The organism is Curtobacterium sp. MCLR17_044, assembly GCF_003234435.1.
GTDB classification, from domain to species: Bacteria; Actinomycetota; Actinomycetes; order Actinomycetales; family Microbacteriaceae; genus Curtobacterium; species Curtobacterium flaccumfaciens.
The window spans coordinates 1-45,000 of sequence record NZ_QKTC01000025.1; the positions used below are offsets into that span (position 1 = coordinate 1).

Annotated in this window: 46 protein-coding genes; 19 read left to right on the plus strand and 27 right to left on the minus strand. The window is 72.1% G+C overall.

Annotated features, from left to right (window positions below):
* Positions 1 to 12: 12 nt before the first annotated feature.
* The 9 genes from DEJ04_RS15815 to DEJ04_RS18820 all read right to left on the minus strand — a co-directional run bounded on the left by DEJ04_RS15815 (position 13) and on the right by DEJ04_RS18820 (position 8,996).
* Positions 13 to 1,125 carry an NAD-dependent epimerase/dehydratase family protein gene (locus DEJ04_RS15815; RefSeq protein WP_111047692.1) on the minus strand — a complete coding sequence of 371 codons (1,113 nt, stop codon included), beginning with the start codon at positions 1,123 to 1,125 and terminating at the stop codon, positions 13 to 15.
* Positions 1,125 to 2,318, minus strand: a complete 1,194-nt coding sequence (locus DEJ04_RS15820) for a zinc-dependent alcohol dehydrogenase (RefSeq protein ID WP_071404842.1) — start codon at positions 2,316 to 2,318, stop codon at positions 1,125 to 1,127. Before DEJ04_RS15820 ends, DEJ04_RS15815 begins: the two co-directional genes overlap by 1 nt.
* Positions 2,319 to 2,463: 145 nt before the next feature.
* Positions 2,464 to 3,390 (minus strand): aminoglycoside phosphotransferase family protein, encoded by a 927-nt coding sequence (locus DEJ04_RS15825; protein ID WP_111047693.1) that lies wholly within the window; start codon positions 3,388 to 3,390, stop codon positions 2,464 to 2,466.
* A gap of 98 nt (positions 3,391 to 3,488) precedes the next feature.
* Entirely contained in the window at positions 3,489 to 4,076 is a 588-nt protein-coding gene (locus tag DEJ04_RS15830) for a TetR/AcrR family transcriptional regulator (RefSeq protein WP_051597141.1), read from the minus strand.
* Positions 4,066 to 5,586, minus strand: a complete 1,521-nt coding sequence (locus DEJ04_RS15835) for an MFS transporter (protein ID WP_111047718.1) — start codon at positions 5,584 to 5,586, stop codon at positions 4,066 to 4,068. The genes DEJ04_RS15830 and DEJ04_RS15835 overlap by 11 nt, the downstream gene beginning before the upstream one ends.
* Positions 5,587 to 5,658: 72 nt before the next feature.
* Positions 5,659 to 6,294: a DNA alkylation repair protein gene (locus DEJ04_RS15840; RefSeq protein ID WP_181437857.1), complete on the minus strand. Its 636-nt coding sequence runs from the start codon at positions 6,292 to 6,294 to the stop codon at positions 5,659 to 5,661.
* Positions 6,291 to 7,094: a sulfite exporter TauE/SafE family protein gene (locus tag DEJ04_RS15845; protein WP_181437858.1), complete on the minus strand. Its 804-nt coding sequence runs from the start codon at positions 7,092 to 7,094 to the stop codon at positions 6,291 to 6,293. Before DEJ04_RS15845 ends, DEJ04_RS15840 begins: the two co-directional genes overlap by 4 nt.
* A 26-nt stretch (positions 7,095 to 7,120) precedes the next feature.
* A complete protein-coding gene (locus DEJ04_RS18625) occupies positions 7,121 to 7,495 on the minus strand; it encodes a hypothetical protein (protein WP_220035577.1) in 375 nt (124 codons plus the stop codon).
* A 304-nt stretch (positions 7,496 to 7,799) separates the two neighbouring features.
* Positions 7,800 to 8,996: a peptidoglycan DD-metalloendopeptidase family protein gene (locus tag DEJ04_RS18820; protein ID WP_110865535.1), complete on the minus strand. Its 1,197-nt coding sequence runs from the start codon at positions 8,994 to 8,996 to the stop codon at positions 7,800 to 7,802.
* A gap of 159 nt (positions 8,997 to 9,155) precedes the next feature.
* On the opposite strand from DEJ04_RS18820, the gene DEJ04_RS15860 reads away from it, so the two are divergent.
* Positions 9,156 to 11,036, plus strand: coding sequence for a gamma-glutamyltransferase family protein (locus DEJ04_RS15860; protein WP_111047696.1), 1,881 nt, complete (start codon positions 9,156 to 9,158; stop codon positions 11,034 to 11,036).
* Here the strand turns inward: DEJ04_RS15860 and DEJ04_RS15865 are convergent.
* Positions 11,033 to 12,076, minus strand: a complete 1,044-nt coding sequence (locus tag DEJ04_RS15865) for an NAD(P)-dependent alcohol dehydrogenase (protein WP_111024593.1) — start codon at positions 12,074 to 12,076, stop codon at positions 11,033 to 11,035. The genes DEJ04_RS15860 and DEJ04_RS15865 overlap by 4 nt on opposite strands.
* Positions 12,077 to 12,098: 22 nt before the next feature.
* A complete protein-coding gene (locus DEJ04_RS15870) occupies positions 12,099 to 12,713 on the minus strand; it encodes a DUF805 domain-containing protein (protein ID WP_111047697.1) in 615 nt (204 codons plus the stop codon).
* Positions 12,714 to 12,835: 122 nt separating this feature from the next.
* Here DEJ04_RS15870 and DEJ04_RS15875 point away from each other — a divergent pair, with 122 nt between their 5' ends.
* The 3 genes from DEJ04_RS15875 (at position 12,836) to DEJ04_RS15885 (ending at position 15,219) form a co-directional block, all read left to right on the plus strand.
* Positions 12,836 to 13,276: an OsmC family peroxiredoxin gene (locus DEJ04_RS15875; RefSeq protein WP_027467170.1), complete on the plus strand. Its 441-nt coding sequence runs from the start codon at positions 12,836 to 12,838 to the stop codon at positions 13,274 to 13,276.
* 112 nt (positions 13,277 to 13,388) lie between these two features.
* A complete protein-coding gene (locus DEJ04_RS15880; RefSeq protein WP_111047698.1) occupies positions 13,389 to 13,643 on the plus strand; it encodes a hypothetical protein in 255 nt (84 codons plus the stop codon).
* A 58-nt stretch (positions 13,644 to 13,701) separates the two neighbouring features.
* Complete coding sequence (locus DEJ04_RS15885) at positions 13,702 to 15,219, plus strand: threonine/serine exporter ThrE family protein (protein ID WP_111047699.1); 1,518 nt, start codon at positions 13,702 to 13,704, stop codon at positions 15,217 to 15,219.
* Positions 15,220 to 15,322: 103 nt separating this feature from the next.
* Here the strand turns inward: DEJ04_RS15885 and DEJ04_RS15890 are convergent, their stop codons facing one another.
* Both DEJ04_RS15890 and DEJ04_RS15895 read right to left on the minus strand, forming a co-directional pair.
* Entirely contained in the window at positions 15,323 to 15,517 is a 195-nt protein-coding gene (locus DEJ04_RS15890) for a DUF2795 domain-containing protein (RefSeq protein WP_027467172.1), read from the minus strand.
* Between the two features lie 91 nt (positions 15,518 to 15,608).
* On the minus strand, positions 15,609 to 16,292 hold the full coding sequence (locus DEJ04_RS15895) for a TetR/AcrR family transcriptional regulator (protein ID WP_027467173.1): 684 nt from the start codon (positions 16,290 to 16,292) through the stop codon (positions 15,609 to 15,611).
* 169 nt (positions 16,293 to 16,461) lie between these two features.
* On the opposite strand from DEJ04_RS15895, the gene DEJ04_RS15900 reads away from it, so the two are divergent.
* Positions 16,462 to 16,779: a hypothetical protein gene (locus tag DEJ04_RS15900; protein ID WP_111024588.1), complete on the plus strand. Its 318-nt coding sequence runs from the start codon at positions 16,462 to 16,464 to the stop codon at positions 16,777 to 16,779.
* Between the two features lie 97 nt (positions 16,780 to 16,876).
* Here DEJ04_RS15900 and DEJ04_RS15905 read toward each other — a convergent pair whose 3' ends face one another.
* Positions 16,877 to 17,803, minus strand: coding sequence for an SDR family oxidoreductase (locus DEJ04_RS15905; protein WP_111047700.1), 927 nt, complete (start codon positions 17,801 to 17,803; stop codon positions 16,877 to 16,879).
* 198 nt (positions 17,804 to 18,001) lie between these two features.
* Between DEJ04_RS15905 and DEJ04_RS15910 the strand changes: the two genes are divergently transcribed.
* A complete protein-coding gene (locus DEJ04_RS15910; RefSeq protein WP_111047701.1) occupies positions 18,002 to 18,742 on the plus strand; it encodes a hypothetical protein in 741 nt (246 codons plus the stop codon).
* A 6-nt stretch (positions 18,743 to 18,748) separates the two neighbouring features.
* Here DEJ04_RS15910 and DEJ04_RS15915 read toward each other — a convergent pair whose 3' ends face one another.
* The 4 genes from DEJ04_RS15915 to DEJ04_RS15930 all read right to left on the minus strand — a co-directional run bounded on the left by DEJ04_RS15915 (position 18,749) and on the right by DEJ04_RS15930 (position 23,996).
* Positions 18,749 to 19,531: an endonuclease/exonuclease/phosphatase family protein gene (locus DEJ04_RS15915; RefSeq protein ID WP_111047702.1), complete on the minus strand. Its 783-nt coding sequence runs from the start codon at positions 19,529 to 19,531 to the stop codon at positions 18,749 to 18,751.
* A 38-nt stretch (positions 19,532 to 19,569) separates the two neighbouring features.
* On the minus strand, positions 19,570 to 21,072 hold the full coding sequence (locus DEJ04_RS15920; RefSeq protein ID WP_111047703.1) for an LCP family protein: 1,503 nt from the start codon (positions 21,070 to 21,072) through the stop codon (positions 19,570 to 19,572).
* A gap of 146 nt (positions 21,073 to 21,218) precedes the next feature.
* A complete protein-coding gene (locus tag DEJ04_RS15925) occupies positions 21,219 to 21,869 on the minus strand; it encodes a GntR family transcriptional regulator (protein WP_111047704.1) in 651 nt (216 codons plus the stop codon).
* Between the two features lie 12 nt (positions 21,870 to 21,881).
* Positions 21,882 to 23,996 (minus strand): efflux RND transporter permease subunit, encoded by a 2,115-nt coding sequence (locus tag DEJ04_RS15930; RefSeq protein WP_111047705.1) that lies wholly within the window; start codon positions 23,994 to 23,996, stop codon positions 21,882 to 21,884.
* Positions 23,997 to 24,073: 77 nt separating this feature from the next.
* Between DEJ04_RS15930 and DEJ04_RS15935 the strand changes: the two genes are divergently transcribed.
* Positions 24,074 to 24,481, plus strand: a complete 408-nt coding sequence (locus tag DEJ04_RS15935) for a MarR family winged helix-turn-helix transcriptional regulator (RefSeq protein ID WP_111047706.1) — start codon at positions 24,074 to 24,076, stop codon at positions 24,479 to 24,481.
* Positions 24,482 to 24,556: 75 nt separating this feature from the next.
* Positions 24,557 to 25,597: an LCP family protein gene (locus tag DEJ04_RS15940; protein WP_111047707.1), complete on the plus strand. Its 1,041-nt coding sequence runs from the start codon at positions 24,557 to 24,559 to the stop codon at positions 25,595 to 25,597.
* 74 nt (positions 25,598 to 25,671) lie between these two features.
* Here DEJ04_RS15940 and DEJ04_RS18825 read toward each other — a convergent pair whose 3' ends face one another.
* The 6 genes from DEJ04_RS18825 to DEJ04_RS15970 form a co-directional block, all read right to left on the minus strand.
* A complete protein-coding gene (locus tag DEJ04_RS18825; RefSeq protein ID WP_111047708.1) occupies positions 25,672 to 26,376 on the minus strand; it encodes a transglycosylase family protein in 705 nt (234 codons plus the stop codon).
* Positions 26,377 to 26,678: 302 nt separating this feature from the next.
* Positions 26,679 to 27,830, minus strand: a complete 1,152-nt coding sequence (rlmC, locus tag DEJ04_RS15950) for a 23S rRNA (uracil(747)-C(5))-methyltransferase RlmC (protein WP_111047709.1) — start codon at positions 27,828 to 27,830, stop codon at positions 26,679 to 26,681.
* Between the two features lie 7 nt (positions 27,831 to 27,837).
* A complete protein-coding gene (locus tag DEJ04_RS15955; protein WP_375334740.1) occupies positions 27,838 to 28,704 on the minus strand; it encodes an SMP-30/gluconolactonase/LRE family protein in 867 nt (288 codons plus the stop codon).
* A gap of 40 nt (positions 28,705 to 28,744) precedes the next feature.
* Positions 28,745 to 29,365 (minus strand): DedA family protein, encoded by a 621-nt coding sequence (locus tag DEJ04_RS15960; protein WP_071404822.1) that lies wholly within the window; start codon positions 29,363 to 29,365, stop codon positions 28,745 to 28,747.
* 67 nt (positions 29,366 to 29,432) lie between these two features.
* Complete coding sequence (locus tag DEJ04_RS15965; RefSeq protein ID WP_111047710.1) at positions 29,433 to 30,092, minus strand: FadR/GntR family transcriptional regulator; 660 nt, start codon at positions 30,090 to 30,092, stop codon at positions 29,433 to 29,435.
* Positions 30,089 to 30,811: an SDR family oxidoreductase gene (locus tag DEJ04_RS15970; protein ID WP_181437859.1), complete on the minus strand. Its 723-nt coding sequence runs from the start codon at positions 30,809 to 30,811 to the stop codon at positions 30,089 to 30,091. Before DEJ04_RS15970 ends, DEJ04_RS15965 begins: the two co-directional genes overlap by 4 nt.
* A gap of 45 nt (positions 30,812 to 30,856) precedes the next feature.
* On the opposite strand from DEJ04_RS15970, the gene DEJ04_RS15975 reads away from it, so the two are divergent.
* From DEJ04_RS15975 to mnhG, 7 genes are all read left to right on the plus strand, one after another.
* Complete coding sequence (locus DEJ04_RS15975; RefSeq protein ID WP_111028651.1) at positions 30,857 to 31,609, plus strand: SDR family NAD(P)-dependent oxidoreductase; 753 nt, start codon at positions 30,857 to 30,859, stop codon at positions 31,607 to 31,609.
* A gap of 101 nt (positions 31,610 to 31,710) precedes the next feature.
* Positions 31,711 to 34,623 (plus strand): Na+/H+ antiporter subunit A, encoded by a 2,913-nt coding sequence (locus tag DEJ04_RS15980; protein WP_111047712.1) that lies wholly within the window; start codon positions 31,711 to 31,713, stop codon positions 34,621 to 34,623.
* Positions 34,620 to 35,030 carry a Na(+)/H(+) antiporter subunit C gene (locus DEJ04_RS15985; protein ID WP_110865552.1) on the plus strand — a complete coding sequence of 137 codons (411 nt, stop codon included), beginning with the start codon at positions 34,620 to 34,622 and terminating at the stop codon, positions 35,028 to 35,030. The genes DEJ04_RS15980 and DEJ04_RS15985 overlap by 4 nt, the downstream gene beginning before the upstream one ends.
* The gene (locus DEJ04_RS15990) at positions 35,027 to 36,718 is read left to right on the plus strand and encodes a Na+/H+ antiporter subunit D (protein WP_017887554.1); all 1,692 of its coding nucleotides are present in this window, start codon (positions 35,027 to 35,029) and stop codon (positions 36,716 to 36,718) included. Before DEJ04_RS15985 ends, DEJ04_RS15990 begins: the two co-directional genes overlap by 4 nt.
* Complete coding sequence (locus DEJ04_RS15995) at positions 36,715 to 37,296, plus strand: Na+/H+ antiporter subunit E (RefSeq protein ID WP_111028654.1); 582 nt, start codon at positions 36,715 to 36,717, stop codon at positions 37,294 to 37,296. The genes DEJ04_RS15990 and DEJ04_RS15995 overlap by 4 nt, the downstream gene beginning before the upstream one ends.
* Complete coding sequence (locus DEJ04_RS16000; RefSeq protein ID WP_111047713.1) at positions 37,293 to 37,631, plus strand: sodium:proton antiporter; 339 nt, start codon at positions 37,293 to 37,295, stop codon at positions 37,629 to 37,631. The genes DEJ04_RS15995 and DEJ04_RS16000 overlap by 4 nt, the downstream gene beginning before the upstream one ends.
* Entirely contained in the window at positions 37,628 to 37,984 is a 357-nt protein-coding gene (mnhG, locus tag DEJ04_RS16005) for a monovalent cation/H(+) antiporter subunit G (protein ID WP_071245814.1), read from the plus strand. The genes DEJ04_RS16000 and mnhG overlap by 4 nt, the downstream gene beginning before the upstream one ends.
* Before the next feature lie 77 nt (positions 37,985 to 38,061).
* Here the strand turns inward: mnhG and DEJ04_RS16010 are convergent, their stop codons facing one another.
* Entirely contained in the window at positions 38,062 to 39,303 is a 1,242-nt protein-coding gene (locus DEJ04_RS16010; protein WP_111047714.1) for an MFS transporter, read from the minus strand.
* A gap of 561 nt (positions 39,304 to 39,864) precedes the next feature.
* Entirely contained in the window at positions 39,865 to 40,908 is a 1,044-nt protein-coding gene (gene mgrA / locus DEJ04_RS16015) for an L-glyceraldehyde 3-phosphate reductase (RefSeq protein WP_111047715.1), read from the minus strand.
* A 90-nt stretch (positions 40,909 to 40,998) separates the two neighbouring features.
* On the opposite strand from mgrA, the gene DEJ04_RS16020 reads away from it, so the two are divergent.
* The 3 genes from DEJ04_RS16020 to soxR all read left to right on the plus strand — a co-directional run bounded on the left by DEJ04_RS16020 (position 40,999) and on the right by soxR (position 43,107).
* Positions 40,999 to 41,454 (plus strand): iron chaperone, encoded by a 456-nt coding sequence (locus DEJ04_RS16020; RefSeq protein WP_196783353.1) that lies wholly within the window; start codon positions 40,999 to 41,001, stop codon positions 41,452 to 41,454.
* A 2-nt stretch (positions 41,455 to 41,456) separates the two neighbouring features.
* Positions 41,457 to 42,503: a YdcF family protein gene (locus tag DEJ04_RS16025; RefSeq protein ID WP_258371401.1), complete on the plus strand. Its 1,047-nt coding sequence runs from the start codon at positions 41,457 to 41,459 to the stop codon at positions 42,501 to 42,503.
* Between the two features lie 79 nt (positions 42,504 to 42,582).
* A complete protein-coding gene (gene soxR, locus DEJ04_RS16030) occupies positions 42,583 to 43,107 on the plus strand; it encodes a redox-sensitive transcriptional activator SoxR (protein WP_111047716.1) in 525 nt (174 codons plus the stop codon).
* Here the strand turns inward: soxR and DEJ04_RS16035 are convergent.
* Positions 43,104 to 43,544 (minus strand): MarR family winged helix-turn-helix transcriptional regulator, encoded by a 441-nt coding sequence (locus tag DEJ04_RS16035; protein ID WP_216852147.1) that lies wholly within the window; start codon positions 43,542 to 43,544, stop codon positions 43,104 to 43,106. The two genes, soxR and DEJ04_RS16035, sit on opposite strands and share 4 nt — an antisense overlap.
* Before the next feature lie 46 nt (positions 43,545 to 43,590).
* Between DEJ04_RS16035 and DEJ04_RS16040 the strand changes: the two genes are divergently transcribed.
* Entirely contained in the window at positions 43,591 to 44,835 is a 1,245-nt protein-coding gene (locus DEJ04_RS16040; RefSeq protein ID WP_111047717.1) for a multidrug effflux MFS transporter, read from the plus strand.
* Positions 44,836 to 45,000 lie beyond the last annotated feature (165 nt).

The window sequence follows — 45,000 nt, forward strand, 5'->3', positions numbered from 1 at the left end:
CCCCCAGCCCGCTCAGCCGCGCAGCGGCCCCGACCCCGGAACGTTCCCACCGTCCGCGAACCCGGCCACGAGTGCACGCAACGCTTCTTCGGAGGTGTGTCGGGCCTCCCAACCGAGCACCGACCGGGCACGGTCGGTCCGCATTATCGGCACGCCGGCCGCGATGTCGATCCACCCGGCGTCCGTCGGCTGCAACCGCAGCCGCCACGTCACCGTCACGATCCCGCGCAGCAGCCGCAGCGGGATCCGGACGGCACCGAGCATGCCGAAGGCCCGAGCCAGTCGCGGCGGGTTGAGCACGGGCGAGGCCGCGATGTTGAACGCCCCCGCTGCCCGTCGGTCGACCGCGCGCCAGTAGGCGTCGGCAACGTCGTCGGCGTGCACGGCCTGGAACACGAACGGGTACGGCAGCGGCAGCACGAGCCAGCGGATCCACCGCACGATCGACATCGGCACGAGGTGTCCGAGGAACAGCCCCCGGATCTCGGCGGCGGCGTCCCGCTGGAAGATCAGTCCCGGGCGCAGCCGCGTGACGGTCACGGAGGGGTGGTCGGCCTCGAACGCGTCCATCGCGGCCTCGTTGGCCGCCTTGTGGATCGAGTACGTCGCCGTCGGGATGCCGTCCGTCGGCCAGCTCTCGTCCACGGGGATGCGCTTGCCGTCGACGTCCACCCCGCGGTAGGCACCGACCGAGGACGCGACGACGACCTGGGGCACCTCGGCCCGCGCGACGGCCGCCAGGACGTTCGCCGTCCCGGTCACGTTCGTGCGGTGCTGCGCGGGGATGTCGTGCGTCGGCTGGAGCGCCCACGCCAGGTGGATGACGGCGTCGGCGCCCTGGAACACGGCGGCGAGCTGGTCCACGGCGTCCGCGGCACCGACGTCGACGGCGTGCCAGACGGCGGCGGCGTACGGCTCCGCGCGCAGGTCCGGCAGCCGCCGGGCGACACCGACGATCTGGACGCCGACGCCGTCACCGGCGGCGTCACCGGCGGCGTGACGGCCGGTGTCACCGCTGGCGCCGTCACGGCCGGTGGCCCCGTCGCCGTCGGCGCGCACGGCCGCGAGCCGACGGAGCACCGCCGTCCCCACGTTGCCGGTCGCACCGACGACGACGATGCGCATCAGGCTGCGGCCATCGCGGGGTCGAGCACGACCTTGACACAGTCGTCCTGCTTCTTCTGGAAGACCTCGTACATGTGCGGGGCATCCTCGAGCGAGACGCGGTGGGTGGTCAGGTCGAGCGTGCCGAGCGGGTCCGACGGGTCGGAGACGAGCGGCATGATGTCGTCGATCCAGCGCTTCACGTTGCACTGGCCCTCGCGGATGGTGATCTGCTTGTCGAACAGCGTCATCATCGGCATCGGGTCGGCCATGCCGCCGTAGACACCACTCAGCGAGACGGTGCCCCCGCGGCGGACCAGGTCGATCGCCGCGTGCACGGCGGCCAGCCGGTCGACGCCGGCGGTCTCGATCGCCTTCTGCGCGAGCTTGTCGGGCAGCAGGCCGGCGGCGCGCTGGGCGAAGCCCGCCATCGGGTTGCCGTGGGCCTCCATGCCGACGGCGTCGACGACCCCGTCGGGGCCGCGGCCGTCGGTCAGGTCGACGAGCTCGGGCACCAGGTCCTTCGTCAGGTCGAACACCTCGGCGCCGTGCTTCGCCCCGAGGTCACGGCGGACCTGCTCGGGGTCGACGGCGAGCACGCGGTAGCCGAGGTGCTTGCCGATGCGGGCGGCGAACTGGCCGACCGGGCCGAGGCCGAGCACGGCGAGCGTGCCGCCCTCGGGCACCTGGGCGTACTGCACGGCCTGCCACGCGGTCGGCAGGATGTCGCTCAGGAACAGCCAGCGGTCGTCGGGGGTGCCGTCGTCCGGCACGACGATGGGGCCGTAGTCGGCGTGCGGCACGCGCAGGTACTCGGCCTGGCCACCGGGGACCTGGCCGTACATCTTGGTGTAGCCGAACAGCGAGGCACCGGTGCCGTACTCGGTCACCTGGGTGGTCTCGCACTGCGACTGCAGGCCGTGCTGGCACATCCAGCAGTGGCCGCAGGAGATGTTGAAGGGGATGACGACCCGGTCGCCGACCTTCAGGTTCGTGACGCCGGATCCGACCTCTTCCACGATGCCCATCGGCTCGTGGCCGAGGACGTCGCCGCGGTCGATGTACGGGCCGAGCACGCGGTACAGGTGCAGGTCGGAGCCGCAGATCGCCGTGGAGGTGATCCGCACGATCGCGTCGGTCGGCTCCTGGATGGTCGGGTCGGGGACGGTCTCGACGGACACCTTCTCGGTGCCCTGGTAGGTCAGTGCGCGCACGTTGCGTTCCTCTCGTGGTCGCTTCGAGCCTGCCTGGAGGCACGACTCGCGTTCCCCTCCTCGGTACGCGCCCGCCCCGTGGACGCTCCCAGCCCCGCGTCCCCCTCGCGCACGTCGGCGCGGGTGGGCAGCGGTGGTCGCGACCTCAGGCGAGCACGGCCGCGAGGACCCGCTCGTGCTCGTCGCGACCACCCGGTCCGGCACTGCCGGCGAGCATGATGAGCGCCTTCCACAGCGCCCATCCCCGTGCACGCGCCCACGTGTCGTCGTCCAGGTCGACGGCCTGCCGGAACACCCGTCGTGCCGGGCCGTCCAGCATCGTCCACGCGAGCACGAGGTCGCACGCCGGGTCCCCCACGCCGCACGTGCCGAAGTCGATCACCGCGCACAGCCGCCCGGTGTCGTCGACCAGCAGGTTGCCCGGGGCGACGTCTCCGTGGAACCAGACGGCCGGCGCGTCCCACCGGCTGGCGAGGGCCTCGGCCCAGACCGCTTCGCACGCGCCGCGGTCGACGACGGTGCCGCCGGTCCTGCCGCTGCCGCTGCCGCTGCCGCTGCCGCCGCCGCCGCCGCCGAGCGTGTCGAGCGCCGTCCGCACCTCGGCGTCGTACACGGACGGGTGCTCACCGCGGTGGAACGAGTGCGCGCCGGCGGTGGGGCCGCCCGTCGCCGGGACGCTCCGGAGCTGCCGGAGCACGGCACCGACCTCCGCCGCGAAGCGCTCGTGGTCGAGGTCGTCGACCTGCACGGCGGGAACCCCGTCGAGCCACCGCCGCACCGACCACGGGAACGGGTACCCCTGGCCCGGTTCCCCGAGCGCCACGGGCTCTGGGACGGCGACGTCCAGCCGCCGGGCGAGGTACGGCAGGACGTCCTGCTCCTTCTCGACCGCGGGCACGTAGCCGGCCGCGCTCGGCAGTCGCACCGACAGGGCGTCCCCGAGCCGGTAGGTGCGGTTGTCCCAGCCCTGGTGGTCGACCTCGTGCACGGGCAGGTCGGCCCAGTCGGGGAACTGCTCCGCGACGAGTCGTTCGACGAGTCCGGCGTCGATCCGGGGCACCTCGGTGTGCATGCCCGCAGCCTAGGCGTCGGACCGGGCCAGCGGTGGGGCCGGTGCGCGCGGGCGGCCAGCGGCGGGGCGGACTCGCACCGGGCCTCCCGGCCGTCGCCTCAGGCGGGTTCTGCCAGGGCGAGCAAGGCGTCGCGCGCGACCGCGAGCTCCCGCTCGTCCAGGTAGGGCGGCATGCCGACCGCGGCCGCGAGGCCCTCGGCCGCGTGCCGGACCACCAGTGCGCGGTCCTCGGGCAGGCCGTCGCGTGCGAACAGCGTCCGCCAGTGCTCGGCGTCGGCGGCGACGGCCGCGGCGATCCCCGGGACGGCCATCAGACCGGGCCAGTGCGACGACGGTGCGAACAGGTCCATCGCCTGCTCGCTGCCGCCGCAGAGCGTCCGGACGTAGGCGCGCAGGACCTTGCCCGGTCGGTTCTCGGCGAGGTCCACGTGCTGCATGACCTCGTCCGTGAACGCGGCCAACCCGTGCTCGACGACCGCGAGCAGGAGTTCGTCCTTCGACGGGAAGTGGTGCAGCAGCCCGCTCTTCGAGACGCCGGCTTCGGTCGCGATCTCGGCGACGCTCACCCGCGTACCGCGCTCGGCGAGCAATCGGCGTGCGGACTCGAGCACGGCCTGCCGCGTGCGCTCGCGGTCGCGGGAGCCGTCGGTGCCGGTGCCGGGGCCCGTGCTGCGGTCAGTGGTCATGCGGTCCATCCTGCCGGTTCGGGATGACCCGGAGCGCGACCACGGCGGCGACCGCGAGCAGCACCGCGGCGCAGACGGAGGCGAGTTGCATGCCACCGGTGAACGCCTCACGGGCGTGCTCGAGCACCGGCGACCCCGGTTGCAGTACCTGGCTCGCCGACGCCAGCGACTCCCGGACCCGGTCCGCGACCCCCGCACCCAGGCTGTCGCCCGTGAGGTCGAGGTTCGACCGGTAGAACGCGGTCTGCAGCGACCCGAGCACCGCGATGCCGAGCGCGACGCCGAGCTCGTACCCGGTCTCCGAGATCGCCGAGGCGGCGCCCGCACGCTCCCGCGGAGCCGCGGCGACGACCGCGTCCGTCGCCAGCGTCATCGACACCCCGACGCCGAGGCCGACCACGGCGAGCGCGATGGCGATCCCCCAGTACGTCGGCAGCCCCTCGGCGAAGGCGAGTCCGGCCATGCCGACCGCGGCGACCGCCAGCCCGAGGCCGATGGAGCGACCGGGGCCGACGCGACGGGAGAGCAGGCCGATCACGGCGATGACCGCGATGGACGCCAGGGTGGCCGGCAGCTCCGCGGCTCCGGCGAGCAGCGGGGTGAACCCGCGCACCAGCTGCAGGTACTGCGAGAAGAAGAACAGCAGACCGCTCAGCGCGAAGACGGACAGCGAGTTCGCGACCACCGCACCGGAGAACGCCGGGATCCGGAACAGCTGCAGGTCGATGAGCGGCGTGGTCAGGCGTTTCTGCCGCCGGACGAACCACCAGCCCGACGCGAGCCCGAGCAACGCGGTCGCCGGCACCGTCCAGTCGAACCCGTGCCCGGCGACGTGCTTCACGGCGTAGACCAGCGGCACGATCGCGAGCACCGAGAGCACCGCGGAGAGCAGGTCGATCGGGGTCCGGGCGCCGCCGCGGGACTCCGGCAGCAGGAACGCCCCGGCGACGACGATCACCGCGATGACGGGGATGTTAATGAGGAACACCGATCCCCACCAGAAGTGTTCCAGCAGCGCCCCGCCGACGAGTGGTCCGGCCGCGGCACCACCGGTCGCGCCCGCGGACCACACCGCGATGGCGGTGGTGCGCTGCCGCGGGTCGCGGAAGACCGTGCGCACCAGCGACAGCGTCGAGGGCATCAGGGTGGCGCCGGCGACGCCGAGGAGTGCCCGTGCGGCGATGAGCAGCTCCGGGCTCGAGGCGAAGGCCGCAGCGGCCGATGCCAGTCCGAACGCGACGGAGCCGAGGAGCAGCAGGCGCTTCCGACCGATCCGATCGGCGACGTTGCCCATCGTGACGAGCAACCCGGCGAGTGCGAACGAGTAGACGTCGCCGATCCAGAGCACCTGGGTCGCGGTCGGGTCGAGGTCGGCGGTCAGGGACGGCACCGCCAGGGCCAGCACGGTGCCGTCGATCGCCAGGAGCACCACGGCCAGGGTGAGGACGCCGAGGGACGCCCACTCACGGACGGAGGCGCGGTGGGTCGGGGTGGTGCTGGTCGTGGTCATCGGTCGACCGTAACCGACCATTTGGTCGGTTCGGCAGACTGCACAGTCGGTTCACAGCACAGCGCCGCTCGGTCAGCCCCGCAGCCGGTCACGCTCCCATGGCGGCAGGTGCTCGGTGGCCGTCCGGCGGGCGGCCGGGCTGAGGAACCGGCCGCTCTGCTCGAGGAATGCCACGAGTGCCGGCTCGGACGCCCGCTTCCCCGTCTCGCGCAGGACGAGACCGAGCGCCGACTGCACCGTCTCGCTGCGCTCCCGAACCAGGCGCCCGGCGATCCCGAGCGGCACCTCGGCGTCGCCCTGCTTCGCGAACGCCAGGGTCGCCACGACCGCGATCCGGCGGACCATCGCGACGTCGGACTTCGCCAGCGCGAACAGCGGACCGGTCGAGGCGCCCACCAACGGGGCGCCGACGAGTTCCTCGGCGGCCAGGTCGACGAGCACCGGGTCTTCGAGCCGCTCGGCCTTCGCCGCGGACAGGTACTCGTCGGTGAGCTCCGGGTCCGGCTGCGCCCGCATCGCCTGCACGAGCAGCAGGACGGCGACGAGCTTCGCGCCGTCGTCCTCGCTCCAGAGCAGCGCCGAGCGCTCCCCCTCGTCGAGGTCGTGGAACTGCCGCGCGACCCGGCGGGCCGCGGCGACGTCGCCGGTGGTGCGGGCGAATGCCGCCAGCACGGCTTCCGCGTCGCGCCCTGCCTGGAGGCCCGTCACGCGACCTCCCCGTCGCTCGCGTCGTTCTGTGGTGCCGTCCGACGCCCGCGGCTGAGCACGATGACCGCGACGACCACCAGGAACGCCGCGAACAACCAGGTGCCCACCTGCGGATCCACCAGGCGCGCCAGCACGGCACCACCCGGCGAGCACACGGCAGCGGTGATGCCGACCGTCAGCCCGACCCGCAGGTCGACCGCGCGGCGCCGGAGGTTCGCGACCGTCCCGGACACCGACGTCGGCACCATCGTGAGCAGCGACGTGCCCTTCGCCAGCAGGTCGCCGGCACCCAGCACGACCTCGAGCCCCGGCACGATGACGACCCCGCCGCCGACGCCGACGAGCCCGGACAACACGCCCGACAGCAGCCCGAGCAGCAGCAGGACGATCGCCTCGACGACGCCGAAGTGCACCTCGCCACCGCGGGTCGGCACCGTGGTGAACAGCGACACGAGCACGACGGCGATGAACCCGACGAAGATCCACGGCAGCGCGCGGAGCGGCAGGGCACGGAGGAGCCGGGCACCGATCGGGGCGCCGATGACGCTGCCGACCGCCAGGGTCAGGGCCGCGAGCCAGTGCACCTCGCCCTGCACGGCGTAGGTGACCGCGCCGACGACGGCCGCGGGGGCGATGGCCACGAGCGAGGTGGCCGAGGCCCGACGCTGGTCCATCTGTGCGAAGGCCATGAGCGCCGGCACCACGATGACCCCACCGCCGACGCCGAACAGCCCGGACAGCACGCCCGCCAGGGCCCCGATCGCCACCAACACGAGCACCGTTCCGCCGCGCTTCCTCATCCCGCCCAGGCTATCCGCGCCGGGGGCTACGACGCAGCGAGCGCCGCCGGCTCACCCTCGTGCACGAGCTGGTGCACCCGCTGGCACGAGACACCGAGGACGACCGCGATGTCCCGCAGGGTGAGGCCGTCGTCCTTCAGCGAGACAGCGATGGCCCTGCGGAGCGAGAGCGCGCGGGCCTCCTTCACCTCGGCCTCGGCGCGCAGCGCGGTCGCCTCTTCGAGCGAGCACGCCAGGGCTGGTTCGAGCTCGGCACGGATGACCACGGTGACGTCGTCCTGATCGACCTCGGCGACCAAGGCGATCGCTTCACGCTGGGCATCGGCAGCGAGGTCGAGCCGACGGACCTGCGAGATCGCGCCGGGGAACTGGTCGTTCTGCTCGAACTGCTTGAAGAACACCCAAGCGGTGCCGTCGGCGATCTCGGAGTGCCGTCCGACGGTGCTCCGAGTCGACCCGACGACGATGCCCGGTATTGCACTGTCTACTGCCCTTGATTCCTCAACGCAAGCGACAGAGACGAAGCGGGATGATGACGCCGCCCTCGCACGGTGCGGGGCGGCCAACGAGTGAGCAGAAAAGGTCGAGTGGCCTCAAGCCACCCGACCTTTTCTGCTCACCCGATGCGCGGGGCGGGGTCGCGCGCGACACACGCGACGTGCGACGAACCCCGCGCCCCGCCCGCGCCCCGCGTCGCGCCCCGCCTCAGCGGAAGTGCATGTTCTTCAGCGGGTCGACGAGGGTGCCGTTCCGCCGCGTCTCGACGTGCACGTGCGGCCCCGTCGACTGCCCGGTGTTGCCGGACTTCGCGATCTCGGTGCCGAGCTTCACGATCTGCCCCTGCTTCACCTCGATCTTGCTGAGGTGCGCCGTCAGCACCGCCGTCATGCCGTACGTGACGACGATGTAGTTGCCGTAGGCCGCGTCGTTCGCGATGGTCTTGGTGACCGTCCCGGTCCCGGAGCCGTACACGGCCGTCCCCACCGGCACCGGGGCGTCGGTGCCCTGGTGGTAGCGCGGCACGTGCCCGGCGCCGCGGTCGTCGCCGTACCGGCCGGTGATCTTCGTGCCGTTGACGGGCCAGGCCAGGCCGGTGACCGGTCGGCTCGACCAGACCCGGGTGTCCTTCGCGCCGTAGAGCACGACGTTGCCGTCGACCTGGACGAGCAGGTTGCCCGACCCGGCGGTGCTGGTGCGCGAGCTCCAGAGCGCGACCTTCTTGCGTGAGGCGTCTCGGGTCCAGATGACGAAGTTGCCCTTGGCCTGCAGCTCGGCCCAGGCGCCCGGGTGTCCGCCGGTGCGCGACTGCCAGACCACGCGGCCGCTGACCTTCTGCACCAGGTTGCCGTCGGTGCGCATGTTGAGGATGCGCGTGTTCGAGGTGTCGGATCGCAGCACGGTGCCGCCCAGGATGGTGTTCCCCGACGGGACGCGGTCCTGGTAGCCGTTCCAGCTCACGACGACGGTCTTGCCTGCGAGCAGCGCCATCGTGCCGTCGGCGCGCACCTTCAGCGCGGTCGAGTTCACGGTGCCGGCCGAGGCCCAGCGGGCCACACGCTTGCCGTTCTTGGTGATGTCGAGGGCGCGGTTCTTGCCGACCACGGCGATCGCGCCGGAGTTGCCGGCGGTGTTCGACGCCCACAGCACACGGTTGCCGATGCCGTACTCGACCAGGTTGCCGTCGCCTTGCATGATGAGCTTGAATTGGCCGTTCGGCGACGTGACCTGGTCGCCGGGCAGGATCTTGGTGCCGGCCGGGGCCGAGCCGACCCAGACCGCAGAGGCCGCTGCCGGTTCGGCTGTCGCCACGAGCGCCCCCGCCGCCAGGGCCAGTGCCGTCACGGCGCCGGCGATGCGTGGGAGTCGGCGCGCACGTGCGACGGTCGACGGAGTGGTGGTCATGGATCCCCTGCCCTGGAACCGACCGTGCGAGCGCGCGGTCGTTCGGCGCTCGCCCTGCACGAGTCGCCGAACGATGTTCGCTTTTCTGCGCGGGGTGCACAACCCCTTGGACGGGGGGTGTACAGCACTGAGCCGATCGCCGCGGGACAGGATGGGACCATGTCGACGCCGAACCCCGCCTTCGTCCCTCCCGCTGCGCAGACCACCCGTCCGGACCTGCGGGGCACGTTCGGGATGGCGGCCTCGACGCACTGGATCGCGACGGCGACCGCCCAGTCGGTGCTCGAGCGCGGCGGCAACGCCTTCGACGCGGCCGTCGCCGGGGCCTTCGTCCTGCAGGTCGTGGAGCCCCACCTGAACGGCCCCGGGGGCGACCTGACGGCGGTCTTCGCGACGGCAGCCAACCCCGTGCCGACGGTGCTGGTCGGTCAGGGCCCCGCCCCCGAGGGCGCGACCCTGGAGCACTACCGCGCCGAGGGCCTCGACCTGGTCCCCGGCTCCGGCGCGCTGGCCGCGACCGTCCCCGGCGCGGTCGACGCCTGGCTGCTCCTGCTCCGCGACCACGGCACGTGGGAGCTGGCCGACGTCCTCGCCCCCGCGATCGGGTACGCCCGCGACGGACACCCGGTCGCACCTGCGGTGGTCCGGACGATCACCGCCGTGCGCGGCCTGTTCGAGCAGCACTGGCCCACCTCCGCCACACAGTGGATGCCGGGAGGCACGGTGCCGGTCCCCGGGGACCTGGTGCGCAACGAGGCACTCGCTGCAGTGCTCGACCGGCTGGTCGAGGCCGGTGCCGGTGCCGGCAGCCGGACCGGCCGCATCGATGCGGCCCGGTCCGAGTGGGCGGAGGGGTCCGTCGCCGAGGCGATCGACCGGTTCGTCCGCGAACCGCACCGGCACGCGTCGGGCACCGACCACGCCGGGGTCATCCGGGCGTCCGACCTGGCGGCGTTCCGGGCGTCGTACGAGCCCGCGACGACCGCCGAGTTCCGCGGCTGCACGATCGCCAAGACCGGACCGTGGGGCCAGGGTCCGGCGCTGCTCCAGACACTGCGGCTGCTCGAACCGCTCGACGACGCCCTGCTCGACCCGTCGACCGAGCTCGGCGCGCACACGATCGTCGAGGCGCAGAAGCTCGCCCTCGCCGACCGCGAGGCGTTCTACGGCGACGGCGAGGTCCCGATGGACGTCCTGCTCTCCGACGCCTACGCCGACGAGCGCCGCGCACTGATCGGCGAGCGGGCCTCGGCGGAGCTCCGACCCGGCACGATCGCCGGGGCCGAGCACGCGCTGCCGCCGATCCGCACCTCGTACGACTCCGCCGGGTCGGTCGGGGTGGGCGAACCGACCGTGCAGGTCGCCCGCGAGGCAGAAGCCGACACCGAGGTCCCGCCCGCCGCTCCGCTCGAGGACCGCGGCGACCCGTTCGTCACCCCCGACGGCGAGACCCGCGGCGACACGTGCCACATCGACGTCGTGGACCGCTGGGGCAACATCGTCAGCGCGACCCCGTCCGGCGGGTGGCTGCAGTCGTCGCCGACGATCCCCGAACTCGGGTTCTGCCTCGGCACCCGCCTGCAGATGACGTGGCTCGAACCGGGCACGGCCTCGACCCTGCGGCCCGGCGAGCGCCCCCGCACGACGCTGACCCCGACCCTGGTGCTCCGCGACGGGCAGCCGGTCGCCGCGCTCGGTTCCCCCGGCGGTGACCAGCAGGACCAGTGGCAGCTGCTGTTCCTGCTGCGCTGGATCGTCGGCGGCTACTCCCCGCAGCAGGCCATCGACGCACCGGCGCTGCACACCACGTCCTTCCCGGGGTCGTTCTGGCCGCGCACGTGGGAGCCCGCCGGACTGGTCGTCGAGGACCGCCTGGGTGAGGAGGTCATCGCGGCGCTCGAGGCCCGCGGACACGTCGTGACCCGCGGCGGTGACTGGAGCCTGGGCCGGCTGTCGTGCGTCACCCGCGACCCGGACACCGGGATCCTCGGCGCTGCCGCGAACCCCCGCGGCGCGCAGGGGTACGCCGCGGGACGCTAGAGCGTCGGGACGACCACCGCGCGACCCGAGAGCTCCCCGGCCTCGAGCTTCCGGTACGCCTCGAGCGCGTCGGACAGCGCGTAGCGCTCGACGTCGGGGACGATCTGCCCGGCGCGGTACATCGCGACGACCTCGTGCAGGTCCTCGATGGTGCCCCAGTAGGTGTTCGTGATCGTCGACTCGTACGGCGTCGCGAAGAAGTTCCACTCGGTGGTGCCGCCGGCGATCCCGACGACGGTGAACCGCCCGCCGACCGCCATCGAGGCCTGCGCGACCTTGATCGTGGGGGTGGCACCGACGAAGTCGAAGGCCGCGTCGACGCCACGTCCGCCGGTGATCTCGCGGATGCGCTCCGCCTGGTCCGGGCCGCCGGGGACGGTGATCGCGCCCCGGGCTGCGGCGCGGTCCATCGCGTCCTGCTTCATGTCGGTCGCGATGACCGTGGCACCGGTGAGCGCCGTGAGGATCTGCACGGCGATCTGCCCGAGGCCACCGAGCCCGACGACGAGCGCAAAGCGACCGCCACCAGCCAGGTTCGGCAGGGAGTTCTTGATCGCGTGGTACGGCGTGAGCGCGGCGTCGCTCAGCGGTGCGGCGGCGACCGGGTCGGCGTCGCCGAGCGGCACGAGGTTCCGCGCCGGGACGCTCACGTACTCCGCCATGCCGCCGTCGCGCCCGAGGCCGATCCCCATGTACGGGTTCGTCGCGGCGTTCTCGCAGTAGGTGTCCTGTCCCTTCGAGCAGTACGAGCAGTGCCCGCAGCCCACCGGCCCGTAGACCAGGTAGGCGTCGCCCTCGGCGAAGCCGGTGACCCCGTCACCGACGGCCTCGACCCAGCCGGAGTTCTCGTGGCCGAGCACGAACGCGGGCGCCTGGGCTCCCGGCTGCCCCTGCTGGAACTCGCGGTACACGGCGACGTCCGAGTGGCAGGCACCGGCGCCGGCGACCTTGAGCAGGACCTCACCGGGCCCGGGTGCGGGCTTCGGGACCTCGGTCAGGGACGGGAAGGTCTGGTACTGCTCGAACACGACGGCGCGCATGGGGTTCTCCTTTGATCGCCCTTCACGCTACACCTGTCGTCGAGGACGACATGTGTCGTCCAGTTGCCTCGGGACCACGCCCTCCCGCGAACAGTCCGCGGTCGAACCGTGCCCCACCAGGGCGCGACGACCGCGCCACCATGACACCCAGCACGACCGCACCGAGCGGTCCGGTGAACACGAGGAGCAGGATCCACAGCCCGCTGTGGTCCCGGTCGTGCAGTCGCCGCACGAGCAGCGACCACCGGGGCACGATGGTCAGGATCGTCGGCACGAGGATCGCCAGGTCCCACGCGTCCGGCCAGACGTCCCGCCCACCGCTGCCCCAGCCGAACCACGCCCCCTGCCCGCGGTCGATCAGGTGGAACGAGACCCGCGGTGACGGGACGACGCCGAACGGGTCGACGTACATCTCCCACCGCCCTCCGGTCCCGTGCGCGCCGACGACCCAGAGCGCGACGCCGACCAGCGCGAGCTCGAGGGCGATCACCCACCAGAACTCCGAGCGACTCGCCCGCCCGTGGAACCGCCACCCCTGCGTCCAGAACCGGAGCCAGGCGACCACCGGGTTCGTCACGTCGGCCGGCCCCTGCTCGAGTACGGACTCGCGGAAGCCTGTCTTGTCGCTGTCCCCCATGTGCCAGATCGTAGGGCAGACCTGCGTCTTCGCCGTGAGCCCGTTGCGAGAACGCTCGTTCTCCGATTGACTCAGAGTGGTGGTCCCGTTCGGGGCCGCTCCCCCACACGAAAGGAGCGGGCATGCCCACTCGCACCGCACGCACCGCCTGGAACGGCGGCCTCGAGGACGGTTCCGGCCAGGTCGAACTCTCGAGCTCGAAGGTCGGCACGTACGACGTCTCGTTCCCGAAGCGCACCGCCGAGGACGCCGGGGGCACCACGAGCCCCGAGGAGCTCATCGCCGCCGCCCACTCGGCCTGCTACGCCATGCAGTTCTCCGCGGTCCTCGGCGAGGCCGGCGGCACGGTCGAGGCCCTCGACGTCAAGGCCGACGTCTCGCTCGGTCCGGACCCGGCCGGCGGCTTCCGTCTCACCGGCATCGTCCTGACCGTCAGCGGCGAGGTCTCCGGCATCGACGAGGCCGCCTTCCTCAAGGCCGCCGAGGACGCCAAGGCGACCTGCCCCGTCAGCAAGGCGCTGACCGGCGTCGAGATCACGCTGCACGCGACCTTCGAGCAGTAGCGAACGCAGCGCAGTAGGCGCGGGACGCAGGAGCGTCACCACCTGACGGACGGGAGGCCCGTGGCGACCCCGCCACGGGCCTCCCGTCCGTCGTCCACCTACGCTGGGTGCCGTGCCCCGCTTCCTCGCCACCCCGACCCTCGTCGCCCTCTGGCTCGGCCTGCTGGCCGTCGTCGTCGGGATCGTGTTCGTGCTGACGACTCCGCCGTCGTCCTTCGGGTGGTTCGCGTACGCCCCGCTGTCCGACTACGCGTTCGTCGCCAATGGCCGACCGTGGCAGCTGACCGCCGGACCGGTCCTCGTGCTGGTGGGCGCGGTCGTCGCGGCGTTCGCCCTCGGTCGTCTGAGCACGCGCCGCCGGGGCTGATCCGAAGGCGTCCAGCGGACGTCCGGACTCGGCCGCCGTCTACTGGCACCATGGCGTGATGGCCGAGCAGCACCCCCCGGGCCCGCACAAGCCGGGCCGCCCACCCCGGCCACGACGCCGCAGCCTCGCGCAGCACGACCTGCGCGACGCACGAGCCCGTCTGCGCGGGACGATCTACGAGCACGTCGAGCCCGACGCCAAGGGGCGCGACCAGTACACGGCGACCCAGATCGTCGACTTCTGCCTCGACCTGGCCGAGGTCATGCTCGCCTCCGGTGCCGACACCCGCAGCGTCGAGACGGCCGTCGTCGCGGTCTCGACGAAGTGGAACCTCGCGCCGCTCGACCTCGACTTCTCCGGCAGCTCGGTGACGATCCAGTACGCCCCGGCCGACGTCCCGCCGCTCGTCAAGGTCCGTACCGTGCGATCGGACGGCTCCGACCTCGACAAGCTCGCGCGGGCGAACCAGATCGTCGACGACCTGATCCACGACGACCGCGACATGACCTCGGCGGTGAGCGCCCTGGTCGCCGTGCTGCGACTCCCGCCGCGGTGGCCGATGTGGCTGTCCGACGTCGGCCTGTCGATCCTCGGCATCTCGATCGCCGTGCAGGCCGGCGGCGGGTGGCGGGCCGGACTCGGGGCGTTCGTGCTGATGCTCGGGATCATCGTCTCCGGGCGCTGGCTGACCGACCGGGGGTACCCGCAGTTCTTCGTGTCCGGGGCGCAGGGCGCGGTGGCGTCGGCGATCGGCACGCTGGCCATCTGGGCCGGGGTGCTGAACGCGAACGGTGCGGCGACGATGGTGGCGGCACTCGTGGTGCTCCTGCTGCCGCACCCGTCCCTGGTGACCTGGGCGCAGGACGCCATCTCGGGGTTCCGGGCGATGGCCGTGGCCCGGGCGTTCTACATCGGGCTGGTCATCGCGGCGATCGTGGTCGGGGTACCGGCCGGGATCGCGATGACGCACTGGCTGCGGATCGAGGTCGACCCGTCCGGCATCGTGACGCAGACCCTGCCGCTCTGGGCGTCGCTGTCGCTGACCGTGGTGTCGGCGGGCGCGAACTGCTTCGTGCAGCAGGCCAGCGCCCGCGTGATCCCGGTCGCCGTGGTGTTCTCGGTCGCCGCCGGTGCCGCGCTGTGGGCGCTGCGGCACGCCGGGCTGCCGCTCCTCGGGGCGACGTTCCTGGCGGCGGTGCTGCTCGGGGTGCTCTCGACCTACGCGGCCGTCCGGATGCGCACGGCCGTGGCGGCGATCGCGGTGCCGGCGTTCTGCGGGGCGCTGCTGCCCGGTGTCGCCGTGTCGAACGCCCTGCTGAACTTCATGTCCGGGTCGTCGAGCGCCGCGCTCGACTTCGTGGCAGCGGTGTCCGTGGCACTCGGGATCGGCGCGGGCCTGGTGCTCGGTGGGCTCTTCGCGACGCCCGGTGCCCGTCGAGCGCTCCGCCGGACGCGTCGGGTCGTCGTGCACTCGGTCCACAACGACACCACGGCGCTGCGTGTCATCCGTGACACCGGGTACGACCCCGGCGACGGTTCGGTACCCCGCGGGTCGCGCTCGAACGGCGCTTCGTGAGCGGCGCGGCCGGCACCGCCCCGGAAGACGCTTCGTGAGCAGAAGAGGTCGGGTGCGATGCACGCACCCGACCTCTTCGGCTCACCGAGTGGGTCCGCCGCGCTCAGCCGGCGTCGGACACCGCGCTCGACACCGCGGTCGGGGCGTCGTACTCGCCGTCCGGGATCGCGCGGAGCGCCTCGAGGACGTCGTCCGGGGCGCCCTCCTGCTCGGCCGTCGAGACCACGTCGTCCTTGGACGCCGGGTAGTCGATGCCGCTCAGGTACTTCTGGACCTGGATGGGGTTCGGTGCTGCCATGTCGGTTCCTTCCGTCAGGTTGCGACTCCCGGAGTACCCGCGGGGCGCTGCACGACGGCGCAAGGATCGCGCTCCGCGGACGAACCGCCGGTCAGATCTCCCAGCTGCCCGAGTCGTCGTCGTCCCACATCGCCAGACGGCGTGCGGCCTGCGGCTCGTACCGCTCCATCCAGCCGCGCTCGAGCCGGGCGACCGCGCGGTCGAACGCCGCCACCAGGTCGAGCTCGGCGCGCAGCAGGGCCTGGAGCTGCAGCCCCTCGTACAGGGCGATGAGCTGCTCGGCACCGCGGCGGGGGTCCATCGTGTGCGGGGCACGGCCGATGGCGACGTCGTGCTCCAGGCCGCGCTTGATCTGCGCGAAGAAGAGCTGGTACCGCGACCGCAGGTAGGTCGCCATCGGGTGCGCCGGGTTGCCCGCGACGGACAGCAGGGCGACGAGCAGGCGCATCAGGGCCGGGTCCTCGGCGTTCGAGGCGACGATGGCGCGGAGCAGATCCACGGTCGAGCCGTCACCGACCTCGTGCGTGACCTCGTCCATCCGGGCACCGTTCCAGCGGTCCAGTGCGGCGAGGACCAGGCCGTCCCACGACGGGAAGTGCTGCTCCAGCTCGGCGACGCTGATGCCCATCCGCTCGGCGACCTGCACGGGCCGGGCTTCGTGGAAGGGGACGTCCCGGAGCAGGTCGACGGTGGCACCCACGATCGTGATCCGCAGGTGCAGCGTGGCCGCCGCGGCCGCAGCGGCCTGCGTGTCGGCGCTGGTGTGTTCGAGCATCGTGCCCTCCGTCGTCCCCGGACGTCCTGTCCGTGTCACCCCGGATCCGGGGTACCTCCATCCAAACGCAGAACGGGGGACACCAGAATCCCCGGTACGGGTGTCGGCACAAGGGGGGACAGACCCCGACGTCGAGCCGGTTCGCGGCCGTCCGTGCGACCATGCGGGCATGACCCCGAACGACCCCACTGCCCAGGGACTCGCGACCATGGCCTCGACCGGCTTCGAGTTCGGCGGCGACCCCGAGCAGGTGGCGCACGACGTCCGGGCCATGTGGGAGCAGCTCGGACGGCCCGCCGGTGCGTTCGAGGCCGCGGCCCGGGCCATCGCCGTGCTGCCCCAGCGCCCCGAGGTGCCGATCGCCGACCAGGCCCGCCGTCGCGCGTTCGAGCAGGCGATCGGCATCAACCCCGTCGAGGTCGAGCTGGCCGCCGCGATGTCGGCGCGCGAGCTCCTCGAGCGGATGGCGCGCTCCGTCAGCTGCTGACGCGACCAGGCGCCGTAGGCCCGGCCACACGGACGACGGGAGGCGCGGTACCCACCGGCACCGCGCCTCCCGTCAGAGCCCCGTCAGGAACAGCGCCCTACGGCGTCGGCATCCCACCGTCGACGTGCAGCGTCTCGCCCACGACGTACGACGACTCACCGCTCGCCAGGAACACGTAGGCCGGCGCGAGCTCGGCCGGCTGGCCCCAGCGGCCCAGGTAGGTCTGCTCGCCCGCGCTCGGCAGCGCCTCCGGCGGCTGACCGCCGGCCGGCTGCAGCGGCGTCCAGATCGGGCCAGGGGCGACCGCGTTGACGCGGATCCCCTTCGGCGCGAGCTGCGCGGCCAGGCCCTTCGCCATGTTGTTCACGGTCGCCTTCGTGGCCGCGTAGTGCACCAGGTGCGGCGACGGGGCGTACGCCTGGATCGACGTCGTGTTGATGATCGTGGAGCCGGGCTGCAGGTGCGGCACGGCGGCCTTCGTGATCCGGAACGTCGCGTAGGCGTTCGTCTTGAAGGTCTCGTCGAACTCCTCGTCGGAGATCTTGGTGATGTCGTCGACGTTCTGCTGCTTGCCGGCGTTGTTCACCAGGATGTCGAGGCCACCGAGATGCTCGACCGCGTCGGCGACGAGCTGCTCGCAGACCTCGAGCGAGGTGATGTCGCCCGGCAGTGCGACGGCCTTGCGTCCGGCGGCCTCGATGAGCCCGACGATGCGGTCGGCGTCCTCCTGCTCCTCGGGCAGGTACGAGATCGCGACGTCCGCACCCTCGCGGGCGTAGGCGATGGCGACGGCGGCACCGATGCCGGAGTCGCCACCGGTGACGAGCGCCTTGCGGCCGGTCAGACGACCGGAGCCGCGGTAGGTGTCCTCACCGTGGTCGGCGGGGACGTTCTGCGCCATCTCCGCGTCGGTGCCGGCACCCTCGAGGTACTGCTCGTCGGGCTTCTTGTCGGCGTACATCTTCGTGGGGTCCTGCATCACGTACTGGTCAGGCCCGGTCTGGTCGTTCTGCTGGTCCGTCATGCCGCCGACGGTACGCAGGGGGTCGCTGCGGGCCGTCCAGGAGGCTGTCCCCCGTTGCGCGGAGCGGCCTGCGCCCGTCGACCGCACCGCTCCAGGGCCGCAGGTGCGTGATCCTCGTTTGTCACGGTCCGGTGACGGGCAGGCTCCGATTCGGTAACACCTGTCGTTCTGTTCCGATCGAGGCCCTACCGTCGAACGGTGACTCCTCGGACCCTGCTGGCGCTCGGCGCCGCCGTGCTGGCATTCTCGGCCGGTGCGCTCGCGTTCGACGGCACCGCCGGGCTCGGGGCAGACGTGGCCGTGGCCGCCGAGACCTCGCACGACGCCGCTCCGGTGCACGTCACGAAGGCGGAACTCCGACGGGTCGACTCGATCGAGCTCGACGCCGAGGCCCTGGTGCTCCGGGACGGCGACGACACCGTGGTCGAGTCCTCGATGCGCGACTCCGGGCTGACCGTGAGCGTCCTGAACCGTCTGCTCGGCACACCGTCCCGCACGCAGACGGCCGAGGGCGACGGCGGGGCGTGCTTCCCCGCAGGCACCACCTACACCTGGGGCGGTGCCATCCGCGTCGCAGCCCTGACGACCGACGCGGCGGCCGGCAACGCCGTCGAGATCCGGGTGCTGCGCGACTCGGTCCGCAGCGTGCTCGGCCGACAGATCGAGCTGACCGGCCCCGGCGGTGTCCGGGTGGGCGACGACATCGCGGACGAGATCGCCGATGCTCCCCGCTCGGAGCGGGTGTCCTACGGCTCGGACGACTCGCGCGCCTGGCAGCTCCTGCTCCGCGAGGGCTGGGCCGACCGGCACGACGACGACGACGAGTCGAGTGAGCACTCCGACGACGCCGGCGCCAACGGGGTCTCCGCCCTGACGAACGAGACGACCGTCACGGTGCTCGGTTCACCGATGCCCGTCCACGCGCAGCGCAGCTGCTGAAGCGACTCAGACCCGCAGTGTCGCGATCACCGGGAAGTGGTCGCTGGCGAACCAGGTCTCGGGGCCGTCGTGGTCGATCACGACGCGGTCCACGGCGCTGACGTCGCGGGTGAGCACCCAGTCGATCCGCTCGCCCGAGTCGACCGGCGGCTGCCAGTCGTTGAACGTGGCGGTGCGGTCGGCGAGGTCCCCCGCGGCGAGCCAGGCGTCGGCGAACCCGGCCTCGGCGAACACCCGCGAGGCCGTCCCGCTCCCCGCGGGTTCGTTGCAGTCCCCCGCGAACACGACCGGGCCGGTGGTGCCCGCCAGTCGTTCGGCGATGAGCGCGGCACTCCGGCCCCGGACCTCGTCACCGTGCGCACCGGGCTCGTGGTCCAGGTGCGTGGTGAGCAGCGTGAACGTGGGCCCCTCGGCGTCGAGGAACCGGGCGTGGTTCGCGATCCGCGGGTACAGGCTGCCCCAGGTGTTCGAGACGGGCTCGTCCGGAGTGTCCGACAGCCAGAACGCCCCCTCGTCGGACGGCCGGAACCGTTCGCGGCGGTAGAAGACGGAGGCGTGTTCGCCGGCGTCACCGCCCTCGCGCCCCTGTCCGACGTCGGCGTGGTCCGGCAGGCCGGCACGCAGGTCGTCCATCTGGTGCGCGAAGGCCTCCTGCACGCACAGCAGGTCGGGGTCGTGCCGGCGGATCAGGTCGAGCACGACCGGCAGGCGGGCCGGCCAGTCGTGCGCGGGGTCCGGGTTCTTGATGTTGTAGGTCATCAGGACGATCGGGCGTGCGGCGCTGGTCACACCGAGAACCTACCGATCGGTTGCCCGGCGGGTTCCCATCAGTTGATGCAGGTGCCCTCGGTGCCGTAGTTGTGCACGTCGGTCGACTTGGCCGTCGGCTCCTTCGCGGGCTTCTTCGTCGGCTTCGAGCCGGTGCTCGAACCGCCGGTCGACGGCGTCGAGGCCCCGGCGCTCGGCTCGGTCGCGATCGGCTTGGCGGTCTTGCCGTCGGTGCCGAGCACGAGCGTGACACCGGTGACCGCACTGGTGCGGACGGCGACGGCGCCGGGCACCACGGACGCGATGGCCTTCGCCTGCGACTCCTGACCGGCGGGGTACTGCACCTGGGTGGTCTTCGTCGTCGCGGATGAGCCGGCCGGGGCGACCTGGAAGCCGCGGGCGGTCAGGACCTGCCCCGCAGCCGTCGCGGCACCCTCGACCCCGCTGCCGTTCAGCACGGTGACCGAGGTGTTCGCCGGCTGTGCGCGGCCGGCCTTCGTGTACGCCTCGGGTTCGCCGACCAGGCCCTGCACGAACGCGGGCAGGCCGACGGTGTCGACCTCGACGATCGACAGGGCGGACCCGTTCACGTAGATCGTCGGCGTGCCGAGCGTCGGGATCGTGGCGGACTGGATGTTGCCGGGCCGCAGGTTGCGCATCTGTGACGCCAGGTCGATGAGGTCGGTGTCGGTCTGGATCGATCCGCCGACGGCCTTGAGGATGTTCCCCATCTTCACCGGGTTGAGCAGCGTCCCCGCCGACGTGACCTTCCGGGCCTCCTGCGACAGGAAGTACTGCTGGCGGACGTTGCGGTCCAGGTCACCGTTCGGCAGGCCGTGGCGCTGTCGCACGAAGGACAGCGCCTCCTTCGCGTTGAGCGAGGACTTGCCCGCGGGCAGGTCGACGCCGGAGTACGGATCGCTGGTGGCCTGGTTGAGGCAGACGTCGACCGGGCCGAGTTCCTTGACGACCTGGTAGAAGCCGAGCAGCGAGACGCGGACGTAGTGGTCGATCTGCAGGCCGCTCAGGTTCTCGATCGTCTTGATGAGCATCTTCGCACCGCCGGTGTCGCCACCGCCGTTGAGCGTGCCGTAGTAGAAGGCGCTGTTGAGCTTGCCCTTGCCGACGTCCGGGATGTCGACGTACGAGTCGCGGGGGAACGAGATCATCGTCGCCTGGCTGCCGTCGGCGTTGATGTGCAGGACGATCATCGTGTCGGTGTTCGTCGCACCGCCGTCCGACGTCGTGCTGAGTTCCGCCATCTGCTCGGGGGTGGCGTTCTCCGGCCGGTGGTCGTCCCCGACGAGCAGGATGTTCTGCGCCTTGCCGTCGACGTCGTCCTTCGTGTCCTTCTTGCCGGTGATCGCGTTGACGATCGTGACGCCGTCGGACAGCTGGTTGTACGCGTACCCCGCGTACCCGACGCCCAGCAGGAGGGCCATCGTGAGCACCCCCGCGACGGCCGGGAACACGACGCCTGCGCGTCGCTTCTGGCGCCCGTGGCGCGGCGTCGCAGCACCGCGGTGTGCGGGCTCGGTCGTCTGCTCGGGTTCGTTGCTCACCGGGAAACCATAACCGCCGCGCGGGGAACGGACATGGGATGCGCCTGGAAGGTCACCCCGTACTCGCCGTCACCCCGTGACGGACTGGAGGCCCGTGGCGGGGTCGCCACGGGCCTCCAGTCCGCCCCTTGGTCGCGCTCGGCGCGCTAGTCGCGCGACGGGAGCAGGTGGATCGCCTCCATGGCGAGTTCCGCAGCGATCGGGTCCTTCGCGACCACGGCGTCCTTGAGCTTCGTCAGCTCGGGCAGGATCACGTCGGCCGGCAGGAGCTCGGCGAGCTCCGGCACGCGGAGCTTGAACGAGAGCCCGTCCGTCGTCGAGTTGCAGAGCTGCACGAGCGACGGGTTGCCGCAGGCGTCGGCCCACATGGCGTAGATGCCGGCTCCGTCGCGCGCCACCTGGTCCTGCTCGTCGGCGCTCACCCGCGCGTGCACGTCGTCGAGCATCTTCACGATCTTCCTGCGCTGCGCGTCCGTGAACCGGGGCACCGCGAGCCGCACGACGCCGCCGTAGATCACGCCGAGGGTGCGGTACGCGTCGAGGAGTTCCTCCTTCGTCGGTGCCGCGACCCGGGTGTAGCGGTTCGGCGCCATCTCGATGAGTCCGGCCCGGGCGAGTTCGGCGAGGGCCTCGCGGATCGGGGTGCGGGAGACACCGAGCCAGGCGATCAGGTCGTCGTCGTTGAGCCGTTCCCCGGGCTCGAGCGTGCCGTCCATGATGGCGTCGCGGATCTTGTCCTGCACCGTGTCACGGAGGAGCTTGCGCTCGGCAGCGGGCTGCGTCGAGGGAACTGGCATGGACCCAGCGTGTCACATGTCAGGGTTCGTGCGCGAGAGGCGCGACGGCCACCAGGCACGGTGCCCGAGGTCGTAGGCCAGCGCCGGGACGAGCAGCGAGCGGACCACGATCGTGTCGAGCAGGACGCCGAACGCGACGACGAACGCGATCTGCACGAGGAACAGGATCGGGATCACGCCGAGGGCGGCGAACGTGGCGGCGAGCACGACGCCCGCGGACGTGATCACCCCGCCGGTCACGCCGAGTCCGCGCAGGACGCCCTCGCGTGGACCGTGCCGCAGCGCCTCCTCGCGCACTCGTGTCATGAGGAAGATGTTGTAGTCGACGCCGAGTGCCACCAGGAACACGAACGAGTACAGCGGGACGCTCGGGTCCGCGCCCGGGAAGTGGAACACGTGGTCGAAGACGAGCGCTCCGACACCGAGGGCCGCCGCGAAGGACACGATCACGCTGCCGATCAGCACGAGCGGCGCGACGATGCTGCGAAGCAGGAGCATCAGGATCAGCAGGATCACGACGAGCACCACGGGGATGATCAGGGTGCGGTCACGGATGCCGGTGTCGTTCGTGTCGACCGCCGTCGCGGTGACGCCACCGACGATCGCTCCCGGGTCGACCCGTTCGACGGCGGTGCGGAGGTCGCGGACGGTCTGCTCGGCGGCGTCCGAGTCGGCGGCGTCGGACAGCGTCGCCTCGAGCAGGACGTCACCGCGGGAGACGGTCGGCGTGCTGCTGCCGGCGGCGGACCCGGTCACCGGGACGGTCCCGGCGGGGCTGTCCTTCGCTGCGGCGACGACACCGTCGACCCCGTCCACCGCGGTGATCGCGTCGACGAGCTGGTCGAGGTCGCGCTCCGCGCCGATGACCTGCGCGGGGCTGCCCGAGCCGCCCGGGAAGTGGTCGGCCAGCACGTCCTGACCGTCACGGGCCTGCGACGACCCGATGATCAGGTCGCTCTGCGGCACCCCGTCCGCCTTGAGTCCGAACAGGCCGGCACCCATCGCGAGCAGGCCGACCGTGCAGACGATCCACACCACCCGGGACCGACGGGCGACGAGCCGGCCGACGCGCGCCCAGATGCCGCGGGCGTCCGGACCGGTGAGCACGGGGTGGGCGCTGCCGAACGCGGGACGCAGCGGCCAGAACGCCGCGCGGCGGAACGCGAGCAGCAGCGCGGGCAGGAGCGTCAGGGCGGCGAGCAGGCTGAACGCGATGCCGATGGCCGCGACGGGGCCGAGCGCCTTGTTCGAGTTGAGGTCGGAGAGCAGCAGGCAGAGCACCCCGACGATCACCGTGCCGCCCGACGCCAGGATCGGCTCGAGGCTCCCCCGCAGGGCGGCCTTCGTCGCGTCCCAGCCGGTGCGGTGGTCGCGCAGCGCCTCCCGGAAGCGCGAGGTGTACAGGAGCGCGTAGTCCGTCGCCGCGCCGATCACCAGGATCGACAGGATGCCCTGCACCTGCCCGTTGACCGTCACGATGTCGGCCTTGGCGAGCCACCAGACCACGAGGATCGAGGCGCACAGGGCGAACGTGGCGGTCCCGAGCACGAGGACGGGCAGCAGGGGTGATCGGTAGACGATGATCAGGATCACGAACACCGCGGCGAGCGCCACCCCGAGCAGCAGCCCGTCGATGCCGGCGAAGGCCTCGGTCAGGTCCGCGGTGAACCCGGCCGGGCCGGTGACGTAGCCGCTGACACCGGACGGCAGTGCGTCGTCGACGTCGGCCCGGATGGCCTCGACCGCGTCCCCGGTCTCGGCGTCCTGCGTGAGTGTGGCGACGATCTCGACCGCGTCGCCGTCCTCGCTCGGGATCACGGGGCTGACGGCATCGACGTCGGCGCGGTCGGACAGCGTCGTGGCGAGTGTCTTCGCGTCGGCGAGGTCGGTCGACGTCAGGCCGCCGTCGCGCTCGAGGACGATGATCGCGGGCGCTCCGGACTCGTCGCGGAACTCGGAGGACAGTTCCTGCACCTTCGTGGCGTCGGCCGAGGCGGGCAGGAACGAGGTCTGGTCGTTGGTCGAGACCTCGGAGATCTTGCCGAAGAAGGGACCGCCGACCGAGGCGATGCCGAGCCAGACCACGATGACGAGCGCGGGGAGGACGATGCGGAGGAAGCGGGACACGTCGGTGAGCGTACACCGATCGTCAGCATGCTGATCACTTGACCGTCGAGCGCTCCTGACGACCATAGAATCACGGCATGCAGGACACGAGCGAGCAGTGGCCCCTCGGGCGCCTGCTGTCCGCGGCTGCACGGTCCGTCGAACGGGACTGGGACGAACGACTCCGCGCCATCGGGCTCTCGCACGCCGCGGTCGTCGCGATCGACATCCTCATCCGGACCGGTCCGACCGGAGCGGACACCATCGCCCGCACCGCCCGGGTCCAGCCGCAGACGATGTCCCGCACGCTCGAGCGGATGGAGCGGGACGGCCTGGTCGAGCGCACCCCGCACCCTGCCGATCGTCGGCGCCGCGTGGTGAGCGTGACGACTGCCGGCCGATCCGCCTGGGAGACCGCGCGGCACATCGAGCGCGAGGTCCTGCCGGAGGACCCGGCGCTCCGGACAGCACTGGGCGAACTGCTCGCCAAGCCACAGCCCGAGTGAAACACTGGTTATGAAATACCACATGCGATAAGATCCTGTGGTCGGTGCGTGCCGACCCGACCACAGGAGCCCCGCATGTCCGAACGCCGAACCGCCCGGGCGGCCGCTGCACACGCTCACCACGCCGCCAGCAGCAGACGGCGGCGGCGGCCGTTCCTGGTCGCGCTGATCACGACGCTCGGCTCGCTCGTCGGTGTCGCCCTGGTCGTCGCCGTCGTGGCGAGTGTGTTCGTCGGCGGACTCGCTCGGAGCTTCGACGCCGGACGCGAGACCATCACGAACCCGTTTCCGAGCGGCACCCGACCGACGCCGACGTCAGGTGAGAACGTCCTGCTCATCGGTTCCGACTCCCGGGCGCAGGGCAACCCCGATGGTGGCCCTTCGACGTCCGGCGGGCGTTCGGACACCCTGATGCTGGCGCACGTGCCCGCCGATCGTCAGCACGTCTACCTGATGTCGATCATGCGGGACTCCTGGGTCGAGGTCCCCGGGCACGGGCGCGCCAAGATGAACGCCGCGTACGCCTGGGGCGGGGTACCCCTGACCGTGCAGACCGTCGAGCAGCTCCTGGACGTCCGGGTCGACCACGTCGCCGAGATCGACTTCACCGGGTTCGCGGACATGACCGATGCCCTCGGCGGCGTGACCGTGTCCTCCCCGCAGGCCTTCTCGACCGCCCACCACGACTTCGTGGCGGGGACGAATCGCCTCGACGGCGCCGACGCACTCGCCTTCGTGCGGGAGCGTCACGCCTTCGCCGACGCCGACCACACCCGGGTCCGCAACCAGCAGGCGTTCATGCGCGGCGTCGTGGACGGACTGCTGTCCCGCGGCACGGTCACCGACCCCGGGCGCATCCAGGACTTCGTCGCCGCGACCAGTGAGCACCTGTCGGTCGACGCGGGGTTCACCTTCGCTCGGATGGCGGAACTCGGGTGGTCGCTCCGCGCGGTCCGGGCCGACGACCTCGTGACCTTCACGGTACCGACGGCGGGCTCCGGGACGTCACCGGACGGACAGTCGATCGTGACGCTGAACCAGCTTTCGGTCGGGTCCCTGTCCCAGGCGCTCCGGTCCGACGACGTCGCCGGCTGGCTCGCCGACAACCCGCAGTAGCCCGGCACCGCACGCACGACGACGCCCCACGACTCGAGGTCGTGGGGCGTCGTCGTGTTCGGTCTGCGGAGAGATCAGGCGGGGAGCTGGAGCTCCTGGCCGGCGTAGATCAGGTTCGCGTCGTCGATGGTCGACGTGTTCGCGGCCCAGAGCTGCTTCCAGCCGCCGTCGATCCCGAGCTTCGTCGAGATCGTGTCGAGCGTGTCACCCGGGGCGATCGTGTACGTCTTGCCGCTCGTCTTGACCGGGGCCGGCTTGCTCGGCGTCGTCGCTGCCGGGGCGGGCGTCGACTCGGTCGTGCTCGGCGCGGTCGGCTGCGGGGCTGCCTGCTCGGCGGGAGCCGGTGCCGGGGCAGCGGGCTGCGGGGCGGCCTGCTGTGCGGGCGCGGGAGCCGGTGCGGGGGCCGGAGCCGCCGCGGTGGGGGCTGCACCGCTGGTGCCGCTCAGCCCGAGCTGGGCGGAGCAGGCGGGCCATGCACCCCAGCCCTGCGAGGCGAGGACACGCTCGGCGACGGCGATCTGGGCCTCGCGGCTGGCGGAGGCGGGGTTGCCCGCGCCACCGTTCGCCTGCCAGGTACCGAGGTTGAACTGCAGGCCGCCGTAGTAGCCGTTGCCGGTGTTGATGGCCCAGTTGCCGCCGGACTCGCACTGCGCGAGCTGGTCCCAGGTCGAACCGGACGCTGCGTTCGCGGGGGCTGCCGCGAGGCCGACACCGGTCGCGGCGATGCCGGCGAACGCCAGGCCGCCGACGATGGTGCGGGTACGGGAAAGCTTCTTCATGTGATTGCTCCACCGGGGTCACGAGCCGCATCTGTTGCGGGATCCACTGCCCACCCCGACCGATCGCGGTCAGTTGTGGGGGTGCGCCACCGGGGGCAGTGGTCATCGGGCCGGCGGCACCTCGGTCGGCAACCATAGGAAACTCTTGACCGTTATCAAACCGAGACAAACGGTTCTACCCGTGCATGCTATGTACCCCGCCCCAGAACCTGAACGGCTCGATGCCCATGGCCATGGTGATCGAGGCGTACCCGGGTACGTGTCCTTGGCAATTGCCTGGCAATGCCGATCGGCGGTCGGGATCAGGCGCGCGTGAGCAGGGTCACGGCCTCGAGGTGACCGGTCTGCGGGAATATGTCGAGCACCCTGGCCCGACGCAGCCGGAACGACGGCATGCGTGCCAGGTCCTTCGCCAGGGTCACCGGGTTGCAGCTCGAGTAGACGACGTGCTGGACGTCCGACTCCTCGAGCCAGGTCGACAACCGCTCCCCGATCCCGCGACGCGGAGGGTTCACGACGACGAGCTCGGGCACCGCGTCCGGACGAGCCCGGAGGGCGTGCTCGGTCGCGTCGTCGGCGGCGAACCGGAGGCCTTCGAGGCCGGCCTCACGAGCGGACTGCTTCGCGGAGCGGATCGCCTCGGCGCTCGTCTCGATGCCGGTCACCACGCGGCCGGGACGGGCAGCGTGCAGCGCGAAACCACCGACGCCGCAGTACAGGTCCCACATCGATGCCGGGTCGAGCTCGTCGATCCAGGCCGTCGCCTGCGCGTACAGCTCGGTCGCGACGCCGGTGTTCGTCTGGAAGAAGCTCTGCGGCCGCAGGTGCATCGTGATCCCGCCGAGCCGCATCGGCAGGGTCTCCTGCTCGGTCAGCACGATCTCGCGGTCGCCCTCGGTGACGGCCTTGTGCTCGGGCAGCAGGTTGGCGGTCACCACGACCGCGTTCGGCAGTGCGGCACGCAGGGCGTCGAGGTGTTGGCGGAGCCGCGGGAGCTGCCCCTCGGAACGCAGCACGAACCGGATCATCAGCTCGCCGTCGGGCGACTCGGTGACCAGGACGTACTTGAGCTCACCCCGGCGCGCGGCGACGTCGTAAGGGATCAGCCCGGCGGTCGAGACGAACTCGGCCAGCACGGGCAACGCGTGCCGGATGCCGGGCGTGCAGATCCCGCAGTGCCGCAGGTCCACCCCGCGCTGCCGGTGGTCGAGGATGCCGACGGTGGGGTGCTGGACGGTCCCACCCACGACCATCTTCGCCTTGTTCCGGTACCCCGACTCCGGGCTCGTGATCGCGGGCGACCAGGAGACCGCTCCGGGGCCCCCGGCGGCCTCGACCGCGGCGTGCAGGAGCTCGCGCGTGCGGAGTTCCTTGTCGAGGACCTGGTCGGCGTAGGGCTGGCCCATGAGCGTGCACGACCGGCACACCCCGCGGTCGAAGTAGTCGCACTGCATGGCCGAGTCAGGATACGGCAGCGTCCCGCGTCGTCGTGGCGATCCGGTACACGGACGTCGTCGCGGTCAGGAAGAGGGTCGTGCCCTCGTCGCCGCCGAAGCACAGGTTCGACGTGACCTCCGGCACGGCGACCGCACCGATCCGGGCACCCGTCGGGTCGAACACGACGACGCCGCGGTGCGAGGACGACCAGACGTTGCCGTGGACGTCGACCCGGATGCCGTCCGGCGCACCCTCTCCGGGCTCGAGCCGCGCGAACACCCGGCCGTTCTTCAGCAGGTCGCCTCGGCGGTCGTAGGCGCGGATGACCGGCTCGTCGCCCGACGAGCTCGCGATGTACAGCACCCGCTCGTCCGGGTCGAAGGCCAGGCCGTTCGGCTCGTCCAGGTCGGTCGCCACTGGTCGCAGGTCCTCGCCCGCCGGGCCGCACCGGAACACCCAGTGGTCGCCGTACTCACGCACGCCCGGGTGTCCCTCGCGCGGCTGGGTGATGCCGTAGGCGGGGTCGGTGAACCAGACGCCGCCGTCCCGCGCGACCACGACGTCGTTCGGGGAGTTGAACCGACCGCCGTCCCACACGTCGACGATCGGCGTGACGACGCCGTCGCGGTCCCGCTCGACCCGACGCAGCCCGTGCGAGCACTGCACGACGCTGCCGTCCCGGTCGAGCGTGCGGCCGTTGGTGAACTCGACACCGTCCGCGTACACCGAGGTCTCCCCCGAGTCCGCGTGCCACTGCAGGATCCGGTCGCCGGGGATGTCGGACCACCGCAGCGTGCGCGTCGACGGGATCCAGCAGGGCCCCTCGGCCCAGGTGCTGCCGGTGGCGATGCGCTCGAGCGCGTCGGGGTCCGGTACGAGGTCGTCGAGCAGCACGGGTTCTCCTTCGAACGGGGTGCTCAGCCTACGTTCGTCAGGCCGCGGCCGCAGCCTCACTCCGTCGTCGCACGGCCTTCTCGATCGCGGAGATCGCGAGGCCGAGCAGGATCGACGCCACGACCGCGAGGGTCGTGACGAGGAAGGGCTGCTCGCGGCTCCAGCGCCCGGTGGCCGAGGCGATGCCGACGCAGTACGCGGCCCACACGACGTCGGCGAGCACGCAGCTGAGCAGGAACCGCCGGAGGTCGAGCCCGCTGTCGGCGCCGACCAGGTTCGTCGTCAACCGGCCCATCGGGATGAAGCGTCCGAGCACCGCGATGCGTCCGGGAGCAGCACGGTAGCGGCCGTCGATGGCGTCCCGGGCCGCGCGGACCTTCGGACGCGCGAACCACGACCTCGAGCCGAGGTCGACCGACCGCGCCAGGTGGTAGAGCCCGAGGTCGCCGAGGACCATCCCGATCGACGCCGCGACGACGAGGAAGAGGACCGGCAGGAGACCGCCGTCACCGCCCACCAGGAGCGTGCCGATCGCGACGACGAGTGCCTGGCTGGGCAGGAAGACCGCGACGCTGCCCACGGCGAGCACGAGGCCGACCACGAAGAACGCCCACGGGGTGCCGACGAGCTGGACGACCAGGTCCTGTGCTGCGTCCACGACTCACCCTCCACGGGCACCGGAGGGGCGCGCCGGGGTCCATCCTCGCAGGTCCGGCGCGCTCCGCTCACGTGCGGTCGACGATCGCCCGCATGGTCGAGGCCGCGTCGTCCGGGCGGCCGTCGAGGACGGCATCGGCGAGTGCCAGGTGGAGGCCGACGTCGTGCCGGTCCGGGCGGATGCTCCCGCGTTCGCGCAGTACCTGGCCGACGACCTGGTGCAGGCGTCGGTACAGGGCGTTGCCGGACAGGTCGAGCACGAGCGCGTGGAACCGCACGTCCGCGGCCACGAAGTCGAGGCGGTCGTCGCGGGTCGCGGCGGCGGCGAGCTCGTCCGCGGTGGTGCGGAGGGCCTCCCGTCGGTCCGCGCACGCGTCGAGCGCCGCTCGCCGGGCCGCTGCGGCAGCGGCGGCGGGTTCGACCGCCGCCCGCAGCTCGCGGAGCTCGACCGCCACGCGGTCACCGTCGGGGCCCCGCAGGCGCCACCGCACCACGCGCGGGTCCAGGACGTCCCACTCCCGCACACCGAGGACGGTCACGCCGACCCGGCGACGTGCGCTGAGCAGGCCGAGCGCGACGAGGACGCGGACGGCCTCGCGGACGATGCTGCGACTGGCGCCCGTCCAGGTCACCAGGTCGTCGACGCTCCGGCGGCTGCCCACGGCGACCGCGCCGGAGACGACGGCGGCACCGACCTGGTCGAGGACCCGTTCGAAGGTGCTCGTCACCGCTGCGAGACCGGCGACAGCACGAGCTCGTCGATGCGCACGTGCGCCGGCGACCCGAGCACGAAGGCGACCGTCCGCCCGATGTCCTCCGGTCGGAGCATGCGCTGCCGCGCGGCCGCGTCGGGGACCTCCGGCCGCTGGTCGAGGAAGTCCGTCGCGACGTCACCCGGGCACAGGTGGGTGGCACGCACGCCGCGCTTGGCCTCCTGCTGGTTGAGCGTCCGGACGACCGACGCGAGCGCCGACTTGCTCGCCGAGTACGCGACACCCGCCCCCGGCTGGAAGGACCACCCGGCGTACGACGACACGACGACGACCACGCCGCCGGCCGCGCGGAGTGCCGGCAGCGCGGCGTCCACCAGCGAGACGACGGCGGTGAGGTTCGTGTCCACGATCGCGCGGAAGTCGGTCAGCGACTGGTCGTCCCACCGACGCCTCGGTGCGTTGAGCCCGGCCGCCAGCACGAGCCCGTCGAGCCGCCCGTGCCGCCCGAGCACGGTGTCCCGCGCGGCTGCGACGGCATCGGGGTCGTTCGCGTCGAGGGGCAGGACGTCCGCGGTTCCCCCGGCGCCGCGGATGGTGCGTGCGACCTGCTCGAGCCGGTCGGCACGGCGCCCGCTGAGGACCACGGTCCAACCGTCCCGCGCCGCTGCCTCGGCGCTCGCGGCCCCCATGCCGCTGCCCCCACCCGTGACCCAGAGCACACGCTGATCCGTCATGCTCGAATAGTATGCCTATTCAAGGCACCGACGACGGGAGCAACGATGCACCTCGACCTGACCGACCGCGTGGTGGTCGTGACCGGCGCAGCGCGCGGGATCGGCCGCACGCTGGCCGACCGCTTCGTCAGCGAGGGGAGCCGCGTCGTCGCGCTCGACCTGGCCTTCGAGCCGGGCTTCCCGCTCGACCACGTCGTGTGCAACGTCGCCGACCCGCAGTCGGTTCGCGACGCCGTGGACGAGGTCGTCCGGCGGCACGGCACGATCGACGTGCTGGTGAACAACGCCGGCATCAACGTCACGGGCACGGTCGCCGAACTGGAGTGGGACGCCTGGCGCCGCTGCATGGACGTCAACCTCGGCGGCACGTTCCTGATGAGCCAGGCCGTGGCTCCGGTGATGCAGGCCGCCGGGCGCGGGCGGATCATCAACGCCGCATCGTTCGCGGCGATCGTGCCCAGCGTCGGGAGCGCGGCCTACGCGGCGTCGAAGGCCGCCGTCGTCTCGTTCACCCGGGTCCTGGCGTCGGAGCTCGGCCCGTGGGGGATCACCGTGAACGCCTACGCACCGGGCATGGTGCCGACAGCGATGAACGGCTTCGCGACGATGCCGGCCGAGGCGCAGGACCGCCTGCTCGACACGCTGTCGCTCCGCCGGTGGGAGACCGCGGACGACGTCGCCGACCTGCTCGTCTTCGTGGCGAGCGACGCTTCCGGGTACATCACCGGCACCCTGCTCGACGTCTCCGGCGGCAAGCTCGCGACCCAGATCCCCGCTCGCGCGCACGGCCGGACCTGAGCGGACTGCTGTCCGGCCGCACAGGTTCTCCACATGGCCTCCTCCGTAGGCTGTGAAAGCCCAGTGAGCCGGACTGCAGCCCGACCCCGAGGAGGTGCCCGATGGTCCTCGTCCTCGTCGCGTTCGCGATCGTCGCCCTGATCGTCCCCGCCCTGACCCCCGTCCTCGGCCGCCGCGTCTTCTACGTGGCGGCCCTCGCCCCCGCCGCGGCGGCGGTGCTGACGATCGCCCAGACCGACGCCGCCCTGCACGGCAGCGTCGTCGAACGGCACCAGTGGGTCCCCCAGCTCGACCTCGACGTCACGCTGCGGATGGACGCCCTGTCGTGGGTGCTCGCCCTCGTGGTGTCGATCGTCGGCGCGTTGGTGCTGGTCTACTGCGCCTCGTACTTCGAGCGGGACGAACCCGGGCTCGGTCGGTTCGCCGGGGTCCTGACCGCCTTCGCCGGCTCGATGTACGGGCTCGTGATCGCCGACGACGTCATCGTGCTGTTCGTCCTGTGGGAGGCCACGACGGTCTTCTCCTACCTGCTCATCGGGCACGACGCCGCGAAGCGTGCCAGTCGCGCCGCCGCCATGCAGGCGCTCGTGGTGACCACCGCCGGTGGCCTGGCGATGCTCGCGGGCCTCGTGATGCTCTCGGTCACGGCGGGCACGACCTCGCTGTCCGCGATCGTCGCCGATCCCCCGAGCGGCACGGTCGTCTCGGTGTCGGTGGTCCTCGTGCTGCTCGGGGCGCTCACGAAGTCCGCGATCGTGCCGTTCCACTTCTGGCTTCCCGCCGCGATGGCCGCACCCACACCGGTCAGCGCGTACCTGCACGCCGCGGCGATGGTGAAGGCCGGCATCTACCTGGTGGCCCGGCTCGCCCCCGCGTTCGCGCTGCTCGACGGCTGGCGCGAGACGATCACGCTGCTCGGCGTCGCCGGGATGCTCGTCGGCGGGTACCGCGCCCTGCGGCAGACCGACCTCAAGCTCCTGCTCGCCTACGGCACCGTGGCCCAGCTCGGGTTCCTCGTGCTCGCCGCCGGCTGGGGTGCCCCCGCGGTCGCCCTCGGCGGGGTCGCGCTCCTCGTGGCCCACGCCGCCTTCAAGTCGACGCTCTTCCTGGTCGTCGGCGCGATCGACCACGTCACCGGCACGCGTGACCTCGGTCGGCTCAGCGGGCTCGGCCGCGCCCGCCCGTGGCTGGCGGTCGTCGCGGTGCTCGCGCTGCTGTCGATGGCCGGGATCCCGCCGACGATCGGGTTCGTCGCGAAGGAAGCCGTGCTGACCGGGTTCACCGAGTCCCTGCACGGCCCCGACGCCGGCTGGGCCTGGTTCGCCCTGATCGGTGTGACCGTCGGTTCGGTGCTCACCGTGGCCTACTCGCTGCGGTTCCTGTGGGGCGCCTTCGCCCGCAAGCCCGGCATCGCGACCACCGAGCCGCACGCCCTGCACGGCCTCGCCGTCGTGCCCTCGGTGCTCGCGCTGGCCGGCCTTGCCCTCGGCCTGCTCACCCCGGTGGTCGCGCACGGCATCGAGCCCGCTGCCACGACCGCCGCACTCGGTGGCGAGGACGTCCCGCACCTCGCGCTCTGGCACGGCCTCGAACCTGCGCTCGGCCTGTCCGCGATCACCCTGGTCGGCGGCCTCGCACTGTTCGCCCTGCGTCGTCCGGTCGAAGCGCTCCAGCACCGGCTCGCGGGGTTCCCGAGCGCTGCGGGCACGTACCGGCACGGCATGCGACTGCTCGACCGCGGGGCGACCGGACTCACCGCGAGCCTGCAGCGCGGCTCGCTCCCCTACTACCTGACCGTGATCCTGTCGGTCTTCGTCGCCGGGGCGCTCGCCAACCTGGTGCTCGGCGGGCCGTGGGAGTTCCACGTCCGGTTCGCCGACTCGTGGGGCCAGATCCCGGTGATGATCGTGATGTCGATCGCGGGCATCGCGGTGCTCACGGCGAAGACCCGGTTCGCCGCCGCGGTGCTGGTCGGCGTCACCGGCTACGGCCTCTCGGTGCTGTTCGTCCTGCACGGCGCCGTCGACCTCGCCCTGACGCAGCTCGTGGTCGAGACGGTCACCCTGATCGCCTTCGTCCTGGTGCTCCGACGGCTGCCCCCGCGCATCGCCACGACCAACCCGTCGCGGTTCCGGGTCGTGCGGGCGCTCTTCGCCGGGCTGGCGGGGTTGACGCTGGCGATCGTCGTCGTCGTTGCTGCCTCGGCCCGGACGGCACGCCCCCTCTGGCCCGACCTGCCCGCGCTGACGAGCTCGTTCGGGCACGGTCTGAACGTGGTGAACGTCGCCCTCGTCGACCTGCGCGGCTGGGACACCCTCGGTGAGCTCACGGTCGTGGTCGCCGCGGCCACCGGCGTCGCGAGCCTGATCTTCGTGAACTCGCGCGAGGACACCCTGCCCCGGCTGCGGGACCTGCCGGAGACCCTGACCGCGAACGGCGAGCGCACCGACGGCGAGCCCCGCGCCTGGCTGCCGACGAGCGCCGCGATCCCGACCGGCCGTTCGGCACTGCTCGACGTGGTCGTCCGCCTGCTGTTCCACGGCCTGATCGTGCTGTCGGTGTACCTGCTGTTCGCCGGGCACAACTCGGCCGGTGGCGGGTTCGCTGGTGGCCTGGTCGCCGGCATCGCGCTCGCGGCCCGCTACCTGGCCGGCGGCCCGGCCGAACTCGGCGCAGCGGCCCCGGTGCGTGCCGGTCGACTGCTCGGGCTCGGTGTCGCGACGGCAGCGATCACCGCGATCGTGCCGCTGTTCTTCGGCCGCGAAGCCCTGTACTCCGAGTTCTTCGAGGCCACCGTCCCGATCCTCGGGCACGTCGAGTTCGTCACCGCCACGTTCTTCGACATCGGCGTCTACCTGGTCGTCGTCGGCCTGGTGCTCGACGTCCTCCGCAGCCTCGGCGCCGAGGTCGACCGGCAGCGCCTCGAGGACGCCTCGACCCCGACCCGCGACACCACCGAGGGGTCCGTCAGCGATGCCCTCGATGCCCCCACCCCGGAAGGGAGCGCCACGTGACCGTCACCCTCGTCCTCGTGATCGCCATGGCGGTGTTGTTCTCGTGCGGCGTCTACCTGCTGCTCGAACGCTCCCTGACCCGGATGCTCCTCGGCTTCCTGCTGCTCGGCAACTCGCTCAACCTGCTGCTGCTGGTGATGTCCGGCGCCGCGGGCGATCCGCCGATCGGCAAGAGCGCCGAGGGCATCACCGACCCGCTCCCCCAGGCGTTCGCCCTGACCGCGATCGTGATCACCTTCGCCGTCAGCGCGTTCCTGCTGGCCCTGATCCACCGGTCGTGGCAGCTGTCCCGCGCCGACGAGGTCGAGGTCGACGAAGCCGACGCCGCCATCGGCCGCGACCGCGACGAGGCGGCCGACGAGGACCCGGAGACCACCACCGACGCAGAACAGGAGGCGACCCGATGACCTGGCTCGTCCCGCTCCTCGTCCTCGTCCCGCTGCTCGGTGCCGCGGTCGCGCTCGGACTCCTCCGGCACCAGAAGCTCCAGCGTGCGATCACCGTCGTGGTGCTCGTCGTGGCGCTGGCCGTCGCCGCCACGCTCATGGTCCTGGTCGACCGGCACGGCACGATCGTGGTGCAGGTCGGCGGGTGGGACGCCCCCTACGGCATCTCGCTCGTCGTCGACCGGCTCAGCGCGCTGCTGCTCACCGTCAGCGCGAGCGTCCTGCTGCTCGTCCTGCTCTTCTCGATCGGACAGGGCCTGGCCGCCGACGACGAGGACGCCCCGGTCACGATCTTCTACCCGACGTACCTCGTGCTCGCGGCCGGTGTGCTCGACTCGTTCATCGCGGGCGACCTGTTCAACCTGTACGTCGCGTTCGAGATGCTGCTGGTGGCGAGCTACGTGCTCATCACGCTGGGCGGCAGCGAACAGCGCGTCCGGGCCGGCACGACGTACATCGTCACGAGCCTGATCGCGTCGGCGATCTTCCTCGCCGCCATCGGGCTGGTCTACGGCGCCACCGGCACGGTGAACATCGCCCAGATCAGCGAGCGCGTCGCCGACCTGCCGGAGCACGTCCAGCTGCTCCTGCACACGATGCTGCTGATCGGGTTCGGCATCAAGGCCGCCGTGTTCCCACTGGCGTTCTGGCTGCCGGACTCGTACCCGACGGCCCCGGCGCCGGTCACCGCGGTCTTCGCGGGCCTGCTGACCAAGGTCGGCATCTACGCGATCATCCGGCTCGAGACGGTGATCTTCCCACGACCACAGCTCAACGAGGTGCTGCTCGTCGTCGCCGCACTGACGATGGTGGTCGGGGTGCTCGGCGCGGTGTCGCAGACCGACGTGAAACGGCTGCTGTCCTTCACGCTGATCAGCCACATCGGCTTCATGGTGATGGGCGTCGGACTCGGCACCGTCGCGGGGACGGCGGCAGCCGTGTTCTACACGGTGCACCACATCGTCGTGCAGACCACGCTGTTCCTGGTGTCCGGTCTGATGGAGCGTGTCGGCGGGACGACCTCGACCCGGTCGCTCGGCGGACTGCTGAAGGCCGCTCCGCTGCTGGCCGCCCTGTACCTGATCCCCGCGTTCAACCTGGGTGGGATCCCGCCGTTCTCCGGCTTCATCGGCAAGCTCGGCCTGTTCCGCGCCGCCGCCGAGGACGGTTCCCCGATGGCGTACGTCACCATCGGCGCCGGCGTCGTCACCTCGCTGCTCACCCTGTACGCGCTCATGCGGGTCTGGGACGCCGCCTTCTGGCGGCCGAAGCCGGCGGCCGAGGCCGCCGCCCCGCACGCGACGAGTGCCGAACCGCACGCCCACCTGCGGTCGCCGGAACCGGCGCCGCTCACCGTCTCCGAGGAGACGGGCGAGGCGTACCACCCGGGAGGCTCGGTGACGGTCACCGACGCACCGCACGCGGCCACTGCCTCCAGTCCGACCACCGGCGCGACCGAGGCGGTCGGCGAGGCTCCCGAGAAGGTGCGCCTGCCGCGCATGCTCGTCGGCGTGACGACCGTCGCGGTGCTCGGGTCCGTCGCCCTGACGGTCGTCGCCGGCCCGCTCTACGGCTACGCGACCCGCGCAGCGGAGTCGCTGGAGTCGCCCGACCGCTACGTGCAGGCCGTGCTCGGAGGTGAGCGATGACCGACGTCCGCCGCATCTCGAACGCCCGCCGGATCGCGCTGGCGTGGCGCTACGACGTGCCCCTGGTCGCGGGGCTCACCGTGCTCTGGGCGCTGCTCTGGGGGTCGTGGACCCCGCTGACGCTGCTGTGCGGCATCGTCGTGGCGCTCATCGTCACCCAGGCGCTGCCGCTCCCGCCGGTCCCCCTGTCCGCACGGTTCTCGATCGTGCACGTGCTGCGGTTCCTGGCGGTGTGGTCCGGGCTCGTCGTCGTGGCGTCCTTCCGGGTCGCCTGGGTCGCGTTCCGTCCTCGCGGTGTGCGGCGGAGCTCGATCACGCTCGTGCAGCTGCACTCGACCTCCGAGATGACCTTCACCCTGGCCACGCTGGCGATCTCGCTCGTGCCCGGCTCGTACGTCGCCGACGTGGACCTGCGGCGCCGTCGCCTGCTGCTCCACGTGCTCGACACCGAGCGCCTCGAGCAGGTCGAGGACGAACGCCGCGTCGCACTCCGGATCGAGGCCATGGTCATCCGCGCACTGGGATCCAAGCAGGACGTCTCCGAGCTGTCCGAGCCCCTGCCGGAGGTGACCCGATGAGCCCCGCCGTCGTCGTGATGGGCATCGCCGTCGCGCTCGTGCTCGCGCTCCTCGGGGCGACGTTCGCCCTCGCGGTGTTCCGCATCGTGCGCGGCCCGACGATCCTCGACCGCATGATCGGCTCCGACATGGTGCTGACCACCGTGCTCGTGGTCATCGCGGCCGCGATGGTCATCCGCCAGGACCTGACCGGCATCCCCGTGCTCGTGGTGATCTCGGCGACGAGTGTGTTCGCCACGGTCGCCGTCGCCCGGGCCGTCACGCCCTCGGCCGACCCGTCCGACGAGGGACTGGCCGTCACCACCCCCGAGCGCGCCGAGGAGGACCAGTCGTGATCGAGATCATCGAGTCGTTCGTCGACGACGCCGGCATCCGCGCCTGGATCGCCATCGGGCTGTTGCTCGTCGGGTCGCTGCTGTCGCTCGGCGCCGGGGTCGGCATCGTCCGGTTCCCGGACCCGCTCGTCCGCCTGCACGCGATGGCGAAGCCGCAGGTGCTCGGGCTCGCGCTCGCCCTGGCCGCCATCGTCGTGGCGGTGTGGACGTGGACGGCGTTCTGGGTCGTGCTGCCGATCATGGTGTTCCAGCTGTTCCTGGTGCCGGTGTCGACGCACATGATCGCGCGCGCCGGCCTGCGCGCCGACGACTACCGGCACGAGGACCTGCTCGTCGACGACACGGAGTCCTGACGCACAGACATGACGGACCGGAGGCCCGTGGCGGCGTCGCCACGGGCCTCCGGTTCGTCAGGTGGTCACGTTCGCGGTCAGGCGGTCACGATCCGACGCGGGAGCAGCAGGTTGCCGACCGCGGCGACCACGACGATCGCGGCGGAGACCGCCGGCAGCAGCATCGCTGCGGCGGTGCCGTGGTGCTCGGCGACGTCCCCGGTGATCGCGGAGGCGATCGACTGCCCGACGATCACGGCCGACCCGAGGATCGTCATCGTGGTCGCGGACCGGCCGACCGGTGAGCGGTCCGAGCCGAGGCTGTACTGGGCGACCAGGGTCGGCCCGATCCCGATGCCCATGATCGCGAGGACGATGCCTGCGGCGACGACGGAGTCGGCGCTGGCGAACGCGATCGCACCGGCGAGGAGCACGACGCCGAACACGAGCCAGCGCCAACCGAGGCCGAACGACCGCGGGAACGCTGCCGACCCGAGCGCCAACCCGGCGGAACCGATGCCCATCAGGCCGTAGAGCAGGCCGGCCTGCGAGGCCTCGCCGTGGGTCTCCATGAACGCCGTCAGCGAGGTGAGCGTCGAGCCGAAGAACAGCCCGATGCCGAGGATGCCGACGACCACGACGACGAGCCTCGGGCGCAGGAGCTGCCGTGCGGGTGCCTGCGTCGGCTCCGCGTGCTGGTCGACCACGAGCTTGCCGGTCGGGTGCAGCGCGAACGCGGTCACGAACACGAACGTCAGGACCGAGGCGCCGGCGACGGCCACCCACGGGGCGATCGCGCTGGCGAGGATGCCGACCAGGAACGGGCCGATGATGAACACGGTCTCGTCGGCGGCGGACTCGTAGGCCATGGTGCCGCTGAGGGTCTTCTCGCGCCGCGCCGGGGCCATCCGCTGCCGGATGATCGCGACGAGCCGGGTGCGGGACATCGGGGCGACCTGCGGGGCAGAGGCACCGATGCAGAACGCGACGGCGAGGACGGCGAGGTCGGGCGCGGTGCCGCTGACGACGAACGGGAAGAACCCGAGCAGCGCCGCGTTCACCAGGCCGACGGGGACGAGCACCGCCCGCTGGCCGTAACGGTCCGCCGCGGCACCGACCATCGGGCCGAAGATCGCGGAGCCGATGCCGACGGCGGCGGAGTTGATGCCGCCGAGGGCGACGGAGTCACGGGCGGCGACGACGAGGGTCAGGACGCCGACCACCATCATCGCGAACGGGAGCCGGGCGATGAAGGCCACGGGGAAGTACCAGCGGCCGGCGAGGGAGACGAGTGAGCGGTCCGGAGCGGGCGGGGCGTCGGTGGAACGGGTCTGGAGCATCGGGGTTGTGCCTTCTCGGCCCGCCCGGTTCGGTGGCGGCGGACCCATCGGGTGCCGCCGTTGTCCGCCGGGATGCCGGCGGCCGGTAGATACACACTGCGTGTTGTCGAACGCTGTCGATGGTACCAACCGGCCGCCGCGCACCGGAGGAGTTCGCTCCGGGCGCCGTCCCGGCGGTCAGCCGTGGTGCGGTCGCAGACCGTCGCCTGCGGCGCCGCCAGCCGACAGGTCGTGACCGGACGGCGCGCGACCCGCGACGGGTCGTGACCGGGCTGCGCGGGCCGGCCACGCGACGCAACGCGACCGGACCACGGACGGGAGGCGCGTGGCGGCGTGCCCCGCGCCTCCCGTCCGCCGTGCCGCGCGCCCAGGGCCCCCGCAGCGGTCACGACACCCCGTCGGCCGTGCGCGGCACGGTCGCAGACCGTCGCCTGCGGCGCCGCCAGCCGACGGTTCGTGACCGGTCGGCAGGAAACCCGCGACGTGTCGCGACCAGCCGGCGGGACCCGCCGAACAACCAGATGCGACCGCCCGAGGGACTGCTGCGGCGCGGCGCTCGGGTCAGGAGACCTCGCCCGCGCGGGCTCCCGCCCACAGGTCGACGTCCGTGATGCCGACCGAGTGCTCGTCGATGACGCGGAGCTCCTCGTCGGTGAACGACGTGTTCGACAGCGCGGCGACGTTGTCCTCGAGCTGCGACACCCGCGAGGCGCCGATCACGAGCGAGGTCACCCGCTCGTCGCGGAGCGCCCAGGCGAGGGCGAGCTGCGCGAGGGACTGTCCGCGGGCGGCCGCGACGTCGTTCAGGGCACGGAGGTGCTCGACGACCTCGGGCGTGATGCTCGACGCGTCGAGGGACTTGCCCGCTGCCGCGCGGGAGTCCTCGGGCACGCCGTTCAGGTACTTGCCGGTCAGCAGCCCCTGCGCCAGCGCGGTGAAGCCGATCACGCCGAAGCCGAGCTCGCCGGCGGCGTCGAGTAGCCCCTCGGTCTCGATCCAACGGTTGAGCATCGAGTACGAGGGCTGGTGGATGAGGAGCGGCGTGCCGAGGTCGCGGAGGATCTCGGCTGCCTGCCGGCTGCGCTCGGCGTCGTACGACGAGATGCCGACGTACAGCGCCTTGCCCTGCTGGACCGCGGTGTGCAGGGCGCCCATCGTCTCCTCGAGCGGGGTCGAGGCGTCGAGGCGGTGCGAGTAGAAGACGTCGACGTAGTCCAGGCCCGTGCGCTGCAGCGACTGGTCGAGCGAGGCGAGCACGTACTTGCGCGAGCCACCGCCCTGCCCGTACGGCCCCGGCCACATGTCCCAGCCGGCCTTCGTCGAGACGACCATCTCGTCGCGGTAGGGCCGGAAGTCCTCGCGCATCAGGCGGCCGAAGTTCACCTCGGCGGCACCGTACGGCGGGCCGTAGTTGTTCGCGAGGTCGTGGTGGGTGATCCCGAGGTCGAACGCCCGGCGGCTGATGGCGCGCTGGTTCTCGAAGGGCATGTCGTCCCCGAAGTTGTGCCAGTACCCCAGGGAGAGCAGCGGCAGGTCGAGGCCCGAGCGGCCGGTCCGGCGGTACGTCATCGAGTCGTAGCGGTCGTCACTGGCGATGTAGGTCATGGGACGAGCCTGGCACTCGTTCGAGCCCTGGCCTCGCATGCTTCGCTTCCCGGACCCATGATGGGTGCACGAGACCACGAGGAGACGACGATGGCACGGACGACGAAGACCGAGACCACCTTCACCGACGAGGAGCGCGCGGCGATGCAGGAGCACGCCGCGGAGGTCAAGCGCGCCCGCGGCACGAAGGGCACCAAGGCCGAGAAGGCGGCGGCCGACGCCGCTGCGGTCGAGGCGAAGATCGCCGAGATGCCCCAGCCGGACCGCGGGCTGGCGGAGCGCATCCACCGCATCGCGCTCGAGGTCGCGCCCGAGCTCGCGCCGAAGCTCTGGTACGGCATGCCCGCCTACGCCCGGGACGGCAAGGCGGTGTTCTTCTTCCAGGACGCCGCCAAGTTCAAGGCCCGCTACGCGACACTCGGGTTCCAGGACTCGGCCGCGCTCGACGACGGCACGTTCTGGCCGACGTCGTGGGCGATCAGCCCCGAGTTCTCCGAGGCCGACGAGGCACGGGTGGCCGACCTGATCCGTCGCGCGGTCGGCTGACGGTGCTCGGGCTGGGCGCCGCTCCCGTCTTCGCCCTGCTGTTCCTGGTGCTGTACGTCCTGGGGCGGCGACGGGATCCGCGGATGCTCCGCAACGGGGTGTTCCTGACCGCGGCCGTGCTGTTCGGGCTCGCGACGGTCGTGGCCGTGCTGACCAGGGTGGTCCCCGGGTTCAGCCTGCTCGTCGCCGTGGTGCTGCTGCTCGTGCCGCTCGCCGTGGTGGTGCTCGGCGTCGCCCTGGTCGCGAACGGCCTGCAGATGCTCCGGGCCGAGGGGCGCAGCGTCGGCAACCTGCTGTCGCTCGCCGCCGGGGTGGCCGTGTTCGTGCTGCCGACGATCGCCATCGCCCTGCTCGTCTCGGGCAGCGGTGAGGGCTTCACGCTGTGGGACGGCACGAAGATCGCGATCGCCGTGCTGATGGTGTTCGTCTGCGGGTACTTCGCGCTGTCGCTGGTCGCGTTCGCCCTGTACTCCGTGGTCTACGGGCGGACGCGGCACGGCATCGTCCCCGACACGATCGTGGTCCTCGGCTCCGGGCTCGTGCACGGCGAGGTCCCACCCCTGCTGCAGAGCCGGCTCGACCGGGCGCTCGGCGTCTACCGGGCCGAACGGGCCGCCGGACGCCGACCGCTCCTCATGCCGTCCGGCGGACAGGGCGACGACGAGCCCCGCCCCGAGGGCACCGCGATGGCCGAGTACCTGGTGGCGCACGGTGCCGACGCGGACGACGTCGTGGCGGAGACCGCGTCGCGGAACACCCGCGAGAACCTCCGGTTCTCGCGGGACGTGCAGACGGCCGCCGGCCGGGACGGCCAGATGGTCGTGGTCACGAACAACTACCACGTGCTGCGGGCCGCGACCCTGGCCCGTCGCCTCGACCTGCCGGCCCAGGTCGTCGGCGCGCGCACGGCGGCGTACTACGTCCCGAGTGCGTTCCTGCGGGAGTTCGCCGCGGTGATCGTCGAGCACCGCTGGCTGAACGTGGTCGCCTGCACGCCGTTCGTGCTGTTCACCGGGTTCCTGCTCTGGGAGTCGTTCCAGCAGCGGTAGACGCGACCCACGGACGGACTGGAGGCCCGTGGCGGGCCCGCCACGGGCCTCCAGTCCGAGCCGCCGTAAGATCTCGACCATGGTCGAGATCCAGCCGCCACGTCCCACCGACCTGCTGCCCATCGGCGAGATCGTCCGCCGCACGGGCGTCGCCGCCTCGGCCCTGCACTTCTACGAGCGCAAGGGCCTGATCCACCCGGAGCGCACCGATGGCGGCACGCGGATGTACCCGCGGCACGTCGAACGGCGGATCGCGATCATCCAGGTGGCCAAGCGCCTCGGCATCCCACTCAGCGAGGTCGCCGAGCAGTTCGAGGCCCTGCCCGCCGACCGCATGCCCTCGCTGCGCGACTGGAACCGGTTGAACGAGCGGTGGCGCGCACGACTGCGGGCCCGTCAGCTCGAGCTCGAGCGCCTGCAGCAGGAGATGACGCAGTGCATCGGCTGCGGGTGCGTCTCGCTCGGCGCGTGTTCGGTCGTGAACCCCGGTGATGCCCTGGGCGACGAGGGGCACGGCGCGCGTCGCCTGCTGCCGATCCAGGACGAGGCGGCCGACGACGCCGCTGCCGCTGCCGCCGCCGCTGCCGAGGACGCTGTCGCCTAGCCCGCGCGCAGTCCGTCGTCGATCCGCTGCAGCAGCTCCAGCGCCTCGACCGCACCGCGCTCGTCGCCACCGAGGGCCGTGCGGAGCTTGCCCGACCAGTGCCGGTAGAGCCGGTCGACGCTCTCCTGGGCCAGGGCGGTCGAGTGCAGCTGCACGGTCCGGGCGTCCGCCGGGTCCTGGCGCCGCTCGACCATGCCCTTCGCCACGAGCGACCGGAGCGCGACGCTGAGGTTGCTGCGCTGCAGGGCCGTCGCCTCGGCGGTGGCACTGGGCGAGGTGCCGGGGTTGCGGTTGATCCAGCGCATGACGAGCGCCTCGGTGCCGGTCAGCGGCACGATGTCGAGGGTCTCCGAGCCGTGCGGGTCGATGTCGCGCGCGATCCGGAGCAGGACGTCCGCGAACTCGGCGAGGACGTGGTCGGACACGGCGGAGTGCATGACCGTACTGTACCGATCTCGGGCGATGAGTTATGCTTTCATAACAATGACCACGGACACCGGAACCATCCGCGCGACGATCGCGACACCCACGACCAAGCAGCAGGGCATCACGACCGCGCTGCTCCTGGTGCTCGGCCTGCTCAGTGCCGTCGCCCCCTTCGCCACCGACCTGTACCTGCCGGCGTTCCCGCAGATGACCACCGAGCTCGGGGCGAGCGCCACCGCCGTCCAGCTCACCCTGACCGCGTTCCTGGTGGGCGTGACCGCGGGCCAGCTCGTGTTCGGTCCGCTGTCCGACCGGTTCGGCCGCGTGCCACCGCTCATCGCCGGTGCCGCGGTGTGCGTGCTCGCCAGCATCGCCGCGGTGCTCGCGCCGAACATCGGCGTGCTCATCGCGGCCCGCCTGCTGCAGGGCCTCGGCGGTGCGGCCGGCATGGTGATCAGCCGTGCGGTCATCTCCGACCTGGCGACCGGCAAGTCCGCCGCCCGCGCGTTCTCGCTCATGATGATCGTCGGCGGGGTCGCCCCGGTCGTCGCACCGCTGCTCGGCGGCCTGCTCACCGGTCCGATCGGCTGGCGCGGCCTGCTCTCGATCGTGCTCGGCCTGTCGGTCGTCATGCTCATCGCGGTCCTCGCCGTGATCCGCGAGACCCACCTGAAGGAACACCGCGACGCCCTGCGCGAGGAACGCCGTGGCTCGGGCTCGGCCCTGCGTGCCCTGCGCTCCCGCACGTTCCTCGGCTACACCGCGGTGTTCGGCTTCGCGTTCGCCGTGATGATGGCCTACATCTCCGCGTCGCCGTTCCTGTACCAGGACATGATCGGCTTCGGCACGGTCGGCTACGGCCTGGCCTTCGGGCTGAACGCCCTGGCGCTGATGGGCGTCAGCATCCTGTCCGCCAAGCTCACCGCGACCCGTTCGGTCACGGGCGTGCTGTCGCTCGGCATCGTGCTGGTGCTCGCGTCGACCGTGGCGTTCGCGCTGCTCGTCGTCTCCGGGGCCCCGGTCATCTGGCTCGCCGTGCCGCTGTTCACCGCGGTCGGCTCGCTCGGCCTGGTGCTCGGCAACGCCACCGCACTCGCCCTCGGTGCCGTGCCCTCGGCTGCCGGCAGCGCCTCGGCCGTGCTCGGTGCCCTGCAGTTCGGGCTCGCGGCGCTCGTGTCCCCGCTCGTCAGCATCGGCGGCTCGGACACCGCGGCGCCGCTGGCGATCGTGATGCTCGCCGCCGCCGTGGTGGCCGTCGTGGCGCTGCTCGCGGCGCGGGGCCGGACCAGCACGCCCAGCTGACCCGGAAGGACACCGGCCACTGACCCGGAACGACACCGCCTGCTGACGCGGAACGACACCCGCCGCTGACGTGGAACGACACTGTCGACGTCGCCCGACATCGACAGTGTCGTTCCGCGTCGACCAGACCGCCCCCGACCCGGCCCCAACCAGCCCGTCCTCATC

Excerpts from the sequence above, each read along its gene's own strand:
- DEJ04_RS15835 (WP_111047718.1), bottom strand. The coding sequence starts at position 5,586 with ATGACCACGACCAGCACCACCCCGACCCACCGCGCCTCCGTCCGTGAG.
- DEJ04_RS15975 (WP_111028651.1), top strand. The coding sequence starts at position 30,857 with ATGCACCTCGACCTGACCGACCGCGTGGTGGTCGTGACCGGCGCAGCG.
- soxR (WP_111047716.1), top strand. The coding sequence starts at position 42,583 with ATGGTCGAGATCCAGCCGCCACGTCCCACCGACCTGCTGCCCATCGGC.
- DEJ04_RS18825 (WP_111047708.1), bottom strand. The coding sequence starts at position 26,376 with ATGAAGAAGCTTTCCCGTACCCGCACCATCGTCGGCGGCCTGGCGTTC.
- DEJ04_RS15885 (WP_111047699.1), top strand. The coding sequence starts at position 13,702 with ATGGCCGAGCAGCACCCCCCGGGCCCGCACAAGCCGGGCCGCCCACCC.
- DEJ04_RS15995 (WP_111028654.1), top strand. The coding sequence starts at position 36,715 with ATGACCGACGTCCGCCGCATCTCGAACGCCCGCCGGATCGCGCTGGCG.
- DEJ04_RS16000 (WP_111047713.1), top strand. The coding sequence starts at position 37,293 with ATGAGCCCCGCCGTCGTCGTGATGGGCATCGCCGTCGCGCTCGTGCTC.
- DEJ04_RS15970 (WP_181437859.1), bottom strand. The coding sequence starts at position 30,811 with ATGACGGATCAGCGTGTGCTCTGGGTCACGGGTGGGGGCAGCGGCATG.
- DEJ04_RS15865 (WP_111024593.1), bottom strand. The coding sequence starts at position 12,076 with ATGCGCGCCGTCGTGTTCGAGCAGTACCAGACCTTCCCGTCCCTGACC.
- DEJ04_RS15825 (WP_111047693.1), bottom strand. The coding sequence starts at position 3,390 with ATGCACACCGAGGTGCCCCGGATCGACGCCGGACTCGTCGAACGACTC.
- DEJ04_RS15870 (WP_111047697.1), bottom strand. The coding sequence starts at position 12,713 with ATGGGGGACAGCGACAAGACAGGCTTCCGCGAGTCCGTACTCGAGCAG.
- rlmC (WP_111047709.1), bottom strand. The coding sequence starts at position 27,830 with ATGCAGTGCGACTACTTCGACCGCGGGGTGTGCCGGTCGTGCACGCTC.
- DEJ04_RS15940 (WP_111047707.1), top strand. The coding sequence starts at position 24,557 with ATGTCCGAACGCCGAACCGCCCGGGCGGCCGCTGCACACGCTCACCAC.
- DEJ04_RS15890 (WP_027467172.1), bottom strand. The coding sequence starts at position 15,517 with ATGGCAGCACCGAACCCCATCCAGGTCCAGAAGTACCTGAGCGGCATC.
- DEJ04_RS15990 (WP_017887554.1), top strand. The coding sequence starts at position 35,027 with ATGACCTGGCTCGTCCCGCTCCTCGTCCTCGTCCCGCTGCTCGGTGCC.
- DEJ04_RS15845 (WP_181437858.1), bottom strand. The coding sequence starts at position 7,094 with ATGAGGAAGCGCGGCGGAACGGTGCTCGTGTTGGTGGCGATCGGGGCC.
- DEJ04_RS15815 (WP_111047692.1), bottom strand. The coding sequence starts at position 1,125 with ATGCGCATCGTCGTCGTCGGTGCGACCGGCAACGTGGGGACGGCGGTG.
- DEJ04_RS16010 (WP_111047714.1), bottom strand. The coding sequence starts at position 39,303 with ATGCTCCAGACCCGTTCCACCGACGCCCCGCCCGCTCCGGACCGCTCA.
- DEJ04_RS15905 (WP_111047700.1), bottom strand. The coding sequence starts at position 17,803 with ATGACGGACCAGCAGAACGACCAGACCGGGCCTGACCAGTACGTGATG.
- DEJ04_RS15875 (WP_027467170.1), top strand. The coding sequence starts at position 12,836 with ATGCCCACTCGCACCGCACGCACCGCCTGGAACGGCGGCCTCGAGGAC.
- DEJ04_RS16020 (WP_196783353.1), top strand. The coding sequence starts at position 40,999 with ATGGCACGGACGACGAAGACCGAGACCACCTTCACCGACGAGGAGCGC.
- DEJ04_RS15830 (WP_051597141.1), bottom strand. The coding sequence starts at position 4,076 with ATGACCACTGACCGCAGCACGGGCCCCGGCACCGGCACCGACGGCTCC.
- DEJ04_RS15860 (WP_111047696.1), top strand. The coding sequence starts at position 9,156 with ATGTCGACGCCGAACCCCGCCTTCGTCCCTCCCGCTGCGCAGACCACC.
- DEJ04_RS15980 (WP_111047712.1), top strand. The coding sequence starts at position 31,711 with ATGGTCCTCGTCCTCGTCGCGTTCGCGATCGTCGCCCTGATCGTCCCC.
- DEJ04_RS15935 (WP_111047706.1), top strand. The coding sequence starts at position 24,074 with ATGCAGGACACGAGCGAGCAGTGGCCCCTCGGGCGCCTGCTGTCCGCG.
- DEJ04_RS16035 (WP_216852147.1), bottom strand. The coding sequence starts at position 43,544 with ATGCACTCCGCCGTGTCCGACCACGTCCTCGCCGAGTTCGCGGACGTC.
- DEJ04_RS15895 (WP_027467173.1), bottom strand. The coding sequence starts at position 16,292 with ATGCTCGAACACACCAGCGCCGACACGCAGGCCGCTGCGGCCGCGGCG.
- DEJ04_RS18820 (WP_110865535.1), bottom strand. The coding sequence starts at position 8,996 with ATGACCACCACTCCGTCGACCGTCGCACGTGCGCGCCGACTCCCACGC.
- DEJ04_RS15900 (WP_111024588.1), top strand. The coding sequence starts at position 16,462 with ATGACCCCGAACGACCCCACTGCCCAGGGACTCGCGACCATGGCCTCG.
- mgrA (WP_111047715.1), bottom strand. The coding sequence starts at position 40,908 with ATGACCTACATCGCCAGTGACGACCGCTACGACTCGATGACGTACCGC.
- DEJ04_RS16040 (WP_111047717.1), top strand. The coding sequence starts at position 43,591 with ATGACCACGGACACCGGAACCATCCGCGCGACGATCGCGACACCCACG.
- DEJ04_RS15925 (WP_111047704.1), bottom strand. The coding sequence starts at position 21,869 with ATGCCAGTTCCCTCGACGCAGCCCGCTGCCGAGCGCAAGCTCCTCCGT.